This is a genomic window from Spirabiliibacterium pneumoniae (assembly GCF_014884995.1).
Taxonomy (GTDB): domain Bacteria; phylum Pseudomonadota; class Gammaproteobacteria; order Enterobacterales; family Pasteurellaceae; genus Spirabiliibacterium; species Spirabiliibacterium pneumoniae.
In genome coordinates this window covers 57,672-105,931 of the sequence record NZ_JABMII010000012.1, presented here as the reverse complement: position 1 = coordinate 105,931, position 48,260 = coordinate 57,672, and the positions used below count along the sequence as shown (strand labels likewise).

Genomic DNA, 48,260 nt, shown 5'->3' with positions numbered 1-48,260 from the left:
GAAAGTGCCACATGTTTGCTTTCAATTTTAGGCTCACCAAAATCTGCAATCAAGCTTAATACTTTCACCATCGCTTGATCTCCTCGCGGCTGTTTAAGTAAATGGTGTTGAAGGGTTTTAATGGCTGGAGGCAACGCCCAACCCTGAAAAGGTTCCCCATGACGTAATGCATCGGGCTTTTGTTTTAAAGCAGAGAGATAATGAAGGGGATTATAACTGGTTCCTCCCTTAATAAATTGACGCGGATGCTGAGCAATAATTTGATTTTGGTAAACAAGAACGACCTCTTCAGCCTCAATTTGAGCAATCACTTCTTTTCCACATAAATGGCAAGGTACACTATAACGATGAGAGTCAAACAGAACGAGCGCAGAGGTATTAACGAGTAAGCGTGTGGTTCGATAACCTAAGTAAGGTCTAAAAGGCGAGAGTATTTCGCGTTCCTTTTCCAAACGTTGAGCAATAGTCTGTTGTTTATCTTCAATCCAAGGCTGGGTTTTAATCTGTTTTGCGCACCAATCGCTTAAATACTCATTGAGTTCTGCTAGGGAAGAAAAAACGAGTAAAGGACGAAAAAGACGTTTACGTAAATTTTGGACTTGTCGCTCGACTTGCCCCTTCTCCCACCCAGAGGCAGGTGTACAGGCGACTGGTTCGATAAGAAAATGGTTCATCATCGCTAAAAACCCGTCATTAAAAGTCCGCTCTTTACCTCGTTTTATCTGTTTGACGATGGTCTTAGGATTATCATACCCCCCGTGATGGGACTCCACCGAAATAGGCGAAGGCGTGATTATGGGCATCCATTAGCATTTCTAAGGTCTGCCTAAAATAAGCACGAACATAATAAGCGCGAGAGTGGCACAATCGAAAATGTGCACTTGAAGGCGCTCAATTAACAGCGCCTTATAAGGACCTAACTTAGGCGCATCTGTGTGTTGACGTTGGTACTGTGGCATCTCAATAGTGTTGAGATATTTTTTAACGGTACGACGGCTAAGTCGAAGTTTTTCAGCAATTTTACGCTGTGAGAGGCCATCTTTATGATAAAGACGGCGAATTTTTAAGATCGTTTCCATACAAAGCATACCAGGTTATTCCCTGTTTAAATAACAAGGAGTTTATCAAAAAACGCAGTGGATCACTTTTCGATGATCTTAGTGCGTCTGCCTGGCTCATTTTTGCATGATCATTAACACACTTGAGAATCGTAGGGCAAGTAATGCGGGGCTACAAGAATTTTTAAAATCGTTTAAAACCCTTTTAAAAACCGATCAAACACCGCTCAAAGCATGCAAAATAAATTTCACTTTTCGCCCATTTTTGACCATTTTCAAAAAATTCTTTTTTGCATAACAACCCACCCTATAAATACAACAAAGCCCCATAAATAGGGGGTTCTCTCAACTTTTTCCGAGCCAAATTTTTTTCTTTCTCTTATGCAAAATTAATCAGTACCTCACACTTTATTCTATTTAAGCCCTATTTTAAACATGCCCATATATCTCCAAGTAGATCTCGCTAACTAGTCATTGTAACCATACTTTAGACTTTATTTCAGCAGCCAATAGAGTAAAAATAATACTATCGCCAATAATAAAGCCAAAAGTGTGTTTCTTTAAGGACTGTTACATAGAGGAATTCGCCTTAGACGGTGTTTTACTCTTAGTGCATTTATCTGAGTCTATCTTGCGGAAAACCACTGGTAAACTTGACTCTATTTTTTATAGAGAATAGTAGCCATAGCACTAATCTTCATTTGAGAATTACCTTCACTTATCTGATAATTCATGAGCAACCGTAAATCTATCTCTAATTGTACTTATAGCTCTCTCTCATATACACCTTCTCTATCAAGTTTGATTTTGAAATGTTATCTAAATTCTAGTAGTGAAATTACGTCTATATCACTATCTAAATAGATAAAGTTGGAAAATATTTTTCTAACTAACAATGTAATTTGATTACATGGAAGCATAAAAATTATGAACATAAATTTTAATATATTGGTCACTACCTTATGATAGACTCTTATTGGGGTATTGTTGATACTCTTTTGTAAATTTATTGAAGTTCATTGGTTTTATAATCTTCTCTTCACGTAGTTACTAAATTTAAAGGTTATAATTTAGTGCTAATATATTAAGTTAATCGATAAATATTTTTTATAAGATGCCTTTTAATTTTATAATAAGTAGTTAATCTTTCCGTCAAACTAAGGTTTTTAAATAATGTTTAATATAATTAAACTTAGTAGCTAAGTCATTTAGTTTAAACTACTTTGTAGGTGGACGTTATTTATAACAGCTTTGATGGCGATACTGAGTGGTTAAATATTTACTATCGGCACTAAAGTTGACCGCACTCTTGTATGATGTGCTAGCACTAAAAGTGCTTACCACATGGTATACCTGTATACAGGTCACCGAGTGATTGATGCTATTAAGGAGTTTGAGAATTATACTGACCAGAATATGCTCCGTACTTAAAACCACTTCGATTTGATCTATTTTCTATGATTTATTATCTATTAGGATCTATGGATTTATTTCTCTTATCAATTAACAGTGATTTTATCTGCTTTATTGACTGGTTTGGTGATAGTGTTTGAGAGAAGAAGCTCAAAGTACGGTTAAAAAACAATAAAAAACGGCGCTAAGCGCCGTTTTGATCAACTGTATATGAAATCACAGTTTTACAGGTTTTAAATGCCAAATTTCATCGGCATATTCCTGAATGGTGCGGTCGGATGAGAAGTAACTCATGTTGACGATATTTTGGATCGCTTTAGCTACCCACACATCTTGATCGCGGTAGATTTCATCAATTTTTTCTTGTGTATCCACATAGCTACGGAAATCCGCAAAGGCTTGATAGAAATCGCTAAACGGTGAGAAAGACTGATAACGACCAGGCTCTTCAGGGTTGAAGAAGCCACTGGTGACTTGCTGGATTGCTTCACGCAGTTGTGGGTCGTTTTCATAGTATTGCGCTGGGTTATACCCATTGCGGCGTAACTCTTCAACTTGCTCAACAGTGTTACCGAAGATAAAGATATTTTCTTCGCCCACATTTTGCAAAATCTCCACGTTCGCGCCATCGAGCGTACCGATTGTCAACGCACCGTTGAGAGCGAATTTCATATTGCTCGTACCTGATGCCTCGGTTCCAGCCAGTGAAATTTGCTCTGACACATCAGCAGCTGGAATGATTAATTGCGCTAAGCTCACACTGTAGTTTGGGATAAACACCAATTTCAGTTTGTCATGCACGCGCATGTCGTTGTTGATCACTTTGGCTACGTCGTTGATCAAGCGAATGATTTGTTTAGCTGCATAATAGGCCGACGCTGCTTTACCCGCGATGATAAACACGCGCGGTGTCCAATCTTTCTCAGGATTGCGTAAAATGGTGTTGTAACGCGCGATGATGTGTAACAAATTCAAATATTGACGCTTATATTCGTGAATACGTTTGATTTGCACATCAAACAGTGAATCTGGATTGACCACAATGTTCAGATTATGGGCAATGTAGTTGGCCAATTTCACTTTATTAGCTTTTTTCACTTCACGCACTTCTTGCATAAATTTCGGGAAGTCAGCATATTGTTTAAGCTCAGTGAGGTGGCTTAAATCTTTGCGCCAAGCACGTCCAATGTATTGATCGAATACCGCAGAAAGCCCAGGGTTAGCCACACCAATCCAGCGACGCGGGGTGATCCCGTTGGTCATATTACAGAAGCGATCAGGATAAATTTTAGCAAAATCAGCAAAAATAGATTTCACCATTAAATCCGAGTGTAGTTTAGCCACACCGTTAACTTTGTGTGAGGCAACAACGGCAAGCCATGCCATACGCACTTTGCGCCCGTCGTTTTCGTCAATTAATGATACTCGACGAATAAGGTCAGGATCTTTGGCAGTGTGTGCTTTGATGCTTTCTAAGAATGTTTCATTGATTTCCAAAATCAATTTTAAATGGCGTGGCAAAATCGCGCCCATCATATCCACTGGCCATGTTTCTAATGCTTCGCCCATCAGAGTATGATTGGTGTAGGAGAAAACTTTTTGAGTAATTTCCCACGCTTTCTCCCAACTGAAACCCTCTTTATCAATTAAAAGACGCATCAATTCAGGAATAGCCAATACTGGGTGAGTATCGTTTAAGTGAATAGACACTTTTTCAGCGAGATTATCGTAGGTTTTATATTCCCAATAGTGACGGTGCAAAATATCTTGTAATGAGGCTGATACAAGGAAATACTCTTGACGCAAGCGCAGTTCACGGCCAGCGTAAGTGGAATCGTCAGGGTAAAGCACACGGGAGACATTTTCAGAGCTGTTTTGTTGCTCCATTGCCGCAAAATAGTCGCCGCGGTTAAATTTGTTTAAGTCAAACACGTCACCTGCGTTGGCAGACCATAAACGCAAGCTGTTAGACATCTCTGTTTCATAGCCTGGGATGATTTGATCATAGCCAAGTGCGGTAATTTGGGTAGTATCAACCCAGTTGCATTTGCCATCGTTAGTTTCACATTCAATGTGGCCACCAAACTCAACAATATAGCGTTTAGTTGGGCGTACAAATTCCCATGGTACACCTTTTTCAAGCCATGCATCTGGGCGTTCAACTTGTTGGCTGTCGACAATTTCTTGGCGGAACATACCGTATTCATAACGGATACCATAGCCCATACCTGGCAGATTTAAGGTGGCAATGGAATCAAGAAAACATGCTGCTAAACGGCCTAAACCACCGTTACCTAAACCTGGATCGACTTCTTTTTCGATAATTTCTTCCACATCCAAGCCAAGCTCTTCCAGTGCTTCGCGCACGGTGTCATATACCCCCACTGCCATCATAGCGTTAGAGAGCGTGCGTCCCATTAAAAATTCCATTGAAAGATAATACACGCGGCGGCAGCCTTGAGATTGCGTGGCACGTTGTGTTTTTAGCCAGCCATCGGACACTAAATCACGCACGGCAAGTAAGGTTGCATTAAGCCAGTCACGTTGGCTCGCCACACTTGGGTCACGGCCGATAGCATAGATCAGTTTGTAAACAATAGAGTTTTTCACACCTTCAACGCTGTCCTGCGGCGTTGGGTGGATAATTGGATTAACCATTGGATTAACTTCCTTTTGATGAGTGTAATGTCGTTAATTAAATAAACTGTGATAAATTACAGCGTATTTCTCAGCGGCGATATTCCAGCTGAAATCCGCTTCCATCGCATCAATACGAACTTTGTACCATTGCGGTTTAGCACGCCACAATGTTTGCGCCTGCTCAAATGCCCAAATTAACCCTTGTGCATTGGCATGTTCAAACACAAAGCCGGTGGCTGTTCGTTGTTTAATACTGTCTTTATGGCTGGCTACGACTGTATCCGCAAGCCCGCCCGTTGCTCTTACTAATGGCAAGGTGCCATATTTTAACCCATATAGTTGTGTTAATCCACAAGGCTCAAAACGACTTGGCACTAAAATCACATCCCCCCCCGCAATGACCAAGTGAGAGAGTTTTTCGTTATAGCCAATTTCAACCCCAATTTGTTCAGGGAAATTGTCACGCAAATGACAAAATGCCTCTTCAAAGTAACTATCCCCAGAGCCAAGCAAAATAAACTGCATATTGTCATTGAGCACGTGCGGTAACGCTTCAAGCAGCATATCCACGCCTTTTTGGGCGGTTAAGCGAGTGACCATGACAAACACTTGTGCATTTTTATTTTCAGGCAGATTAAATGCGCGTTGCAGTGCAAGCTTACACTCAGTTTTGCCTTTCATATTACCCAGCTGATAGTTCGCTGGCAGCGCGCCGTCAATGGCGGGGTTCCAAATGCTGTAATCCACTCCATTTAACACGCCACTTAATCGCCCCTCATACATCAATGTAGACAACAGCCCTTCAAGCCCATAGGCATATTCAGGGGTGGTGATTTCGCGGGCGTAAGTTGGGCTTACGGCGGTGACGTGATCGGCATAATAAAGCCCCGCTTTGAGGTAAGAAATTTGCCCATTAAGCTCCACGCCGTTGACGTTAAACATCTCCAGTGGCAAACCAATTTCATACATATGATGAAAGCTAAACATGCCTTGATAGGCAAGATTGTGGATGGTAAACACGGATTTGGCTGGGCGGCCTTTCGCAGCCAAATAGGCGCACGCCATGCCAGCATGCCAGTCGTGGGCGTGTACCACATCGGCTTTCCACCAGCTATCTAATCCTGCACCCAATTCAGCCCCAAACCAGCCCAACAATGCAAAGCGTTTATAGTTATCAGCATAATCATTATACCACTGATCGTGATACGGATTGCCTTCGCGTTGATATAAGTGCGGTGCATCAATTAAATAGATCCCTAAGCCATTGTAGTCGGTATAACGCAAAGTGACCCAGCCGGCAAAGGTGGCGTAGGTGCCCACCTCGGTGGACGGTGGCAAGCCGCCGATCACAGCAGGATAGGCGGGCATCAGCACGCGCACATCATCACCATTTTGTTGTTGTGCAAACGGCAAAGCGCCCGTCACATCTGCCAAGCCCCCTGTTTTCAGTAGTGGATATAACTCCGAACAAACGTGTAAAATTCTCATAATACGTCCTAATTTTTGTCATGAAAAACCGCACTTTACCGATGCAAAGTGCGGTTTAGCGGATTTATTATTTGGCGTCGCTAGGTTGCAACTTTCTCAACATGCGTTCAGTGACCAATACCACGCCTCCTTTACTAACACGGAAGCGTTCAGCGTCGAGTCTCAAATCAACACCAATTTCCATGCCTTCAGGGATAACACAGTGACGATCAATAATGGCACGTTTAATCACGGCATCTTTACCAATAGTCACTTCTGGCAAAATCACAGAATATTCCACCTGTGAACCTTCTTCTGCCACCACATTATCGAACAATACTGAGTTACTGATAATTGCATCGTTGATGATACAACCGCCCGCCACGATCGAGTTGTCTAGTGCACGGGTTTTGCGCAAATGTTTGTAGAAAAACTTCGATGGGAAGGTTTGTTTTGGGTTAGAACGAATTGGCCAACGTTGATCGAAAATATCTAATTGTGGATTTTCGGTCACAAGATCGATATTGGCTTCCCAGAAAGCATCCAAAGTGCCCACATCACGCCAGTAAATTTCCCCTTCAGGGTTGCGCCCCATGCAAGAACGGCTAAACGGATGCGCATACAGCACACCTTCTTTTAACGCTTGTGGGATAATGTCTTTACCAAAGTCATGACTGGATTCTGGTTTAACAAATTCGCGCTCTAAAATGTCGTACAAATAATCGGCGTCGAATACATAAATCCCCATTGAGGCAAGAGATGTATCTGGACGACCTTTCATTGTTGGTGGATTAGCTGGTTTTTCAATGAAGTCGGTTACTTGTAAATTTTCATTCACCGCCATTACGCCAAATTCAGTGGCTTTTTCTTTTTCGACTTCAATGCAGCCAACGGTGCATTTTGCGCCGCTGGAAACGTGATCAAGCAGCATTTGCGCATAATTCATTTTATAAATGTGGTCACCTGCGAGGATTAACACATATTTCGGGCGGTAGTGATTTTTCATAATATCGCAGTTTTGATACACTGCATCAGCTGTACCACGATACCATGTGCTGTCATCTAATTGTTGGCGCGCTGGAAGCATATCAACAAACTCATTGCGTTCACGCGGTAGGAATGACCAACCGTGTTGAAGATGGCGCAAGAGTGAGTGCGCCATATACTGAGTCACTACGCCAATACGATTGAGATTGGAGTTGATGCAGTTGGATAGGGCAAAGTCGATAATACGACAAGATCCCCCAAAATACACCGCAGGCTTGGCGCGTTTATCTGTCAATTCATACAAACGTGAGCCACGACCCCCTGCCAAAATGAGCACCAAAGTATCATCAGTGATGCGTAACATACTTGGTGATTTTTTCAAAATCTCGTCCATAACTTTTTCCTCGTTAAATACCAAAATAACAACGTTGCACGGTAATACAACCAGATTTACCGAGTAAACACATAAATTCCTGCACTTGGTAGCTCAACACTATTCTGAATACTCTCTAAAGGTGCTAACACACTATGCCATTGGCCTTCAATTAGTTGAAAGTGCTGATGTTCATAAGTGCGGTTAATTAACAGCAACCAGCACTCATTCAATAAAATTTGAAAACCTATTGACTGACTATCCTCCCATGCGCTAACGCTCATCGGTATGCCCGCGCAGTCAAACCACGCCACTTGGCTGTCATCAAGCCATTGAGATTGATTGAGTGCGGCAATTTGCTTGCGCAGCGCAATGAGCGCTTTAACGTAGTCATATAGTGCCCAATCAGCTTGTGCCCAATTAAGCCATGTGGTGGCGTTGTCTTGGCAATAGGCATTGTTGTTGCCTTGCTGGCTGTGCCCGAGTTCATCACCACTTAACAACATCGGTGTGCCGTGTGCTAAAAGTGCGGTCGCCAGCATACCTTGGAGCGCGGCTTGGCGTTTTTGCTTAATAACGACATCATCACATTCCCCTTCCACACCAAAATTGTTATTGATGTTGTCGTTGTGGCCATCACGATTTTCTTCGCCATTCGCCCAGTTGTATTTTTGCTCATAAGTAACTAAGTCGTGGGCGGTGTAGCCGTCGTGCGAACAGATATAATTGATGCTGGCAAACGGCAAACTGCGGGCTTGAAAAATATCGCTTGAGCCACTCCAGCGTTGAGCAAATAGCCCCATTGTGCCACGATAATGCAGCCAAAAAGCGCGCATATCATCACGAAAACGGTCATTCCACTGCGCAAAATAAGGCGGGAAATGGCCTAACTGATAGCCGCCCCAGCCAATATCCCAAGGCTCGGCGATGAACTTTTTCTCGCGCAAAATAGGGTCTTCAGCAATCGCCTGAAACAGCGCCGCATCACGATTAAAGTGCGGTTCACGCCCAAGCACGGTGGCTAAATCGAAACGGAAACCGTCCACATGGCACTCGCTCACCCAATAGCGCAGGCAATCCAGCACCCATTGGCGCACATTGGGCTGGCTGCAATTGAGCACATTGCCGCAGCCTGTCCAGTTGTGATAACGCCCTTGTTCGTCCAACCAGTAGTAATTTTTATTATCAATACCGCGCTGGCTTAAGGTTGGCTGCTTGGCGTCAGAGTCCGCCGTGTGGTTGAACACCACATCTAAAATCACCTCAATCCCCGCTTGATGCAAGGTTTTCACCAGCTGTTTAAACTCGCTCAGCGCCGCCGCACGATTGCTGGCATAATCACTTTCTACCGCCATCGGAGCAAGCGTGTTGTAACCCCAATAATTACTCAGCCCTTTTTGTTGCAAATGCAGCTCATCAGCATGAAATGCTACTGGCATTAGCTCTACTGCGGTAATGCCTAATTCTTTCAAATAATTCACTGACACTGGGTGCGCAAGGCCTGCATAAGTTCCACGCAGAGCTTGAGGAATGCGCTCGTTAAGCTGGCTAAAGCCTTTGACATGCAGCTCATAAATCACGGTTTGCGACCATGGCGTATTCGGTGGCGCATCGTCTTGCCAGCGAAAATCATCGCTCACCACCATTGCCTTCGGCGCCACGCTGCTGTTGTCTAAATCGTTAGTAAAATCAAAGAGCAGCAATGATTCATCATCAAAGTGCGGTTTGTGGGATACCGCCTTGGCATACGGGTCAAGCAAGACTTTTTGCGGATTAAAAAACAAACCTTGCGCCGCATCCGTATTGCCATGTACGCGAAAGCCGTATTGAACCGCACTTTGCATACCCACCAAAAATACCGACCAAATATGTGCATTATCACACTGCATACGAAAACGATGTTCACGTCCACTGCGTGAAAACAAGCACAGCTCCACCAGCGTGGCATGCTCAGAAAAGAGCGCAAAATTAATGCCCTCAACGCCCTCAATCACCTGATGTGATGCCCCCAATGGCGCACTCACACCCGCTTTTACTCGCCCAATGACTGCCATAGCCGCTTACTCTTCATCTTTATCTTGCGCGACTGCTTGTGTTGTCGCATCCTGCTCTGGGGTCTCATTGTGTTGGCGCTGCAAAAAGATGGTCGCCAGTGGCGGAATGGTCAAGCTCAATGAATGTGCTTTGCCGTGGCTTGAAACCGCTTCAGTGTGGCACGCGCCCATATTGCCCACGTTGGAACCACCGTAGAAATGCGAGTCACTGTTGAGCACCTCATGATATTCGCCCGCTTGCGCTACGCCGATTCGGTAGTTCTCTCTTGGCACTGGGGTGAAATTGCTCACCACAATCACCTCATTACCATCACGATCACGGCGAGCAAAGGCGAAGACTGAGTTTTGCGCATCATCTACCACCAGCCACTCAAAGCCAGCGGGGTCAAAGTCGAGTTGATAGAGCGCTGGTGTGGCGGTGTAAAGGTGGTTTAGGTCTTTGACCAAATTTTGTACACCTTTGTGCCATGGGCCTCCGTTAGCTTCGTCGAGCAAGAACCAATCGAGGCTTTCTTGATAATTCCACTCACGACCTTGTGCAAATTCATTGCCCATAAATAATAGTTTTTTGCCTGGGTGCCCCCACATATAGCCGTAATAAGCACGCAGATTAGCAAATTTTTGCCACGCATCACCTGGCATTTTGTCTACCAATGAGCCTTTGCCATGCACCACTTCGTCGTGCGAAAGTGGCAAAATAAAATTTTCGGTGTAGTTATACAACATACCAAAGGTCAGTTTATCGTGGTGATATTGGCGATAAATTGGATCGAGTTTCATATAAGAGAGCGTGTCATTCATCCAGCCCATATTCCATTTATAATGGAATCCTAATCCCCCCATTTCTGGCGGATTGGTGATGCCTGGGAACGAGGTGGACTCCTCGGCAATGGTCGCTGCACCGTCCATTTCGTTGCCAATGACATAATTGGTGTGTTTCAAAAACTCAATGGCCTCAATATTTTCACGTCCACCATATTGATTTGGGATCCACTCGCCCTCTTTGCGCGAATAGTCACGATAAATCATCGACGCCACGGCATCTACTCGCAAACCATCTAGCCCAAAGCGTTCCAGCCAATAGAGTCCATTACCAGCAAGGAAGTTTTTCACCTCATTACGACCGTAGTTATAAATCAGCGTATTCCAATCTTGGTGGTAGCCTTCACGCGGGTCGGCATGTTCATAAAGTGCGGTACCATCAAAGTAGGCCAGCCCATGAGTATCACTTGGGAAATGCCCTGGTACCCAATCAAGAATGACATTAATGCCCTCATCGTGGGCACGTTGAATAAAATTAAGTAGCTGTTGCGGACTACCAAAACGACTGGTTGGAGAATAAAGTCCTAAGGGCTGATAGCCCCATGAACCATCAAATGGGTATTCATTGATTGGCATTAATTCAATATGGGTAAATCCCATTTCTTTAACATATGGAATCAGTTCATCGGCGATCTGCTCATAATTGAGCCAAAAATTGTTTTCCACATTGCGCCGCCACGATCCCAAATGCACCTCATAAATCGATACAGGTGCGTCAAAGGCATTGGTTTTTTTGCGTTTCTCCGTCATCGGGATAATGTCAGGTAAGACGCTGACCTGCGAGGCGGTATCTGGGCGCAATTGTGAGGCAAAAGCGAACGGATCTGCTTTAAGGCGAATATTGTCGTTGGCATCAAGCAATTCATATTTATACAGCTCACCGAGCGCCACTTTCGGGATAAAAATTTCCCATAGGCCGTTTTCAGGGTGAAAACGCATCGGGTGACGCCGTCCGTCCCAGAAGTTGAAATCCCCCACCACAGATACACGCTTGGCATTCGGCGCCCATAAAATAAAGTTCACCCCTGCCACGCCATCAATTTCAATGAAATGGGCGCCCAGTTTTTCATACGGACGATAATGTGTGCCTTCCGCCAACAGCCAGTTATCAAGATCAGATAAAATCGGGCGGAAACGGTAAGGATCTTCTACCAATTGGCTTTCGTGTCCCCAATGCACATTGAGTTGATAAGCAAAGAAATCGTGGCGTTTAGGAATGACTACTGCAAAAAAACCATCGTCATGCAACCGTTCCATCTCAACGACTTCATCTTGGCTTTCTTTATCAATAATAGTCACACTGGAAGCATCAGGCATCAACACCCGCACTTCAATGCCGTTGTCGGTTTCGTGCATGCCTAGCACGGCGAAAGGATCGGCGTGTTTGCCATTTAATAGTGCATCAATTGTTGCAAAATCAACCAAAGTAGCCATATTTTCTCCACATCTTGAAACGCTCAGCGCCATCAGCGAATGATGAAAAGTGCGGTTGGCTTGATTTGTTATTTGTATAACCTGTTAACCGCACTTGCGCTAACTCTTTTAGGTTAACTACAGGGTGGCACAGAATACGGACTTTGACAATCTGGAAGGTTTAAAATTAAGGCTTAGATCACAATATTTTTATATATTTAAATTAATACTGTGACGACATTCGCAAAAGAAAACCGAGCAGAACGCTCGGTTTAGTAGGTGTTACACGTTATCAATTTGACCAAGAAGAGACCGCACTTTGTCTTCCCAATTTTTACGCTCTTCATAAAGGCGCTCTTTTTCACGGTTGAGGTTTTCCCGCTCTTCGCGCACTTGATTGAGTTCATTTTGCAGTTGATCGTGTTTGCCTTTCAACTCTTCCAATTCCAGTTGTTGCAATTGAATCGTTTCTACGGCTTGTTTAATTTTTTGGTCAAGTTGTTCGAGCAAGTCAAAAGACATAGTGTAAATCCTCTTCGGTAAAATGAATACTTACGCCTATTCTAACGCAGATCACCGAAGATTTCACATAAAATTACACACCAAAGGTGTGATAATTCTATTACATAAAATTTAGACACTATGCTAAAATGAATTTTTGTGTGGATATTCTATCCCTCGGCTACATTAACCCAACCAAAAGGCACACAAAAATGAAACGAGCCCTCGCAATTGAATTCTCCCGTGTAACTGAAGCTGCTGCCCTTGCTGGTTTTGCCTGGCTTGGTCGTGGCGATAAAAATGCCGCAGACGACGCTGCGGTGAAAGCCATGCGCTTAATGCTAAATCAAATCGAAATCGATGGCAAAATTGTCATCGGAGAAGGTGAAATTGACGAAGCGCCGATGTTATATATCGGTGAGAAAGTCGGCAAAGGCGGCATTGATGATGTTTGCATTGCCGTTGACCCCATTGAAGGCACACGCATGACTGCGATGGGGCAAGCCAACGCACTTTCTGTCTTAGCAGCGGGTGGTCCAAATACATTTATTAGCGCACCTGATATGTATATGGAGAAATTGGTGGTCGGCCCTGAAGTGAAAGGCATGATCGATCTTAATCTTCCCCTTGAGCAAAATCTGCGCCGTGTCGCCTCAAAGTTGGGCAAATTACTCTCTCAATTAACCGTGGTCACGCTTGATAAACCGCGCCATCACGCGGTGATTAAACAAATGCAGCAACTCGGCGTAAAAGTGCTGGCGATTCCAGATGGCGATGTGGCTGCCTCCATTCTCTGCTGCCTGCCAGATAACAACGTTGATATGCTCTATGCCATTGGCGGTGCGCCAGAAGGTGTGGTGGCAGGTGCGGCGATTCGCGCACTCGGTGGCGATATGCAAGTGCGGTTTTTAGCTCGTGATAACGTCAAGGGCGACAGCGAAGAGAACAAAGCCATCGCTGCCAAAGAACGCGCACGTTGTAAAGCGATGGGCGTACCCGTCGGTGAGGTGCTCACACTTGAGCAAATTGTGCGCGATGATAATTTGGTGTTCTCCGCAACGGGCATCACCAATGGCGACTTGCTCAAAGGCATTCATCGCAAAGGCGACGTTGCCACAACCGAAACTTTGCTGATCCGCGGGCGTTCGCGCACCATTCGCCGCATTCAGTCTTATCACTATTTAAACCGCAAAGACAGCGAACTTTACCGTTTAATCGGCAACTGAGCACAAAAAACCGCACTTTGATGGTAAAGTGCGGTTGTGAAAAACCAGCCAAGTGCGGTTTAACCGCACTTTAACCTATTCCTCATCTTCAAACTCGTCTTCCATTTCATCACGACTTAAATCCAACGGCTCGGGCGAAAGAATAATGCCCGTTAAGTCGGCATAAATATAATCTTCGGGCAAAAAGGTCACGCCAGCAAAATTGACGGGGATATCGCTATCGCCAATGGTGCGTTCATCGGCTGACACAGGAATTGGCGCAAGCGCGTGAATGCCAATGTCTAAGCGCTCTAATACATCAAGTTGGCGCACGGCACCATACACAATAATGCCTTCCCACTCATTATCTAATGCTAGCTGCGCAAGATACCCATCAATCAGTGCGCGACGCACAGAACCGCCACCATCAATCAACAACACACGCCCGCGCCCATCTTCTTCCAATATTTCTTCGATAAGCCCATTGCTTTCAAAGCATTTGACGGTGCTCACTTTGCCATAAAACGACGTGCGGCCACCAAAACTGGAAAAAATTGGCTCAACCACATCAATTTGATCTTGGTTGATGTCGCACAATTGTGATGTATCAATACGCATAGTTGTGTCCTTTTTAATCAATGATGGCTCTTAGTATAAACGCGATCAAGGTAAATTACCATTAAAACCCACCGTCACTCAACACGATACCAAGACTAAAAAGCACATTGGTCAATAATGCCAAAAGTGACATTTGCGCCAGCATCGGGCGCAACTGTTCAGGCCGAGTGGAGCGAAACACACTACGCAAATGCCACAACAACAATGGTGATGCCAATAAGCATAGGAGCATTGACATGCCTAACGCCATAGCATAAAACACGCCCAAATAAATATAAATCGCCAGTGCTCCAAACACCAATACGGCGTGATAACGCTTGGCATTTTTCATCTCAAGGCGCACAGCGAGCGTATTTTTACCCGCCAATTTATCTTGCTCAATGTCGCGCAAATTATTAATATTTAATACCGCCGTCGCCAGCAAGCCAGTAGCCGTGGCGGCAAGAAAAATGGGAGGACCAATCACATCATGGGTTTGTAAATAATACGTACCACCCACGCCAATCCAGCCAAAAAAGGTCAACACCGAAATATCGCCCAGCCCAATGTAGCCATAGGGTTTTTTACCGACCGTGTAGGTAATCGACGCCAGCACGGCGAGCGCACCAAGCACCAAAAACGCAAACAAATCTTGCCAAGTGCGACACGCCACCATAATCAAGGTTAAACCCGACAAACACGCCAGCACCGCCACCGTAATCAGCCCCCATTTTAGCTGACGGGCATTGATTAAACCGCGCTGAATCCCACGCAGCGGACCAATACGCGCCGCCGTGTCAGAGCCTTTTTGGTGATCGCCATAATCATTGGCGAAATTGGATAACACCTGCAATAAAAGTGCGGTCAGCACCGACCAAAATAAAATCGCCCCGTTAAAATGCCCATCGGCATAGCCCAGCGCGGTGCCAGTGAGAATAGACGCCAGCGCCAACGGCAGCGTTTTAGGGCGTGCGGTGGATAACCACACCGCAATTTGAGATTTATTCATATTTCACTTTAAAAAACGACTTTTCGATTGAAAAGCGATATTATACCCCTAAATTGACGCTTGCATATTGACCTAACAAGGTATTTTATTCATTTAGGAGTGGTATGACCGCACTTTGCCTTGAGCCGATCGCCATTGCGCACACCCCTTATAACGAAAAATTTTCCGTACCACGCCAACCCAAATTAAGCCGTTATGGCACAGGGGAAATTGAACTGTTGCCGCCCTATAACCACGCGGATTGTGTGCGCGGGCTGGCGCAGTTTAGCCATATCTGGCTGATTTTTCAGTTCGATAAAATTCCAGCCCATAAATGGAGTCCAACTGTGCGCCCGCCGCGTTTAGGGGGCAATCAGCGCATGGGCGTGTTTGCCACTCGCGCCACACACCGCCCCAACGCCCTTGGGCTGTCGCTGGTGGCGCTGGAAGAGATTCACATTAAAAAAGGCAGCGTGCGGTTGCATGTTGGCAGCATTGATCTGGTCAATGGCACGCCGATTTTCGACATTAAGCCATACCTTGCCTACGCCGACAGTGAAGTGAATGCAAAGTGCGGTTTCGCCAGCGAGGCACCCGTGCCTTCAAATATAACCGTGCATTTCAGCCCACAAGCGAAGCGTTTTCTGCAAAGCAAAGCGGCTCGCGCGTATCCTCATTTGCAGGAGTTTATCGTTGAGCTGATCACCCAAGATCCGCGCCCAGCCTACCAGCACAACCAATATGGGCGCGAATATGGCTTAAGCATTTGGGCGTTTAATGTGCGCTTTGTGTTTCAAGATGAACATTGCGCCTGTGTGCAATCCATCACCGCACTTTAACGCGCTTTTTCGCTGGCCAATGCAATAAAATTCAAGCGTTTTTCTTTGTCGTTGAACAACTTAAACATCTTTTTAAAGGTTGCACGGTTTTCTGCACGCAGCGCGTTACGCACAATGCGCAGCGTGCCCAATACGCCCTCGTCATAAATCATTCCACGCGGGGAAAGTAGCGTCATCTCACCTTTAATGTGTTCACAGCGGGCAAAACCGCAGTCTAAAAAGAGCTGCTGCCAACCTTGCTCACTTAGCGGCGTGACGGTGATATTAATCGCATGGCGCAAATCTTGGATAATCGCCTCATCGTGCTCTCGGGTCAGCATCACATCGTGGGTTAACAGCTTGCCGCCAGGTTTTAAGACACGAAAATACTCGCTAATGGCTTTGCGCTTCGCCTCAATCGGCAGCATCGTCAACATCGCCTCATTAATGACCACATCAAAACTCGCATCCGCAAAAGGCAGCTTGGTGGCGTTGGCGCGCTGAACATGGATAAGCTCGTCCAAACCGCACTTTGCGATATTCGCACGCGCTTTTGCCAGCGCATTTTCATCCAAATCCACGCCCGTGATGTGGCAGCCATAACGCTGGGCAAGGTTAATCGCCGTGGTGCCCATATTACACGCCACTTCCAATACCGCACTTTGCCCATCAAATTGCCCTTGTTCAAATAGCCATTGGGTGGCTTTGCGTCCACCTGGGCGTAAGCGTTTTTTGCCCAACCGTGCCAAAAAATTGTGCCCCACTTCGTCTTTTTTCATACTGCATTCCTTAAGGTGAAATTAAAATACATCTTATGATAAGCGAAATGATTCACATTGCCAACGATTTCTGCGCAAGAAAAAAGCTCCCAACGGGAGCTTGATATTTATTTGATAACACCACACGCCATACGCGCACCGCCACCACCAAGCGGTTTAGGTTCGTCTGAATGATTGTCGCCGTGGGCATGGATCATCAACGCATGGCCTTTGATTTCATCCAAAGCGTGTAAGCGCGGCGCTAAAACAGGGTTGGTGGCGTGTCCTTCTTGATCCACCGCCAATGCGGGCAGGTCGCCTAAATGCCCGTCATCGTCCCAAGGGGTACTGTGCTTGCCCGTGTTTTTGGGATCCCAATGGCCACCAGCGCCTAAGCCTGCCACTAATTTGCCTTCTTTTTCTTTTGCTTCACAGCTTGGGTTTTGATGAATATGGAAGCCATGAATGCCTGGGGTTAAATCGTGTAATTCAGGGGTGAAGACAAGGCCGTATTTGGATTCACTGATGTAAACTTTACCAATATCTTGATTGCCTTTTTCTACGTCAAGCAATTGCATTGGGATTTCCAGTGCTTTGCTGTGATCGTGGTTGTGATCACCGTGGGCAATGGCTGATGTGGCACTGAGCAGTGCGGTCAATGTCAGTGCACTTAATAGAGATTTTTTCATAATCACTCCTTTTGTTCAATGCGCCATATGGCTAGGATTAGGATATAAGAAATAGATGACATTTTCCAGTTTTGACAGTAATCCACTATTAACATTTTATATTTTGAAAGCAAAAGTGCGGTCAATAGGACGATTGTTGATACTCACAAATCAACTGTAAAAAAGGGGCGCCGAAGCGTTCGAGTTTACGCTCGCCAACGCCATTGATTTGCAACATCGCCTGCCGAGAGGTGGGTTTAAATTGTGCCATTTCTTGCAGTGTGGCGTCATTAAACACAATATAAGGCGGAATGGATTCCTTTTCGGAGAGTTGTTTGCGCAAAAAACGCAGGCGTTCAAACAGATGTTTGTCATAGTTTTTCACGCGCTGATACTGCACTTTTTTCATCACCGACACGCTCAAGCGCGGCGTGGCAAGGGAAAGTGCGGTTTCGCCACGCAAAATGGCACGGGCGGCTTGCGTTAATTTTAGGGCAGAATGTTGTGCAATATGCTGTTCAATGAAGCCGAGGTGAATCAGCTGACGGATCACATTGATCCAATATTCTTGTGATTGCTCACGCCCTAGCCCATACACGCTGAGCGTGTCGTGGTGATTGTCTTTAATACGCTGGTTATTCAGCCCGCGCAGCACCGCCACCACATAATGAATTGAAAACAGTTGCCCTGTGCGATAAATCACGGAGAGCACCTTTTGTGCATCTAAAAGGCCGTCGTAGCGCGTTGGCGGCGAGAGGCAAATATCACAGTTATTACACGGCTTTTGCTTGTTTTCACCAAAATAGTTCAGCAGCACCAACCGCCGACAGGTTTGCGCCTCGGCAAAGGCACCAATGGCTTGCAATTTGTGCTGTTCAATCTCACGCAATGTGCCTTCAGGCTTTTCTAGCAGAATTTTGTTTAGCCAAGCGTAATCGGCGGGGTCATACAGCAGCACCGCTTCTGCGGGCAAATCATCACGCCCTGCGCGCCCAGTTTCTTGGTAGTAGGCTTCAATGCTGCGAGGCAGGTCAAAATGGAGCACAAAACGCACATTTGATTTATTAATCCCCATGCCAAAAGCGACAGTGGCCACCACCACTTGAATATCATCGTGTTGAAAGGCATGCTGTGTAGCTTCACGCTGTTGTTGGCTTAAGCCTGCGTGGTAGGGCGCGCAGCTAATGCCTCGGCGTTTGAGGCTTTCGCACAATTTTTCGGTTTTAGCGCGCGAGTTGCAATAGACAATACCGCACTTTCCTTTTTGTGAGAGCACAAACTGGCACATTTGCTCCACGCCTTTGTATTTTTCCATCAAGGTGTAGCGGATATTGGTGCGATCAAAGCTGCCAATGTATTCGTAAGGATTATCCAGCTTTAGCAGTTGCAAAATATCAAGGCGTGTGGTGCGATCGGCGGTGGCGGTCAGTGCCATCATGGGAACAGCAGGAAAACTGATTTTCAAGCCGCCAAGTAAGCTGTATTCAGGGCGAAAATCGTGCCCCCACTGGGAGATGCAGTGTGCTTCATCAATGGCGATAAAGCTCAATTTACATTGACTGATAAAATGATAAAAACTCTGCGTCATCACTTTTTCAGGCGAAATGTAGAGCAGTTTCAAACTGCCATTTATCGCGCGCGATTGCACCTGCTGTTGCTCGTCGCTGCTTTGGCTGGAGTTAAGAAAGGCTGCCTCCACGCCGTTACTTTTGAGTTGATCCACTTGGTCTTTCATTAAGGAAATCAGCGGGGAAATCACCAATGTTAGCCCGTCGAAACATAAGGCGGGCACTTGATAGCACAATGATTTGCCCGAGCCTGTTGCCATCACTAACAAGCTATCTCGCCCGCTTAACGTGGCTTGAATGGCCCTTTCTTGCCCTGTGCGAAAGGTTTGATAGCCAAAAACCTGGCGTAACACCGTCAGCGCGGCTGGTTGACCGCACTTTTGTGGGGTGTCAGTCAACTCAGAACACGTCATTTAACGAAATGCCAAGCCCTATGCGATGAATGCGACGATTGTAGTCAATTAAGGATTCACCATAGCCACCGTAATACTGCACATAAAACCGCACTTGTTTGGTGATCGGATAGCTATAATTGGCAAGCACCCCACCTTTGCCGCTTTTGAGGTTATAATGCCCAGTCAGTTTGACTTGATGTTCGTCATATTTGTAACCCACGGTTAAATCATAATGCCCGCGATAGGCGGTAATGTCTGGGTTATCATCATCGTCGGCTTTTTCTGGAATGCGCCACCACGGCTTAAACTCCACCATCCAATTGTCTTTGTGAGCGGATACGCGCGCATACAGGCGGTTCCAGCTGCGAGAGCGTTCAAATTGATCGCTGCGCCCGTTGGATTCATGGTTAAAGCCCGTTTCAATGTCGTTGAGCGTCCAGCCCCATGGGAGATCATATTTGGTTGACCATGCTAAAAAGAGTTGTGGCTCGTAGTTCGTTTCGCGAAAGGGTGACGATTCAATGGTGTTGCTCAATTGAAACCATGAACGTTGCGTGTAACTGGCACCGAGTAGCGAGTTTTCGCCCAAAATGCCACGCCAAATCGGCAACCCAAGGCTTATTTGAAATTTAATTTCGTCATGCTTTTTCTCTTTGCCGTCTTGCATGTCGAAATTGCCATTGCTGAACGTTTCCATGATGTAGTTTTGCTCATACGGCGCGAGCGAGAAAAAGTTATCTTTGCTCTTGCGTAGCATTAATTCCGTTTTGGAATGATACACAGGCGTTTCATTGGTGGCCAAATCAGCAGCCAGCACCGCACAGGGGAAAAGTGCGGTGGTTAACATTATCAGTTTACGCATAAATCATCTCAGTTAAAACGCACCTGCTCGCCATAGGCGGCCAGCGCGTCAGTTAATAGTTGGAAAAATTCTTGATGATCAGCGGTTAACCACTGCCCACCATGATATTTGAAGTGATAGCCCCCCAATTTGCTGGCAAGCCACAGCTCAAGTAACGGTTCTTGTTTATTAATCACAATTTGTTGCCCATCAGCAAACGTGATGGAAAACACCGAGCCGAGTATATCGCAATCAACATCAATTTCTTGTTCTTCGATGGCCGTTTCAATCTCTGCCCACGTTTTTTCAACCCGTTGGTGATATTCTGTCACATTCATGTTTTGCTCTCCATGCGATATTGACCCTAAATTATAGACATTTTACAACTTTCCAACAATAGTAATAGCACATTGTCGATATTAATGGTTAAAATAGCCAAAATTATCAAAAAAGGACCGCTTATGAAAACTGCAATGTTAACCGCACTTGCTGCTTTGTGCCTGTTTAGTCTCGTCAGTTGCGGGGTTAAAGGGGCGCTTTATTTCCCTACTGATAACGCCAGCACTGAGCAAACCCAAGCCCAATAAGGATTGATATGGATTTTTTTCAATACCACGATAACAAACTGCACGCTGAGGATGTTGCTATCAGCGATTTGGCAGCCGAGTTTGGCACGCCGCTGTATGTGTATTCAAAAGCCACGTTGGTGCGCCATTTCCGCGCTTTTGACAACGCCTTTGGCACTCACCCACATTTGATTTGCTATGCGGTGAAAGCCAACTCCAATATTGCTATTTTAAACTTACTAGCAAAAATGGGGGCCGGATTTGATATTGTCTCGGTTGGCGAGCTTGAGCGAGTACTCACTGCTGGCGGTGATCCGCACAAAGTGGTTTTTTCAGGTGTGGCGAAAACTGCTGATCAAATCGCGCGAGCGCTCGAAGTGGGCATTCGCTGCTTTAATGTGGAATCCATTGCAGAGCTGGAGTTGATCAACGCCGTGGCGGGTGAAATGGGGAAAATCGCGCCCATTTCCCTGCGGGTGAACCCCGATGTAGACGCCAAAACGCACCCGTATATTTCAACGGGGCTGAAAGAAAATAAATTTGGCATCAGCGTCACTCAAGCGCGCAGCGCCTACCAGCTGGCCAAGCAGTTACCGCACTTACGCATTGAAGGCTTAGATTGTCACATCGGCTCGCAAATCACAGAGCTGCAACCATTTTTAGACGCAACGGATCGGCTATTGCTGCTCATGCAAGCCTTAAAAGAGGACGGCATTACGATCAAACACCTTGATCTCGGTGGCGGCTTAGGCGTGCCGTACAATGGCGAAACACCGCCGCAGCCGAGTGAATACACCAAAGCGTTACTGACAAAACTCAAAGATTACGCCGATCTTGAGATTATTTTAGAGCCAGGGCGCGCCATTGTGGCGAATGCAGGCGTGTTAGTGACCAAAGTGGCGTTTTTGAAAAGCAACGAGCAGCGCAACTTTGCCATTGTTGATGCGGGCATGAATGATATGATTCGCCCATCGCTTTATCAGGCGTATATGCAGATTATCGAAGCTGACCGCACTTTAGATCGCCAAAGTGCGGTTTATGATGTGGTTGGCCCCATCTGTGAAACGGGTGATTTTTTAGGCAAAAACCGCACTTTAGCCATTCGCGCCAGCGATCTGCTGGTGCAACGTTCGGCGGGTGCTTATGGGGCGTGCATGGCGTCGAACTACAACACGCGTCCGCGCGCCGCGGAAGTATTGGTGGATGGAGGCAAAGTCCATTTAATCCGCCAGCGTGAAACTTTGCCTGAATTATGGGCGCATGAGCAATTGGTGTGTGAATAAATGCTGTTTCGCCATTCTTTGACTAAACGTCTGGCTTATTATTTACTGCTGATTGTGCTGCTGTCAGGGCTGGCCACTGGGGTGACCACCGTAATCATGGTAGGTAATCAATCCGACGCAGAGATGATCAATGTTTCAGGCTCATTGCGCATGCAAAGTTACCGCCTGCTACACGATATGGACTATCAGCCCCATGCCGTTGGCGCAGGGGTTGCACTTTATCAAGACACGCTGCGATCGCCAACATTGGTGCGGCTCAATCACATCTATGTGCCTAATGAAGTGCAAACAGCTTACCGCACTTTGCTCTCACGCTGGCAAGAGATGGAAGGCTATATTCGGGCAGGAAATAAAACGGCTTATCGCAATCATTTAAGCGATTATGTCAATCAAGTTGACCATTTTGTCAGCGTTTTACAGACCTTTTCTGAGCGCCAATTGATGGTGGCGATCTACTCTAACATCTGCGCATTATTACTGATGGTCGCCTTTGGCTTCTTGCTTTTAGGTTACAGCCGCAAAAAAGTAGTTGAGCCATTAGGGCGTTTAGTCACCGCCAGCCAGCAAGTGCAAAATGGCCAATTTGAGCATTTAGCGCTGGATGTGGACAGCGACAACGAGCTGGGTGTGCTTTCGCGCGGGTTCACACAAATGGCCAAAGATCTGAAAAAACTCTATGATTGTTTAGAGCATCAGGTCAATGAAAAAACGCACAGTTTAACCCAAATCAACCGCACTTTATCAATGCTTTATTTTGCCTCTCAACGTTTGAGTTTGCATGATATCAATCAAGAGGGATTACATATTATCCTTTCCTCGTTGCGGCAAAATGAAGCATTGCAAGCGGTGCGCTTGTTGCTCAACGGCAATGAAATGTGGAATATGGATGTGGGTGAGGTGGACGAGAATAAGCCGTGGCACATCACGCGCATCGCCATCGGCGAGCAAAATTTAGGTCAACTGAATTGGCAACGAGGTGAGGGATACCCTGATTTACGCACCATCGAGAACATTGCGCAAATGCTCGGCCGTGCATTATACTCCGCCCAATTGGCTAAACAGCAACAACAGTTATTGTTAATGCAAGAGCGTTCCATTATTGCGCGCGAATTACATGATTCGCTGGCACAAGTGCTGGCATTTTTACAAATTCAATTAACGCTTCTCAAACGTGCGATCGAACGAGAAATGGATGGAAACGCGCCCAAAAGCTTACAAATTGTTTCTCAGTTTGAAACCGCACTTTCTGATGGTTATACACAGCTACGAGAGTTACTTGCGACGTTTCGTTTAACCGTCAGTGAATCTAATCTTGCTTTAGCATTACAAGAAGTAATTGATAATTTACAACCTAACAGTGATGCTAAAATTACCCTTGAATGTGCCCTACCATCACAAATTTTGAGTGCGCAGCAGCAAATTCACCTGCTGCAAATTGTGCGTGAAGCCGTACTCAATAGCATTAAACACGCCAATGCCAGCTTAATTGAAGTGATTGCACGCCCTAATGCTGACGGTGAAAATGAAGTGATTGTGCGTGATAATGGTGTTGGGATTGGTTCACTGCATGAACCAAGCGGGCACTACGGCTTAAATATCATGGCCGAACGTGCCCAAGAACTTAATGCAACTCTTAACATAATGCCAAGAGAAAAGGGTGGCACAGAAGTGCGGTTATGTTTACCTAATTGCCTAAGTTAACCGCACTTTGGCTTTTTATTTGCTCAAATCCACCTCATAGAGTGCAAAGCCATTGTCGTCTTGCCCGATAGTTTTCATTGGGTATTGAGCCTTTTCTTTGATAAACTCTGCCGCTTTTTCAGACGGAGAGGTTTCAAAGAACACTTGCGCTTTGTTGTTGTCAATCGCTTTAATGCGCCAGTTGTTGTCCGCTGTAGCTTTCACTTCGCCTTGCTCCTTGCTGACACGGCGGATGTAGTCTGCCACAATGGAGCGATTTTCATCGGGTGAAGAGAAGGCAATATGCGCACTGCCAGTGCCTGGGAATTTTTCCCCAAAGGCGCGGTAATTATTGGTGGCAATCAAGAAATTTTGCTTCTCATCAATAGGCTTACCGTTGAATGTCAGATCCACAATGCGGTGTACGTCTGGGTTGATGAGCTTGCACTCCCCGTCATAGCGCGCAGGTTGCGTGATGTCCACTTGGTAATTCACCCCATCAATCACATCAAAGTTATAAGTGCGGAAACCGTCCCAGTTGATTAAGGCTTGCTTTTCCGCTTCTGTGGGGGCGATTTGGTTAAATTGGCCAGCGGAGCACTCGAGCCATTCCCGCACTTCTTCACCTGTGACTTTCAACGCTACTAAAGTGTTAGGATAAAGATACAAATCCGCCGCGTTGCGGAACGTCAATTGACCTGCTTCCACCTCGGTGTAGTTGCTCGGGTCATTTTTACGCCCGCCCACTTTAAATGGTGCAGCAGCAGACAGCACAGGCAGGTTGCCTAAATCAGGGTCGCCTTGAGCAAAGCGTTTGACATAGTCAATTTGTGCCAGATTAACAATTTGGATAGTTGGGTCATCTTGCACCAGCGCAAGGAAACTGTACATTTTATCGTCGGCTTTACCAATCGGAGCATTGACGTAGTCGCGGGTACTTTTGTGATCGGCTTTGAGCACATCTAAAATCGGCACATATTGCTTAGCGATGGCGGCTTTGTTTTTGCTGTCATAAATCGCCCGAGCTTCGGTTGTGCCAGAGACGACCTTCCATTTGCCTGAGTCATTATTAAGCTTGAGATCAATCACGCCAATGTGACTGCCCCAGCGCCCTGGCATCACCGACGGCACACCGTTAATGGTACCCTTTTCAATATCGGCACCAGGAATGTCGGCAAACTCTTTGCTTGGATAAACCGCGTGGGCATGCCCAAAGGCGATCGCGTCAATGCCCTCGACCTTGGAGAGATAATACACTGAGTTTTCGGCCAAAGTGCGGTATGGCTCAGCCGAAAGCCCTGAGTGCGGCACCGCAATCACAATATCCGCGCCCTCTGCGCGCATTTTCGGCACCAGATGTTTGGCGGTTTCGGTGATGTCTTTGGCGATCACTTTGCCTTCTAAATTTTTCTTATCCCAAATCAGCACTTGGGGTGGCACAAAGCCGATGTAGCCGACTTTCAGCTGTTGTTTTTTGCCGTCGGTATCGACAAATTCATAGTCTTTAATGATATACGGCGTGAAATAGTGTTTATCGTCTTTGCCGTTGGCGACATAAATATTGGCGTTGATATACGGAAACTTAGCGCCGGCAATCGAGCGGTCTAAAAACTCAAGACCGTAGTTAAATTCGTGGTTGCCGATGTTGCCGACATCATAATTGAGCAGGTTCATGGCTTTATACACAGGGTGCAATTCACCTGCTTTCAAGCCTTTTGATGCCACCCAGTCCCCCATTGGGCTGCCTTGAATCAAGTCCCCATTGTCCACTAACACACTGTTTTTTACTTCAGCACGCGCTTTTTGTACTAAATCAGCGGCCCGCACCAGTCCGATTTTCTCTGATGGTTTGTCTTTATAATAGTCATAATCCATCATATTGGCGTGCAAATCGGTGGTTTCCACAACGCGTAAATCCATATCCGCGGCCAGCGCCAAGGTTGGCAGGCAAAGTGCGGTCACAACCGCAAAATGTACTCTATTTAAGGTTAATTTCATAAACACTCCGTTTGTTATTAGAATAATCTGCCCAATTCTAAGGGAATTACCGTGAGCATAAAAGTGCGGTTTTATGGATTATGTGAGAATTCCAGCCAAGATCACATTCTTGCAATAAACTTTCGTTTTTTTGCGCATTTATGTGTATCTTAAGCAATTATCTTGCAGCAATAACAATAAGGAGAATGTATGCAGCATCACAATGGCACCCCCTTCCCACCGCACTTTTTATGGGGCGCGTCCACTTCGGCTTATCAAGTGGAGGGCGCATGGAATGAAGACGGTAAAGGTCCGTCGGTGATTGATATGGCGTCAGTTGTGCCCAACACCAGCGATTTTAAAGTGGGCGCAGATCACTACCACCGTTTTAAAGAAGATGTGGCGTTATTTGCCGAGCTGGGCTTGAAGGCCTATCGCTTTTCGATTGCGTGGAGTCGCGTGTTTCCAGATGGAGATGGCGAGCTTAACGAAAAAGGTTTGGCGTTTTATAGTGATTTGATCGATGAGCTGCGCGCGCATAATATTGAACCGATTGTGACGCTTTATCACTTCGATTTGCCTTATGCCTTGGCGCAAAAAGGCGGCTGGTCAAACCGTGAGACCATTGATGCCTTTGAGCATTACTGCACCGCACTTTATGAACGCTTAGGCGATCGCGTGACCTACTGGCTGACGATTAATGAGCAAAATATGATGATTTTGCATCCTAATGCACTCGGTACGGGCGGCGGCAAGGGTGAAAACCCTGTTAAAGATATTTATCAGCAAAATCACAATATGTTTGTGGCGCAAGCCAAAGCGATGGTCAAATGCCATGAGATGCTGCCGCACGCCAAAATTGCACCTGCGATTAATATCGCCTGTGTATATCCTGCCAGCGCACGGCCAGAAGATATTATCGCTGCCGATAACTTTGAGGCACTCCGTAACTGGCTGTATCTCGACATGGCGGTGTATGGGCGTTACAACCACCTGGCGTGGGCATTTTTGCAATCGCGCAACGCCACGCCTGAGATTGCAGACGGCGACTTGGCTGTACTGAAAGCGGCAAGCCCCGATTTTATCGCGTTTAATTATTATAGCTCAGCCACCGTATCAGCCAGCCACGGTGATGGCGACGATATTGGCTCGAGTGGCGACCAACAACTCGCTGTGGGTGAATCGGGCTTTTTCCGTGGCGGCAAAAACCCGCACTTAAGTGTTAACGAATTTGGCTGGGAGATTGACCCTGCAGGTTTCCGAACCACTTTGCGCCGCATTTATTCACGTTATGCTTTGCCGTTATTAGTCACCGAAAATGGCTTAGGTGCATTTGATAAAGTGGAAGACGACGGTAGCATTAATGATGATTACCGCATTGATTATTTGAAAAAACATCTCCAGCAATTGCAACTGGCGATTGCCGACGGCGTGAACGTGTTTGGCTATAATCCATGGTCGGCGATCGATTTAGTCAGCACTCACCAAGGGGTGAGCAAACGCTACGGCTTTATTTACGTTAACCGCGATGAATTTGACCTTAAAGACCTCGCGCGCAGCAAAAAGAAAAGTTTTTACTGGTATCAAAAATTAATTGCCTGCAATGGCGCCACCTTGTAGTGATGTTAAAGTGCGGTCTGTGTTATGCTAGAGCAAATTAATATGAGGATACTATGAATAACTATAAATTAATTGCATTAGACATGGACGGCACTTTGCTCGACAGTAAAAAACAAGTTAGTGAGCGCAACCGTCAAGCCATTTTGGCCGCCAAAAACCGTGGTGTGCGTGTGGTACTCGCCTCAGGGCGCCCATTTGCAGGGCTTAAACACTATTTTGAGCAGTTAGAGATGACCAGCGATGATGACTATGTGCTGTGTTTTAATGGCGCGCAGGTCAAACGCATCAGCGATGAAAAAATCATTCAAGATTTTCAATTCACAGGTCGTGAGGCGAAGTTACTTGCTGAGCACGCCAAAACGTTGGGCATTAACCTGCACGCGTTTTCGCCTATTCGTGGGCTGATCTCGCCTGATTGTGGCCCTTGCAGCCAGCATGAGGCAGAAATCAACAAAATCGAGCTGAATCAATTGGACTTTGCTGAGCTGGCTGATGATGAACCCATCATCAAGGTTCTCTATGCCGATGATAGTGAAAAAGTCTCTCATGCTATGGCGACATTGCCGCAGGCACTAAAAGTACAGTTCACCGTGGTGCAAAGCACGCCATTTTTTATGGAATTTCTCCACCCGAAAGCTAACAAAGGCAGCGGCATTGCCGCGTTGGCAGATTTTTTAGGCATTCCAGCGCGTGATGTGATTTGCATGGGCGATGCGGGCAATGACGCCCACATGGTGGAATACGCAGGCCTTGGCATTGCGATGGAAAACGCCACCGACGAGCTCAAAGCGATGGCCGATGCCATCACCGGCCACCACAACGACTCGGGCGTGGCGCAGGCGATAGAGCGCTATGTGTTAAGTTAAGGAGTAGCGATGCACATTGTGATTGCACCAGACAGTTTCAAAGAAAGCCTCAGTGCCCAAGCGGTGGCGCAAGCCATTGAGGCGGGATTTGCGCGCATTTTTCCGAATGCCACGTACACGTTGGTGCCAATGGCAGACGGCGGCGAAGGCACGGTGCAATCTTTTGTGGACGCAACCCACGGACGCTTAATGCAAAGTGCGGTCACCAGCCCACTGGGCGAAACGGTGCAAGCCCAATGGGGGCTTTCAGGCGACGGGCGCACGGCGATCATCGAAATGGCGGCCGCCTCGGGGCTGCATTTGGTGCCGCTGGATAAACGCAACCCAGAAATCACCACCAGCTTTGGCACAGGCGAGCTGATCAAAACCGCACTTTCCCATGAAGTGGAGGAAATTATTCTCGGCATTGGCGGCAGCGCGACCAACGATGGTGGCGTGGGCATGCTGCAAGCCCTTGGCGCGCATTTTTATGACGACAACGATGACGAGCTCGCCTTTGGCGGCGCCGCGCTGGCAAGCCTGGCGAGAGTGGATTTATCACAGCTTGATGAACGCCTAAGTAAAGTGCGGTTGTCGGTGGCCTGCGATGTGGACAATCCCCTGTGCGGTGAACAGGGCGCGGCGGCGGTGTTTGGCGCACAAAAAGGCGCCGATGAGGCGATGATCAAACGCCTTGATCACGCCCTTGCTCATTTTGCCGAGGTGGTTCAACACCAGCTGAATAAAGCGATTGCTGATGTCAAAGGCGCAGGCGCTGCAGGCGGCATGGGTGCAGGGTTGATGTTATTGCCAAATGCCACACTGCGCTCAGGGGTAGAGATTATGCTCAACGCCGTGGCGTTGGAAAGCAAAGTGCGGTCAGCCGATTTGGTCATCACAGGTGAAGGGCGCATGGATGGGCAAACAGTACACGGCAAAACGCCAATCGGTGTGGCGCGCTGCGCCAAAGCGCACAACAAGCCCGTGATCGCCTTGGTCGGCTGTTTGCGCGCGGATTATGTCGCAGTCTATGATCACGGCATTGATGCGGTGTTCCCAATTATCCAACAGATCGACAGCCTTGAGAACACCTTAAAGTGCGGTGCGCAAAACCTGCAATCCTGCGCCGAGAATGTCGCGCGGTTGTATAAATTAGCAACCGCACTTTAGGTTTTCAATCAATTTTCCAAGCGGTGAATGTGTTTTTTCGCCGCAATCAAGGCGCCGCACCAGCCTGTGAAGGCGGCGAGGGCGATGATAAACAACACTTCGACAAAATTCATACCGTTAAGCTCAAATTTTACCGCAAAAATATTGGCCACATAGTCGATTGCCGTCGAAAAATAAGCGATGGTTAGTCCGCTTAAAATGGCGGCCAGCACGCCACCGATAATGCCGAAGATTAAGCCTGTGTAGAGAAACGGGCGCAGGATAAAGTGCTCTGTAGCACCGAGCAGTTTCATCACTTCAATGTTGGCGCGAGCACTGTAGACATCGGAGCGAATACTATTGCCGATTACCAAAATCACGGCAATCAGCATCAACAAGGTGCAGACCACTGCAATGCGCCCAGCCAGCCAGGTGATGGCGCCGAGTTTTTCCATCCAGTCGGTGTCTAACCGCACTTCATCCACGCCTTTGATTTTGATCAGCGTTTGCTTGAGCTCGGTGAGCTTCGCGCTGGTTTGAAACGCCTCCGTTGGGGTTATCATCACCACCGCTGGCAGCGGATTGTCGTCGAGCATCGCCAGCTCATCATTAAAGCCCGACCATTGGCGGAAGTCTTCCAAACTTTGTTGGCGAGAAATATAACTGAGTTCCGCCACGCCCTTTTCTTGGCGGATTTTGTCCACCACCAAATTGGCGTCGGCCTCACTTAAGGTTTTATGTAAGTAAACACTAATTTGCGATTCGGGGTAAAATTTCGTCGCCGCTTCTTTGGTGTTTTTCCACAATAAATAGCTGATGGTTGGAATGGTCAACGACACCGCGATCACCAGCACCGTCAGCGCGGTGCCGATGCGTTTTTGCCATAAGTCATTGAACACGGATTTCAACACATATTGGGTTTGCATCCAAAACGGCGCTTGGGTTGGGCGTGAGCTCATAGAATCTCCTTATTGAAATGCACGAAGATGACCTTGCTCAAGCACTAAGGTCGGTTTTGGATATTGTTGCACAATGGTGTGATCGTGCGTGGCGACTAACACGGTAACCCCCACACGATTAAATTCTTCAAACAGGCGGAAAATTTCACGCGAAAGCGTTTTATCCAAGTTACCTGTTGGCTCATCTGCGAGCAATAATTGTGGGCGATTGACCACTGCACGGGCGATGTCCACCCGTTGTTGTTCCCCACCTGAAAGGTGCAGCGGCAAGTGATTGGCGCGGTGCAGTAGCCCCACTTTATCCAGCGCAGCACAAGCACGACGTTTGATTTCATTCGGGTGCATGCCCGAGATAATCAACGGCAGGGAGACATTTTCCAGCACGCTGCGGTCGGTTAGCAGGTGGTAATCTTGGTGCACCATGCCAATTTGGCGACGCAAAAACGGGATTTGATCATCGCTTAAGCGAGTGATGTCGTGCCCATTGAAATAGACCGAGCCGCCATTAGCACGCTCAATCCCCATGATGAGTTTCAACAGCGTACTTTTTCCCGCCCCAGAGTGACCTGTGAGGTAGGTCATCGATCCCACCGGCAGGTGGAAGCTCAAGCCTTGTAAGGCAGGTTTACCACCAAGGTAGGCTTTACTAACGTTAATAAATCGGATCATATCGGCCCTTATTCTTCGTCTTGTTCTTGGCTAAACAGTGCATCGATAAATTCTTGCGCATTAAATGGGCGCAAATCTTCAATTTTCTCACCAATGCCAATGTAGCGAATTGGCACATTAAATTGATCGGCAATCGCAAAAATCACGCCGCCTTTGGCGGTGCCATCAAGTTTGGTCAGGCTGATGCCTGTCAATCCCGTTGCTTCGTTAAACAATTTGGCTTGGCTGATGGCATTTTGACCTGTGCCCGCATCTAACGTGAGCATAATTTCGTGTGGCGCTTCAGGATCGAGCTTTTTCATCACGCGTACAATTTTTTTCAGCTCATCCATTAGGTGATTTTTATTTTGCAACCGCCCTGCGGTGTCGGCCAGTAAAATATCAATATTGCGCGCACGCGCTGATTCCATCGCATCATAAATTACCGACGCGGCATCAGAGCCGGTGCTTTGCGCCACTACAGGAATATGGTTGCGCTCGCCCCACACTTGCAATTGCTCCACCGCTGCCGCACGGAAAGTGTCGCCAGCCGCCAACATTACGGATTTGCCTTGTTGTTGGAACTGGCGTGCCAGCTTGCCGATGGTGGTAGTTTTGCCCACGCCATTAACACCCACCATTAAAATGACAAACGGCTTTTTCTCGCTGATTTCAAGGGGCTTGGCAACGGGTGCTAAAATGTCGGCCATTTCTTGCTTGAGTTTTTGATAAAGCTGCTCGGCATCACGCAGTTCTTTTTTGCTGGCGTGCTCGGTGAGGCTGTTGATGATCTTGGTGGTAGTTGGCACACCAATATCGGCGATCAGCAGCTGTTCTTCAAGTTCTTCAAACAGCTCATCATCAATTTTTTTACCACGAAAAAGACTGCGAAAGCCACTACCGAGATTTTGCTTGGTTTTGACTAACCCTTTTAGCAAGCGGCTAAAAAAGCCACCTTGGCTTGGTTTTTCTTGTTCGACCGCACTTTGAGTTTTTTCTTCCACCTCACGCGCCGCTTGCTCTTCGGCTAAGCATTTTTCTTCCACCTCACGTGCAGCTTGTTCTTCCGCTAAGCGCTTTTCTTCCGCCTCACGTGCCTCTTGCTCTTCAGCTAAACGTTTTTCTTCTGCCTCACGCGCGGCTTGTTCTTCGGCTAAGCGTTTTTCTTCCGCCTCACGTGCCGCTTGCTCTTCGGCTAAACGTTTTTCTTCCGCCTCGCACACTGCCTGTTCTTTATCGTGATTCTCTGAGTGTTGAGTGTCTAACTCAGCAGGCTCATGTGTTGGTTTATCTTTGCCCAGCCCCAACCAAGACCAAAATCCGCTTTTTTTCTTATTTTCTGCCATGATTTCTCTCTTCCAACCGCACTTTTTGATTTTTCAGTAACTAGCTAAGTTTACCACCGATGAGGGATTTTTGTGAAATGTTATCCGCCAATAAAGCCATGATCGATGATGATCTGTTGAGCGTGAGTACATTGTAAAAAAGTAAAAAATGAATCGATACCTGTGTGATGCCGTAATATTGCGCAGCCGTAGTCAGCCATAGAGTATGATTGTGTTCATGGCATCACCAATGTATCAAATAAAGGCACAATATGCTCCATGCTCAGTGCGTCGGTATGAATGTGATGTTTGAGCATGGCCAAATCAAAAAGGCGATAAAGATTATCCGCACTTGTAGTGGCAAGCTCTGGTGTGGGCAAAGGTACGAATATGCCCAGCGCGCCCCATCAGCACAATGTCGAGTACACTATAATCAAAAGTGGCAGTAAAAAACTGCGGTACAAAGCCTAATTTGACCGCAGAAAATACCTTGCCAGATATCGGTTTAAGATGCCCAAGCAAGAGTGACGGCAGTGTGCTTTTGCCGCAGCCATTGGGGCCGAGAATCGCCAGTATTTCTCTTGACAGAACGTCAAAAGACAAGGCTTGGAACAGCAACGGCGCACTTGAGTAACCGAAGCTAACGCGTTCTAAGGAAAGTGCGGTGTCATTCATTGCGTAGCCCTCGCCTTAAACGATAAACCAACACGGCAAATAAAGGCGCGCCTAAAAGTACGGTCAGAATGCTGATCGGGATTTCACTGGCGGTTAGCGTGCGCGCGAGATCATCGACAATGATCAAATAAATCGCGCCAACAAGCATGGAGGTGGGCAGCAATTTTTGGTGGTCAGCGCCCACTAACATACGACTAATATGTGGGATAACAAGCCTACTCAGCCAATGCTGCCGCTAATCGCCACTTGGCAAGCCACTATGCTGCCCGCGCAAAACAGCACGCACCAACGCAATGGCACCACATTGACGCCCAAAGCATTCGCCTCTCGCTGAGACAGTGACAATACATTTAATCGCCAATGCAGCCCCAATAATACGGTCGAACAAAGTCCCCACGGAAGAGTAAAAAAGAGTAATTTTTGTCTGTTGGCCGTGGCGAAGCTGCCCATCAGCCAAAAAACAATGCTGGGCAGTTTTTCTTCGGTGTCGGAGATTATATTGCAGCAAGCTGACCAGTGCGGCAAAAAAGCCACTTAAAATCATACCCGTTAAAATCAGCATCAACAAACTGCCATTTGCGACGCGGCGATTGAATAAAAACACGAGTGCTAATGTGGCAATGCCAAAGGTCAATGTGCTTGCAAACAGCGCCAATATTGAAAGGCTAAAAAAGATCGCCAGCGTCCCGCCAAAGGCATCACCTGAGGTAACGCCAATAACATGCGAGTCAACTAACAGGTTACGGAAAATGCCCTGCAATACGACACCACTTAACGCCAGCCCAGTACCGACTAATCCTGCGGTTAAAATGCGTGGCAGGCGCACATCAAACAACACTTGCGATTCAATAGCAGGCAGGGGGAGCGCGAGAAGTTTATACCACAGCAAGGTTAAAATTTGCTCAATGGATGACGCATACCGTCCGACCCCAAGTGAGATCAGGACGGTTACGATAAGCTCAAAGACGAGCATAAGGATAAAAGTGCGGTCAGTTTTTTGCTGGCGTTGGCACATACTGGGTGCGATAGAATTTTTGATAATAATCGTTCACCATTTTATCCAAATCAATGTCAGCAAAGCGTTCAGGATAGAGTTTTTTGCCATCCAAAGCTCCCCAAGGCCAATCTCCTCAGGTATTGGATACCCCCACGCTTTAGCATATTGCGGCATTAAATACACTTTTTTATCTTTCACCGCCTGAATATTTTGCCATTGTGCGCCGTTGACAATATCTGACACAACGGTTGAGTAGCGATTTTGCACAAAAATGACACTAGGATTCCAGCTTAAAATTTGCTCCATCGACACCTGTTTATAGCCTTTAATGCTGCTAGCCGCAACATTATTTGCACCCACGTGCTCCATCATCAGCCCCGTATATTTGCCTGAGCCATAGGTCAAATCAGGGTTTGCCATATAGGTTGCTACCCTCGCCCCCTTAGGCACATTGGCCAAACGTGCTTTCAACAATGGACGGTTGGCAAATGCCGCTTTGATTAATTCCTGCACATTTTTTGCTTATTGAACACCTCAGCGATGAGCGCAATTCCCTGTTTCAACCCCTCACTATAAGCCTTATTTTCATCTTGCAATGTTGGATTGAGCTTGGCTTGCTCGTTTTTCGGCGACACCCGCAGAGAAATGGCCACCACTGGCAGACCCGCATCCGAAATTTGCTTGATCATCTCAGGTGGCGCATAGTTAGTGACAAACACAACATCAGGTTTGAGTGCCAACAGGCTTTCGATATTTACTTTTGTCAGCTCACCCGGCATCGCCATTTTCTCTAACGCGGGCGCAAGGCGGGCATAATCTTGACCTAAATTCTTTTTCCAAGTGGATAAAATCCCGACAATTTGATCGGTCGCGTCAAGCTACACCGCAATGTCCAACGTTTGATGCTGCAATACCACCGCCCGATTTACACTATCAGGAATCGTCACTTGGCGATCCAATTTTGATCCGTAATTTGACGATCGGCCCATGCCACACTGGATGCCAATGCTACCATCAACACAACCGCACTTTTTAACTTGTTCATACCAACCCAATCGTTATTAAAAAACAATATAACGATAATAAAGTTTAGCCGATTGTGGAATGGGTTTTTATGTATGTAGAGAAAATCTGATAGAAAATGTACAGTCAAAATGCTTACACGTGGATGAGATCACATTTTTACATTTTTGTAATTGCCTTCTGGATAAATCAGGGTACAAGGAATCGAGTAATCATAAAATTTAAGAGGTAGTAAAATGACACAGTTAGATGAACAAAAACGATTTAAAAAATTTCAAATGCAATCATTGATAGGCATTTTTATTGGCTATGCTTGTTATTATATTGTGCGTAATAATTTTGTTTTTTCAACACCTTATATTAAAGATGAGTTGGGGTTAAGTACAACGCAAATAGGGTTATTAACCTCCTTAATGTTGATAACATATGGCATCAGCAAAGGATTGATGAGCATTTTGGCGGATAAATCTAACCCTCGTTATTTCATGGCGTTGGGTTTATTTTTATGTGTGATTATTAACATTATGATGGGGTTTTCTACCAGTTTTTATCTTTTTGTGTGCTTGGTTATCTTATTGGGCCTTTTTCAGGGCATGGGGGTGGGGCCTGCTATTATCACGGTTGGACATTGGTTTCCTAGAACACAACGTGGACGAGCAAGTACCATTTGGAATGTTTCTCATAATTTAGGCGGAGGTTTGGTTGCGCCTATTGTGGGGGCAAGTTTGTCTTATCTAGGTACAGAGCACTGGCGTATTTCTGCCTATTTGGTGCCAGCTTTAATCGCCTTTATTGGTGTTCTGCTCATTTTATATTTTGTTAAACGTCGTCCTGTTGAAGAGAATTTGCCTACCGTTGAAGAAATATATCAAGAAGAATCTGTGAATACACATCTTGCTCGTCATCTAAGTAAGAAGCCAGATAATATGAGCTCCAAGCAAATTTTTACCGAATTTATCTTAAAAAATCCAAACTCATGGTATTTGGTGGGTATTGATATTTTCACTTACATGGTTCGTTTTGGTATGTTGACTTGGATCCCATTGTATATTTTGACTGTAAAAGGGTTTAGTAAAGCCGATATGGGCGTGTCATTTATGCTATTTGAATGGGCGGCAATTCCTTCAACTATCATCGCAGGTTGGCTTGTGGATAAGTTTTTTCGTGGTAAGGTGATGTATTTACCGATGATCTGCCTTGTAATTGTCTTTTTCTGTGTTTTTGGCTATATGACATCTAATTCAATTGTATTGATAACTCTCTTTTCTACTATTACAGGCTGCTTAATTTATATTCCGCAATCTATGGTCGCGGTACAGGCAATGGAAGTCATTCCAAGCTTTGCTTTAGGTTCTGCCGTTGGCTTGCGTGGCTTTATGAGTTATATTGTCGGCTCCTCGCTTGGCACAACACTATTTGGTTTCATGGTGGATAAATTTGGTTGGGAAAGTGGATTCTATACGATTATGCTAGGTGCAATTTTGTGCTTTATTTTTTGCTATCTATCCCATCGTGGATTGAAAAAGATTGAGGCAATGTAATGCGTATCGTATGAACGCACTAAAATAACAAAAAGTGCGGTTAACCGCACTTTGATGATAAAAGACCTGCCTGATGAAGGCAGGTTTTCTGTTTAGTGGTGTTCTTCCAGTGGTGGTTGGGTTTCATCAAATTCGGGCAGTGGTTTGTGCTCGGTGGCGATGAAACTGTAAATCACAGGCAGAATAAATAAGGTAAATAGAGTACCGATTGCCAGCCCTGCGATGATAACTGCACCAATACTGAAGCGGGAGACGGCGCCAGCGCCAGCCGCGTAAAGTAGTGGGATAAGCCCTGCGATCATCGCAGCCGTTGTCATCAAAATTGGGCGTAGACGAATGCGTGCAGCCTCCATAATGGCATCGATACGACTTTTGCCGTGTAGCAATTGCTCTTCTTTGGCGACTTCACACATCAAGATCCCGTGCTTGGTAATCAGCCCAACCAGTGTGATTAGCCCGACTTCAGAGTAGATATTCAGCGTGCTCCCTGCCACGCCGAAAAAGCCGAGTAAATTCAAGCCGAGTAATGCGCCAGAGATGGCAAGCGGCACAGAAACAATAATAACCAACGGATCGCGGATCGATTCAAACTGAATTGCCAACACCAAGAAGATAATGATAACCGCCAAGGCGAAGGTGGTGGCAAGAGCGTTACCTTCTTGTACAAATTGGCGTGATTCACCACGGAAATCGTAGGTGTAGCCCTGTGGCAGCATTTCGGCGCCAGTGGATTGGAACCATTTTACTGCGTCGCCCACCGAACCTGTCGGCACACCACTGATAACAGCGGAATTTAGCTGGTTAAAGCGTGGCAGTGACAGTGGTTGTGTTTTCAGTTCAAGGGTAACAAGAGTGCTGAGTGGAACCGCACTTCCATCATTCGCGATGAGATAAAAATTATCCATTGATTCTGGATTTAAGCGTTTTTTGCGCTCAATGCCTGAGATGATTTTGTAGGCGCGCCCTTGCAAATCCACCCGTGTTACTGTGGCACTCGAGAGGAAGCTACCCACTGTTGAGCTGATTTGTGCCATGGTGATGCCATAAGAGTTGGCTTTGTCACGGTCAATCGTCATGCTCATTTCTGCAGTGTCAAATTTGAGATCGATATTCGAGAAGATAAACTGCCCTGACTTTTGCGCTTCTTCCCAAATGCGCTGGGTGACATCAGCAAGATCGCGATAATCATTCGGTGTAGTAATGACAAAAGATACAGGCATACCTTGCTCGCCAGTATTGATTTCAGGGAATGGGAAGCCAGAGACAGAAATTTCAGGAATACTTTTTGCTTTGGCGTTAAGCTCGTTCATGATCTCGGCTTGGCTGCGACTGCGCTCACTCCAGTCCACTAAGGTTGCAATGGCAAGCGCTTGGTTGGAGGCTGGCACACCAGAAATAACCTGTGAGAATTGTACTTCAGGAATTTCTTTTAATAGCGCCTCGAATTTTTTCATGGCATTTTGCACATAATCCACATTGCGATCGGCTGATGTAGTCCCAATTGAGAGCAAGGCGCCTTTATCTTCACTTGGCGTGAGTTCGCTTGATAAGTGACTAAATAGTAACGGCAAGCTGGCGAAAATAAGAATTGCGAAGCCTAAAATCCACTTTCTACTGTACATCACTACGCCTAACAGCACATTGTATGCGTTGGTTAAGCGGGTGAGGAAACTTTCCACACGGCGCTCAAGCCAACTTGGATTGGTGTGCGCTTTGAGCAATTTTGAACACATCATCGGGGAAAGTGTGAGTGCAATAATGCCTGAGATAAACACGGCACCTGCCAAAGTGAGGGCAAATTCTTTAAACAGTGAACCAGTAATGCCGCCCATAAGCGCCATTGGGGAATAAACCGCACAGAGCGCAATGGTCATGGAAATCACAGGCAAGGCAATTTCACGCGTGCCGATGATGGCGGCGCGAAATGGCGTTTCGCCGAGCTTGATGTGGCGGTCAACGTTTTCAAGGACGACGATGGCATCATCCACCACCAAACCAATGGCAAGAATCATTGCCAGTAAGGTCATTAGGTTAATTGAGAAATTAAAGGCTTGTAGCAACATAATCACGCCAATCAAAGAGATAGGAATGGTTACAACTGGCACAATCATTGCACGGAATGAGCCTAAGAACATAGTGATCACCACCAATACGATCACAGTTGCTTCTAAAATGGTTTTTACTACTTCTTCAATGGAGCTGTTAATGGCGATGGTTTTGTCATATAAAATTTTAGCGTCAATGCTCGGTGGCAAATTGTGTTTAATGGTGTCAAACAAGGGATAAATATTTTTGATCACCGTGAGCGGGTTTGCGCTAGAAGATGGCTCAATCGATAGCACCACCGCCTCTTTACCATTGGCAGCGGCACGGAAGTCATTGCTTTCTTTAGTCAGCTCTACGGTGGCAATATCGCTTAGGTGAATCAAATTATCACCGTCAGAATGCACCACTAAGTCTTTGAGTTGTTGCACGTCTGTTGTGGTGGTGTTCACCTTATTTTTGATTACTGTAAACCAGCCATTCGCGCTGCCAGCGGCGGTTTGTACGTTATTGCTGGAAAGTGCTTGCATGACCTGTGGTGCAGAAAGTTTTAAATTCGCCATTTTTTCAGGATCGAGCCAAATGCGCATGGCATAAGGGGAGCCGCCGAAAATATCAACTTTTGCCACACCAGGAATGGTGAAAAACTGCGGTTTAACCACCCGTTGAATATAATCCGTCACTTGGCTGGAGTCCAACACATCGGAGGTGAAGCTGATATACATCATGCCCGAGCCGCCACTTGAGGACGTGATCACAGGGTCATTGATTTCTTTGGGCAAGGCAGAGCGCACGGAGTTCACTTTGGAAAGCACATCGGCAAGTGCAGCGTTAGGATCGGTGTTGAGCTTCATTTTCACCGTAATTTGTGAGCTGCTTTGTTTGCTTGATGAAGTGATGTAATCGATATTGTCTGCCTGTGCGATCGCCTCTTCTAGTTGTGAGGTGACAAAGGCTTGAATAAGATTAGCATCCGCACCAGGGTAAACGGTTGTTACATTGATCACCGTGGTGGTCATTTCGGGGTATTCACGCACGGTGAGTTTTGAAATGGCTTGCAGCCCAAGAATAATAATGAGCATACTAATCGCAGCAGCCAACACTGGGCGGCGGATAAAAATATCTGTAAAACGCATCGTTATCTACCTTTTATAATCTTGAGCTTTGTGCAGGTTGTTCGGTACCGACACCTTTTTGATCGGAAATTACAACCAAACTGCCATTACTTAAACGTTGCTGCCCACCCGTTACAATTTTATCGCCGAATTGCAACGCGCCAGATTTCAGGTGCGCATAAATTCCGTGACGGTCAAGGGTTTGCACAGTCACTAACTCCACACGATAAATATTATCAATGTCTTCGCGTTGTTGTAATTTGGCTTTGTCTTCATCTGAAAGTGCGGTCAGGCGATACACGGTTTCGCCATACATATTGTAAGTGATCGCTACTTTCGGCAGTACAACTTGGTCATACGTGGTGGTTAAGGCCACCCGCAAACGTGCGAACATCCCCGATAGCAACTTGCCGCGGCTGTTTTCCACGCTGGCTTGCAGCTGGACTAAACCACTATTGGCATTCACAGCCGGCTCAATTGCCGAAATTTTAGCCTCAAAAGTTTCCCCTGTGTAAGCATCGGTGGTGACGGTTACTTTTTGCCCGATATGAAGGTTTTGTAAATCATTTTGCCCAAGCGAGAAATCAATTTTGCTTTTGCTGATGTCTTCCACTCGCACCATCGGCTTACCATTGGTAACATATTCACCGACGTTGACTTGAATAATCCCAACTGTGCCCGCAAACGGCGCATAAATTTGGCGGCGCGCAAGGCTGGCTTTGGCGGCGGCAATATTAGCTTGTAAGGTTTTGTAGCTTGATTGCGCTTTATCAAAATCACTTTTCGACACACTGTTGCTTTGCAGTAACGTTGAAAAACGCTGGAAATTAGCCTGTGCGGCAGGTAATTGGGCTTGCAGTGAGGCGAGATTGGCTTTCTCTACATCGCTGTCAAGCTCGATTAATAAATCGCCTGCGTTCACTTTTTGCCCTGCATTCACAAGAATAGTTTTAATCGTCCCCGCACTTTGTGCACTTAACATCGCGCCTTGATTTGGGCGAACAATCCCTGTGGCTTCAATTGCGGGTGTCCACTGCTGTGTTTGTACCTGCATAACCGTCACTGGATTGACAGGCTCAGGCATATTGGCTAAAAATTCGGCTTTTTTATGTGCTTTGAAAAACTGTAAGCCAATCACCGCTATAATCACGAATAATGCGATTAATAGTACCAATTTAAGCACAAAACGCTTGGTCCGTGTCGGTTTTTGTGCATCATTGTCGTTCATAATAAAACTCCATAATTCTATAATTAAAAACTGATTGCTTGCCAAGTGCGTTTAATGACTTGCTCTAATAATTCATTATCGTATTGCTCATTAAAATAGACTTGACGAAAACTTAAATTCATTGCACTTTCTAGGCTTAATGAAAATAGAATTTCGGCAGGCAGATGGCACAATTGTTTTTGTTTTTTGCCTGCTTTAACAAAGCGATCCCAGTGATCTTCACGCACTTTACATTCTTTGACGAGTTCAGAAAAGCCCGGGATATTTTTATATTGAAAAATGTTTTTCAATACGTATTCATGTTCGTGACAAAAATGCCATAAATTCCACCACATTTGGTGATATTGATCATAAAGTGCGGTTTGCGCATCACAATTTTCACTCAATGCCCGATTAATACGGGTGAATAAATATTTGGCTAAATCTCGCAATAATTCATCTTTATTTTTAAAATGAATATAGATTGTGCCAACGGAAATTCCGACGGCACTGGCTATTTTTTGCATGGAAAGCGTGTGTAATCCTTTCTCTGCCATTAATTTTTCGGTGGCATTGAGAATTTGCTGTGCTGTTTGTCCTTCTTGATGATACATAATCGCCCTATACAACGAGGTGAATGAGCGTTCATTTTACTGATAATCAACGCTAGTGCAAGTAAATTTTCATTCGTCAAGCGGTGAGCAGATGAAATCCGTCTATAAACCGCACTTTTGTCTTTTTAGTGCTTGACATAGATCAAGTAGATGTCAATTTTTGTCATAAATACCCCTTAATAGGCATTAATTTATACACCATAAAACATGGATAATTTTCAACCAAAGATACAGTTAAAAGCGATACGCGGTAAGGATAAGAAATGGGTCAATCTGTCTCAAAAGAGCGTGCCAGTGAATGGCATGTGTGTGGATTGGTGGTGCAATGCCGCCCACAAGATGTGGCTCAAGTGAAGACCGCACTTTTAGCGTTGGCATTAACCGATGTCAGCGCGATCGATGAAGCACAGGGCAAATTGGTTGTGGTGATGGAGTCAAACAATCAAGCCGATTTATTAGAACGTATGGAGTTGGCACGCAATATCGACGGCGTGCTGGCGCTTTCTTTGGTGTATCACCAACAAGATCAGGATACTCTGGTGGGGGAATAGATGAAATTAAGTCGTCGTGAATTTATGAAAGCCAATGCAGCTACTGCGGCAACATTGGCAGCGGGGCTAAGCATTCCTGTTGTGAATGTGGCCGCGGCCGATTCATCCATTAAATGGGATAAAGCAGTCTGTCGTTTTTGTGGCACAGGTTGTAGTGTGTTAGTGGGCACGCAAAATGGGCGCGTGGTGGCATCACAAGGTGATCCAGACGCTGAGGTAAATCGCGGATTAAATTGCATTAAAGGCTATTTTTTGCCGAAAATTATGTATGGTAAAGACCGCCTCACTCAGCCAATGCTGCGCATGACCAATGGCAAATACGACAAAAATGGTGAATTTACGCCGATCAGTTGGGATGATGCCTTTAAAACCATGGCGGAAAAATTTAAAGCCGCGATGGCTAAAAACGGCCGCAATGCAGTTGGCTGTTTTACCTCAGGGCAGTCCACCATTTGGGAAGGTTATGCGTTAAATAAACTCTATAAAGCAGGCTTGCGTTCAAATAATGTTGACCCGAATGCGCGTCACTGCATGGCATCGGCAGCGGTAGCGTTTTTGCGTACGTTTGGTATTGATGAACCAATGGGCTGTTATGATGACATTGAACACGCAGATGCGTTTGTGCTTTGGGGTTCAAATATGGCGGAAATGCACCCTATTTTGTGGTCACGCATCACCGATCGTCGTATTTCAAATCCTGACAGCAAAGTGTTCGCTCTTTCTACTTTTGAAAACCGTTGCTTTGAACTGGCCGACCACGGTATCGTGTTTAAGCCACAAAGTGACTTGGCCATTTTAAATTATATTGCCAATTATCTAATTGAGCATGATGCCATCGATTGGGATTTTGTTAACAAACATACGAATTTCAAAAAAGGGGTAACTGACATCGGTTATGGCTTGCGTAATGATCACCCTCTTGAGCAAAAAGCGCAAAATTCAGGTAATGGCAAAATGCTCGACAGCGATTTTGAGCAATATAAAGCCTTAGTATCAGAATATACGTTAGATAAAGCCCATGAAATCAGTGGCGTGCCAAAAGATCAGTTAGAAATGTTGGCAAAATTGTATGCTGATCCAGATAAAAAAATCATTTCATTTTGGACCATGGGGTTCAACCAACACACCCGTGGCGTATGGGTCAACCACTTAATGTATAACGTGCATTTGCTCACGGGCAAAATTTCCAAACCAGGCTGTGGGCCGTTTTCATTAACGGGTCAACCTTCTGCTTGTGGTACCGCCCGTGAAGTGGGCACGTTTGCACACCGATTGCCTGCGGATATGGTGGTAACTAACGAAAAACACCGCGATATTGCCGAGAAAATCTGGAAATTACCAAAAGGCACGATTTCAGATAAAGTCGGATACCATGCTATTTTGCAAGACCGCATGCTCAAAGATCGTAAAATGAATGTGCTGTGGGTAATGTGTAACAATAATATGCAAGCAGGGCCGAATATCAATCAAGAGCGCCTGCCAGGCTGGCGTGATCCCGAGAACTTTATTATTGTCTCCGACCCTTATCCAACCGCTAGCGCGCTGTCGGCAGACTTGATTTTACCAACCTCGATGTGGGTGGAAAAAGAAGGGGCTTACGGCAATGCGGAGCGCCGCACTCAGTTTTGGCATCAGCTCGTGCCAAAAACAGGGGATTCCCGCTCTGATTTATGGCAACTTGTTGAATTCTCTAAATATTTTACCACTGATGAAATGTGGGAAGAAGAATTACTGGCGCAAATGCCAGAATACCGTGGTAAACGCTTATACGATGTTTTATTCACCAATGGGCAGGTGGATAAATATCCAAACAGTGAAATCGGCGATTACCTTAACGACGAAGCGGAGTATTTTGGCTACTATATTCAAAAAGGATTGTTTGAAGAGTATGCCAGCTTCGGACGTGGACACGGACATGATCTTGCCCCATTTGATATGTATCACAAAGCGCGCGGTTTGCGTTGGCCTGTTGTGGATCAAAAAGAAACATTATGGCGCTATCGTGAGGGTTACGATCCTTATGTGAAAGCGGGCGAAGGGGTGCGTTTTTATGGCAAACCAGATGGCCGTGCGATCATTTTGGCTGTGCCGTATGAGCCACCTGCAGAAATGCCTGATGAAGAATATGATTTATGGCTTTCCACTGGTCGGGTACTGGAGCATTGGCATACAGGCACTATGACGCGTCGCGTGCCTGAATTGCACCGTGCATTCCCGAATAATTTGGTGTATATGCACCCACTGGATGCGAAAGCACGCGGTATGCGTCATGGTGATAAAGTGAAAGTGATTTCGCGCCGTGGTGAAATGGTTAGCTTTATCGATACCCGTGGGCGTAACCGTGTGCCGCAAGGATTGGTTTACACCACTTTCTTTGATGCTGGTCAGCTTGCGAATAAATTGACATTGGACGCAACCGATCCAATTTCAAAAGAGACTGACTATAAAAAATGTGCAGTGAAAGTCGTTAAGGCGTAAAGTGCGGTATGAAAAAGCAAGTCGATAACCCACAACGTCGCCGTGTGCTTAAAGACGGTGTACGCACCGCAGGTGGGCTTGCGGGCGTTGGGTTGTTGCTTGCCTTGCAACAAAAGCAAAGCCTTGCGCGTGAAGGCGTGGCGCTGCGTCCGCCATTTGCCCTAGCAAATGAAAAAGATTTCGCCAGCGCCTGCATTCGCTGTGGGCAGTGTGTGCAGGCTTGCCCTTATGATATGTTGCATCTTGCAGGCCTGCTCTCACCTTTGGAAGCGGGCACACCATATTTTATTGCGCGCCAAAAGCCGTGTGAGATGTGTGTGGATATTCCTTGTGCGAAAGCCTGCCCAAGTGGTGCGCTGGATGCTACTCAAGATAACATTAACGACGCTCGCATGGGGCTGTCGGTGTTATTAGATCACGAAACTTGCCTGAATTGGCAGGGTTTGCGCTGCGACGTGTGTTACCGCGTGTGTCCGCTGATTGATAAAGCGATCACGCTAGAAAATCAGCACAATTCACGCAGTGATCGCCACGCAAAGCTCATCCCCACTGTACATTCCGAAGCGTGTACGGGCTGCGGCAAATGTGAAGAGGCGTGTGTGCTAGAAGATGCGGCAATCAAAGTTTTGCCAATGGTATTAGCCAAAGGTATGCTCGGCAAGCACTATCGGCTGGGCTGGGAAGAAAAGGAAAAAGCAGGGCATTCGCTGTTAAATCAAGACATTATTGATCTGCCAACGCGTATGCCGGAGGTGCAATAATGCCAAATGCCATTGAACATGCTGGGCGTGAGGCGCGAGAAAAGCTCGGCTTTTGGCGTGCTAACCGTTTTTTGCTGCTGCGCAGAGCGTGTCAGCTTGTGATTTTAGCCATGTTTTTAAGCGGACCGTACTTTGGATTTTGGATTTTGCGCGGCAATTACAGCGGCAGCCTTTTGCTTGACACCGTACCATTAACCGATCCGCTCATGCTGGCAGAAAGCTTCGCTACAGGGTATGTGCCCGTGTTAAGTGCGGTGATCGGTGGCTTGATTGTGATTGCCTTTTATGCGTTAGTGGGCAGTAAAGTGTTTTGTGCGTGGTGTTGCCCAGTGAATGTGATCACCGACGTGGCGGCATGGTTAAGGCGAAAACTGAATATTCGTCAAACAGCCAAGCTCAACCGCACTTTGCGCTATGCCATTTTAGTGATGATTTTACTCGGCTCGGCAATAACAGGCACATTGTTGTGGGAGTGGATCAACCCTGTTGCCGCACTGGGGCGGGCGTTAATTTATGGCTTTGGGGCAACAACATGGTTGCTTTTGGCACTTTTTTTATTTGACTTATTGGTAGTTGAACATGGCTGGTGTGGGCATTTATGCCCCATTGGTGCGGCTTATGGTGTAATTGGCGCGAAAAGCCTCATTCGCGTGAAAGTGATTGACCGTGCGCGCTGCGATCGCTGCATGGACTGCTTTAATGTTTGCCCTGAGCCACACGTTTTGCGTAGTCCCTTATTTGGGAAAGCGCAGGAGAGCCAATTAGTATTAAGCAAAGATTGTATCAGCTGCGGACGTTGTGTTGATGTTTGTGCTGAATCAGTTTTTACCTTTTCGACACGATTTAATAAAGGTTAGGAGTGAGTAAGATGTTTAAAAAAGGATTTATAATGGGATTATTGTTTGGCTGCATGAGCGTGGCATTAGCTCAAAGTGCGGTTGAACCCGTGGGGAAAGATATTCAAAGCTCACCTGAAAATGTCGCGCCTGCATTTCATAATAATCCAAAAGAAACCGAGCCTGCGGTGCTTAACTATGTGAATCAGCCTCCGATGATTCCGCATAGTATAAAAAATTATCAGGTGACCAAAAATAATAACCAGTGCTTAAATTGTCACAGTGTGCAGGCTTCTCGCGCAACGGGTGCGCCACGCATTAGCCCAACGCACTTTGTCAGCCGTGATGGCAAAGTCAGCGGCAATCTTGCGCCACGTCGCTATTTCTGCTTGCAATGTCATGTGCCACAAGCAGAAGTGGATCCGATTGTCGAAAATGAATTTAAACCACTACCAGGCTATGGGAGCAAATGATGGCAAAGAAACCCAATATCCTAAAACGCTTTTGGCACTGGTTTAGAACCCCAAGCAAGCTGGCCATCGGCACCCTCTTGATTATCGGCTTTATCGCTGGCGTGGTGTCTTGGGTGGGCTTTAATTACAGCCTTGAGCAGACCAATACGGAAGAATTTTGTGTCAGCTGCCACAGCAATGACGTCTATCCCGAATATTTACACACCGCACACTATCAAAACCGCAGCGGCGTGAAAGCCACCTGCCCAGATTGCCATGTGCCACATCAATTTGTGCCAAAAATTATCCGCAAATTGAAGGCTAGCCGTGAAGTTTACGCGCATGTCATGGGTTACACCGACACCATTGAAAAATTCAACGCTCGCCGCTTACACATGGCTGAACGGGAATGGGAACGCATGAAAGAGAACCAATCTCAAGAATGCCGTAATTGCCATAACTTCGATAACATGGACTTCAGCCAACAAAAATCGGTGGCAGCGAAAATGCACCGCAAAGCCATTGAAAACGGCAATAGCTGTATCGACTGCCATAAAGGCATCGCCCACCAATTGCCAGATATGAGCGAAGTGCAAGACGCCACCGCCATTCACTAACCGCACTTTTATATTGACACGAAAGCCCAAGTTTTTATTTGGGCTTTTTTATATTATTTTGTAATGACGTTTCATTATTTTAATTTTCAAAATATATTGATTTGTCGCTTTTTGTATATTAGAATTTGCGCACTTTTTACCCAAACAAGGATATTAAATGAAAAAAACGTTATTAACTACGCTATTATGCTCACTGATGATGACCGCTTGTTCAAGTGGTGGTAGTGATAATGGACAGAGTAACAACATCCAAAATAGCGAACAAAGCGTAAAAGAAAAGGCTAACGGCAAGGCCAATGAACTAAAAGATAAAGTAAAAGCACAAGCTGATAAAGCCGAAGAAAAAGCTAAAGATATCCAATCAGATACTAAAGATAAAGCCGATGAAGTGAAAGAGAAGGCAAAGTCCGAATCTGATAAAGCCGAAGAAAAAGCTAAAGATATCCAATCAGATACTAAAGACAAAACCGATGAAGTGAAAGAGAAGGCAAAGTCCGAATCTGATAAAGCCGAAGAAAAAGCTAAAGATATCCAATCAGATACTAAAGACAAAACCGATGAAGTGAAAGAGAAGGCAAAGTCCGAATCTGATAAAGCCGAAGAAAAAGCTAAAGATATCCAATCAGATACTAAAGACAAAACCGATGAAGCGAAAGAGAAGGTAAAGTCCGAATCTGATAAAGCCGAAGAAAAAGCCAAAGATGCAAAAGCTGATGAGAAGCTGGATGACCG

At 46.1% G+C, this 48,260-nt stretch carries 41 protein-coding genes and 2 pseudogenes (1 of these 43 only partly in view); 16 read left to right on the top strand and 27 right to left on the bottom strand.

The window, feature by feature from the left end:
- The 8 genes from HPC38_RS08710 to zapB all read right to left on the bottom strand — a co-directional run.
- Positions 1–803: Mu transposase domain-containing protein (locus HPC38_RS08710; protein WP_408021849.1), on the bottom strand; the 803-nt coding region annotated here is incomplete at its 3' end.
- A gap of 12 nt (positions 804–815) precedes the next feature.
- Positions 816–1,079, bottom strand: coding sequence for an HTH domain-containing protein (locus HPC38_RS08705; protein WP_208120905.1), 264 nt, complete (start codon positions 1,077–1,079; stop codon positions 816–818).
- Between the two features lie 1,608 nt (positions 1,080–2,687).
- Complete coding sequence (gene glgP / locus HPC38_RS08700; RefSeq protein WP_208120904.1) at positions 2,688–5,129, bottom strand: glycogen/starch/alpha-glucan family phosphorylase; 2,442 nt, start codon at positions 5,127–5,129, stop codon at positions 2,688–2,690.
- A 33-nt stretch (positions 5,130–5,162) separates the two neighbouring features.
- On the bottom strand, positions 5,163–6,599 hold the full coding sequence (glgA, locus tag HPC38_RS08695) for a glycogen synthase GlgA (RefSeq protein WP_208120903.1): 1,437 nt from the start codon (positions 6,597–6,599) through the stop codon (positions 5,163–5,165).
- 67 nt (positions 6,600–6,666) lie between these two features.
- Positions 6,667–7,959: a glucose-1-phosphate adenylyltransferase gene (gene glgC / locus HPC38_RS08690; RefSeq protein WP_208120902.1), complete on the bottom strand. Its 1,293-nt coding sequence runs from the start codon at positions 7,957–7,959 to the stop codon at positions 6,667–6,669.
- A gap of 56 nt (positions 7,960–8,015) precedes the next feature.
- Positions 8,016–9,992: a glycogen debranching protein GlgX gene (gene glgX / locus HPC38_RS08685; protein ID WP_208120901.1), complete on the bottom strand. Its 1,977-nt coding sequence runs from the start codon at positions 9,990–9,992 to the stop codon at positions 8,016–8,018.
- A gap of 6 nt (positions 9,993–9,998) precedes the next feature.
- On the bottom strand, positions 9,999–12,248 hold the full coding sequence (gene glgB, locus HPC38_RS08680; RefSeq protein WP_208120900.1) for a 1,4-alpha-glucan branching protein GlgB: 2,250 nt from the start codon (positions 12,246–12,248) through the stop codon (positions 9,999–10,001).
- Positions 12,249–12,509: 261 nt separating this feature from the next.
- A complete protein-coding gene (gene zapB / locus HPC38_RS08675) occupies positions 12,510–12,749 on the bottom strand; it encodes a cell division protein ZapB (protein WP_208120899.1) in 240 nt (79 codons plus the stop codon).
- Positions 12,750–12,940: 191 nt separating this feature from the next.
- On the opposite strand from zapB, the gene glpX reads away from it, so the two are divergent.
- The gene (glpX, locus tag HPC38_RS08670; protein WP_208120898.1) at positions 12,941–13,954 is read left to right on the top strand and encodes a class II fructose-bisphosphatase; all 1,014 of its coding nucleotides are present in this window, start codon (positions 12,941–12,943) and stop codon (positions 13,952–13,954) included.
- 75 nt (positions 13,955–14,029) lie between these two features.
- Here the strand turns inward: glpX and rraA are convergent, their stop codons facing one another.
- On the bottom strand, positions 14,030–14,551 hold the full coding sequence (gene rraA, locus HPC38_RS08665) for a ribonuclease E activity regulator RraA (RefSeq protein ID WP_208120897.1): 522 nt from the start codon (positions 14,549–14,551) through the stop codon (positions 14,030–14,032).
- A 61-nt stretch (positions 14,552–14,612) separates the two neighbouring features.
- Positions 14,613–15,539 carry a 1,4-dihydroxy-2-naphthoate polyprenyltransferase gene (locus HPC38_RS08660; protein WP_208120896.1) on the bottom strand — a complete coding sequence of 309 codons (927 nt, stop codon included), beginning with the start codon at positions 15,537–15,539 and terminating at the stop codon, positions 14,613–14,615.
- A gap of 104 nt (positions 15,540–15,643) precedes the next feature.
- Here HPC38_RS08660 and tsaA point away from each other — a divergent pair, with 104 nt between their 5' ends.
- A complete protein-coding gene (gene tsaA, locus HPC38_RS08655) occupies positions 15,644–16,357 on the top strand; it encodes a tRNA (N6-threonylcarbamoyladenosine(37)-N6)-methyltransferase TrmO (protein ID WP_208120895.1) in 714 nt (237 codons plus the stop codon).
- Here tsaA and HPC38_RS08650 read toward each other — a convergent pair.
- The 5 genes from HPC38_RS08650 to cyaY all read right to left on the bottom strand — a co-directional run bounded on the left by HPC38_RS08650 (position 16,354) and on the right by cyaY (position 20,904).
- The gene (locus HPC38_RS08650) at positions 16,354–17,115 is read right to left on the bottom strand and encodes a class I SAM-dependent methyltransferase (protein WP_208120894.1); all 762 of its coding nucleotides are present in this window, start codon (positions 17,113–17,115) and stop codon (positions 16,354–16,356) included. The genes tsaA and HPC38_RS08650 overlap by 4 nt on opposite strands.
- A 107-nt stretch (positions 17,116–17,222) precedes the next feature.
- Entirely contained in the window at positions 17,223–17,783 is a 561-nt protein-coding gene (sodC, locus tag HPC38_RS08645; RefSeq protein WP_208120893.1) for a superoxide dismutase family protein, read from the bottom strand.
- A 121-nt stretch (positions 17,784–17,904) separates the two neighbouring features.
- Positions 17,905–19,743, bottom strand: coding sequence for a DNA helicase RecQ (recQ, locus tag HPC38_RS08640; protein WP_208120892.1), 1,839 nt, complete (start codon positions 19,741–19,743; stop codon positions 17,905–17,907).
- Entirely contained in the window at positions 19,730–20,587 is an 858-nt protein-coding gene (pldA, locus tag HPC38_RS08635) for a phospholipase A (protein WP_208120891.1), read from the bottom strand. Before pldA ends, recQ begins: the two co-directional genes overlap by 14 nt.
- 8 nt (positions 20,588–20,595) lie before the next feature.
- The gene (cyaY, locus tag HPC38_RS08630; RefSeq protein ID WP_208120890.1) at positions 20,596–20,904 is read right to left on the bottom strand and encodes an iron donor protein CyaY; all 309 of its coding nucleotides are present in this window, start codon (positions 20,902–20,904) and stop codon (positions 20,596–20,598) included.
- Between the two features lie 123 nt (positions 20,905–21,027).
- Here cyaY and lptM point away from each other — a divergent pair, with 123 nt between their 5' ends.
- The 3 genes from lptM to narQ are packed head-to-tail and all read left to right on the top strand — an operon-like array spanning position 21,028 to position 24,116.
- Positions 21,028–21,153, top strand: a complete 126-nt coding sequence (gene lptM, locus HPC38_RS08625; RefSeq protein ID WP_208120889.1) for an LPS translocon maturation chaperone LptM — start codon at positions 21,028–21,030, stop codon at positions 21,151–21,153.
- Positions 21,154–21,161: 8 nt separating this feature from the next.
- Positions 21,162–22,415, top strand: coding sequence for a diaminopimelate decarboxylase (lysA, locus tag HPC38_RS08620; RefSeq protein ID WP_208120888.1), 1,254 nt, complete (start codon positions 21,162–21,164; stop codon positions 22,413–22,415).
- Positions 22,416–24,116, top strand: coding sequence for a nitrate/nitrite two-component system sensor histidine kinase NarQ (gene narQ, locus HPC38_RS08615; protein WP_208120887.1), 1,701 nt, complete (start codon positions 22,416–22,418; stop codon positions 24,114–24,116).
- 15 nt (positions 24,117–24,131) lie between these two features.
- Here narQ and HPC38_RS08610 read toward each other — a convergent pair whose 3' ends face one another.
- Positions 24,132–26,093 carry a bifunctional 2',3'-cyclic-nucleotide 2'-phosphodiesterase/3'-nucleotidase gene (locus HPC38_RS08610; protein WP_208120886.1) on the bottom strand — a complete coding sequence of 654 codons (1,962 nt, stop codon included), beginning with the start codon at positions 26,091–26,093 and terminating at the stop codon, positions 24,132–24,134.
- A 189-nt stretch (positions 26,094–26,282) separates the two neighbouring features.
- Here HPC38_RS08610 and HPC38_RS08605 point away from each other — a divergent pair, with 189 nt between their 5' ends.
- Genes HPC38_RS08605 through HPC38_RS08595 form a run of 3 tightly spaced genes read left to right on the top strand, consistent with a single transcriptional unit; the run spans position 26,283 to position 29,707 of the window.
- Entirely contained in the window at positions 26,283–27,692 is a 1,410-nt protein-coding gene (locus HPC38_RS08605; RefSeq protein ID WP_208120885.1) for a glycoside hydrolase family 1 protein, read from the top strand.
- A 53-nt stretch (positions 27,693–27,745) separates the two neighbouring features.
- Entirely contained in the window at positions 27,746–28,558 is an 813-nt protein-coding gene (locus HPC38_RS08600; protein ID WP_208120884.1) for a Cof-type HAD-IIB family hydrolase, read from the top strand.
- Between the two features lie 9 nt (positions 28,559–28,567).
- The gene (locus tag HPC38_RS08595) at positions 28,568–29,707 is read left to right on the top strand and encodes a glycerate kinase (RefSeq protein ID WP_208120883.1); all 1,140 of its coding nucleotides are present in this window, start codon (positions 28,568–28,570) and stop codon (positions 29,705–29,707) included.
- Between the two features lie 8 nt (positions 29,708–29,715).
- Here the strand turns inward: HPC38_RS08595 and ftsX are convergent, their stop codons facing one another.
- The 8 genes and pseudogenes from ftsX to HPC38_RS08565 all read right to left on the bottom strand — a co-directional run bounded on the left by ftsX (position 29,716) and on the right by HPC38_RS08565 (position 35,335).
- Positions 29,716–30,645, bottom strand: coding sequence for a permease-like cell division protein FtsX (gene ftsX, locus HPC38_RS08590; protein WP_208120882.1), 930 nt, complete (start codon positions 30,643–30,645; stop codon positions 29,716–29,718).
- Between the two features lie 9 nt (positions 30,646–30,654).
- Positions 30,655–31,314 carry a cell division ATP-binding protein FtsE gene (ftsE, locus tag HPC38_RS08585; protein ID WP_208120881.1) on the bottom strand — a complete coding sequence of 220 codons (660 nt, stop codon included), beginning with the start codon at positions 31,312–31,314 and terminating at the stop codon, positions 30,655–30,657.
- Positions 31,315–31,322: 8 nt separating this feature from the next.
- Positions 31,323–32,639 carry a signal recognition particle-docking protein FtsY gene (gene ftsY / locus HPC38_RS08580; RefSeq protein ID WP_208120880.1) on the bottom strand — a complete coding sequence of 439 codons (1,317 nt, stop codon included), beginning with the start codon at positions 32,637–32,639 and terminating at the stop codon, positions 31,323–31,325.
- 321 nt (positions 32,640–32,960) lie between these two features.
- Positions 32,961–33,293 (bottom strand): ATP-binding cassette domain-containing protein, encoded by a 333-nt coding sequence (locus HPC38_RS08575; RefSeq protein WP_208120879.1) that lies wholly within the window; start codon positions 33,291–33,293, stop codon positions 32,961–32,963.
- Positions 33,286–33,501, bottom strand: coding sequence for an iron chelate uptake ABC transporter family permease subunit (locus HPC38_RS10590; protein WP_328805259.1), 216 nt, complete (start codon positions 33,499–33,501; stop codon positions 33,286–33,288). Before HPC38_RS10590 ends, HPC38_RS08575 begins: the two co-directional genes overlap by 8 nt.
- An 11-nt stretch (positions 33,502–33,512) precedes the next feature.
- Entirely contained in the window at positions 33,513–33,743 is a 231-nt protein-coding gene (locus HPC38_RS10585; protein WP_328805258.1) for an iron chelate uptake ABC transporter family permease subunit, read from the bottom strand.
- Positions 33,744–33,804: 61 nt separating this feature from the next.
- Positions 33,805–34,266: pseudogene (locus tag HPC38_RS10580) on the bottom strand (iron chelate uptake ABC transporter family permease subunit); the annotation flags it as partial.
- Between the two features lie 16 nt (positions 34,267–34,282).
- A pseudogene (locus HPC38_RS08565) lies at positions 34,283–35,335 on the bottom strand (ABC transporter substrate-binding protein).
- Positions 35,336–35,549: 214 nt separating this feature from the next.
- Between HPC38_RS08565 and HPC38_RS08560 the strand changes: the two are divergent.
- Positions 35,550–36,854 carry an MFS transporter gene (locus HPC38_RS08560; RefSeq protein WP_208120878.1) on the top strand — a complete coding sequence of 435 codons (1,305 nt, stop codon included), beginning with the start codon at positions 35,550–35,552 and terminating at the stop codon, positions 36,852–36,854.
- A gap of 92 nt (positions 36,855–36,946) precedes the next feature.
- Here the strand turns inward: HPC38_RS08560 and HPC38_RS08555 are convergent, their stop codons facing one another.
- Genes HPC38_RS08555 through HPC38_RS08545 form a run of 3 tightly spaced genes read right to left on the bottom strand, consistent with a single transcriptional unit; the run spans position 36,947 to position 41,833 of the window.
- Entirely contained in the window at positions 36,947–40,033 is a 3,087-nt protein-coding gene (locus HPC38_RS08555) for an efflux RND transporter permease subunit (RefSeq protein WP_208120877.1), read from the bottom strand.
- A 13-nt stretch (positions 40,034–40,046) separates the two neighbouring features.
- Positions 40,047–41,240 carry an efflux RND transporter periplasmic adaptor subunit gene (locus tag HPC38_RS08550; RefSeq protein WP_208120876.1) on the bottom strand — a complete coding sequence of 398 codons (1,194 nt, stop codon included), beginning with the start codon at positions 41,238–41,240 and terminating at the stop codon, positions 40,047–40,049.
- A 23-nt stretch (positions 41,241–41,263) separates the two neighbouring features.
- Complete coding sequence (locus tag HPC38_RS08545) at positions 41,264–41,833, bottom strand: TetR/AcrR family transcriptional regulator (RefSeq protein ID WP_208120875.1); 570 nt, start codon at positions 41,831–41,833, stop codon at positions 41,264–41,266.
- 263 nt (positions 41,834–42,096) lie between these two features.
- Between HPC38_RS08545 and HPC38_RS08540 the strand changes: the two genes are divergently transcribed.
- The 7 genes from HPC38_RS08540 to HPC38_RS08510 all read left to right on the top strand — a co-directional run.
- The gene (locus HPC38_RS08540) at positions 42,097–42,384 is read left to right on the top strand and encodes a chaperone NapD (protein WP_208120874.1); all 288 of its coding nucleotides are present in this window, start codon (positions 42,097–42,099) and stop codon (positions 42,382–42,384) included.
- Positions 42,385–44,862: a nitrate reductase catalytic subunit NapA gene (gene napA / locus HPC38_RS08535; protein WP_208120873.1), complete on the top strand. Its 2,478-nt coding sequence runs from the start codon at positions 42,385–42,387 to the stop codon at positions 44,860–44,862. It begins immediately after the preceding gene.
- A gap of 8 nt (positions 44,863–44,870) precedes the next feature.
- Positions 44,871–45,623, top strand: a complete 753-nt coding sequence (napG, locus tag HPC38_RS08530; protein ID WP_208120872.1) for a ferredoxin-type protein NapG — start codon at positions 44,871–44,873, stop codon at positions 45,621–45,623.
- Complete coding sequence (napH, locus tag HPC38_RS08525; protein ID WP_208120871.1) at positions 45,623–46,480, top strand: quinol dehydrogenase ferredoxin subunit NapH; 858 nt, start codon at positions 45,623–45,625, stop codon at positions 46,478–46,480. Before napG ends, napH begins: the two co-directional genes overlap by 1 nt.
- Positions 46,481–46,512: 32 nt before the next feature.
- Positions 46,513–46,932 carry a nitrate reductase cytochrome c-type subunit gene (locus tag HPC38_RS08520; RefSeq protein WP_408021848.1) on the top strand — a complete coding sequence of 140 codons (420 nt, stop codon included), beginning with the start codon at positions 46,513–46,515 and terminating at the stop codon, positions 46,930–46,932.
- Positions 46,929–47,528, top strand: a complete 600-nt coding sequence (locus HPC38_RS08515) for a cytochrome c3 family protein (protein WP_208120869.1) — start codon at positions 46,929–46,931, stop codon at positions 47,526–47,528. The genes HPC38_RS08520 and HPC38_RS08515 overlap by 4 nt, the downstream gene beginning before the upstream one ends.
- 157 nt (positions 47,529–47,685) lie before the next feature.
- On the top strand, positions 47,686–48,260 hold the 5' portion of the coding sequence (locus HPC38_RS08510) for a transferrin-binding protein-like solute binding protein (RefSeq protein ID WP_208120868.1). Its footprint extends 538 nt past the window's final position; the window shows 575 of its 1,113 coding nt (coding positions 1–575); the start codon lies at positions 47,686–47,688; the stop codon falls past the right edge of the window.

Excerpts from the sequence above, each read along its gene's own strand:
- glgC (WP_208120902.1), bottom strand. The coding sequence starts at position 7,959 with ATGGACGAGATTTTGAAAAAATCACCAAGTATGTTACGCATCACTGAT.
- lptM (WP_208120889.1), top strand. The coding sequence starts at position 21,028 with ATGAAAACTGCAATGTTAACCGCACTTGCTGCTTTGTGCCTGTTTAGT.
- glgA (WP_208120903.1), bottom strand. The coding sequence starts at position 6,599 with ATGAGAATTTTACACGTTTGTTCGGAGTTATATCCACTACTGAAAACA.
- HPC38_RS08605 (WP_208120885.1), top strand. The coding sequence starts at position 26,283 with ATGCAGCATCACAATGGCACCCCCTTCCCACCGCACTTTTTATGGGGC.
- recQ (WP_208120892.1), bottom strand. The coding sequence starts at position 19,743 with ATGACGTGTTCTGAGTTGACTGACACCCCACAAAAGTGCGGTCAACCA.
- HPC38_RS10585 (WP_328805258.1), bottom strand. The coding sequence starts at position 33,743 with ATGGGCAGCTTCGCCACGGCCAACAGACAAAAATTACTCTTTTTTACT.
- HPC38_RS08595 (WP_208120883.1), top strand. The coding sequence starts at position 28,568 with ATGCACATTGTGATTGCACCAGACAGTTTCAAAGAAAGCCTCAGTGCC.
- ftsE (WP_208120881.1), bottom strand. The coding sequence starts at position 31,314 with ATGATCCGATTTATTAACGTTAGTAAAGCCTACCTTGGTGGTAAACCT.
- napG (WP_208120872.1), top strand. The coding sequence starts at position 44,871 with ATGAAAAAGCAAGTCGATAACCCACAACGTCGCCGTGTGCTTAAAGAC.
- HPC38_RS08555 (WP_208120877.1), bottom strand. The coding sequence starts at position 40,033 with ATGCGTTTTACAGATATTTTTATCCGCCGCCCAGTGTTGGCTGCTGCG.
- napA (WP_208120873.1), top strand. The coding sequence starts at position 42,385 with ATGAAATTAAGTCGTCGTGAATTTATGAAAGCCAATGCAGCTACTGCG.
- HPC38_RS08705 (WP_208120905.1), bottom strand. The coding sequence starts at position 1,079 with ATGGAAACGATCTTAAAAATTCGCCGTCTTTATCATAAAGATGGCCTC.
- glpX (WP_208120898.1), top strand. The coding sequence starts at position 12,941 with ATGAAACGAGCCCTCGCAATTGAATTCTCCCGTGTAACTGAAGCTGCT.
- sodC (WP_208120893.1), bottom strand. The coding sequence starts at position 17,783 with ATGAAAAAATCTCTATTAAGTGCACTGACATTGACCGCACTGCTCAGT.
- napH (WP_208120871.1), top strand. The coding sequence starts at position 45,623 with ATGCCAAATGCCATTGAACATGCTGGGCGTGAGGCGCGAGAAAAGCTC.
- HPC38_RS08550 (WP_208120876.1), bottom strand. The coding sequence starts at position 41,240 with ATGAACGACAATGATGCACAAAAACCGACACGGACCAAGCGTTTTGTG.
- HPC38_RS08575 (WP_208120879.1), bottom strand. The coding sequence starts at position 33,293 with ATGAATGACACCGCACTTTCCTTAGAACGCGTTAGCTTCGGTTACTCA.
- HPC38_RS08560 (WP_208120878.1), top strand. The coding sequence starts at position 35,550 with ATGACACAGTTAGATGAACAAAAACGATTTAAAAAATTTCAAATGCAA.
- narQ (WP_208120887.1), top strand. The coding sequence starts at position 22,416 with ATGCTGTTTCGCCATTCTTTGACTAAACGTCTGGCTTATTATTTACTG.
- HPC38_RS08660 (WP_208120896.1), bottom strand. The coding sequence starts at position 15,539 with ATGAATAAATCTCAAATTGCGGTGTGGTTATCCACCGCACGCCCTAAA.
- lysA (WP_208120888.1), top strand. The coding sequence starts at position 21,162 with ATGGATTTTTTTCAATACCACGATAACAAACTGCACGCTGAGGATGTT.
- tsaA (WP_208120895.1), top strand. The coding sequence starts at position 15,644 with ATGACCGCACTTTGCCTTGAGCCGATCGCCATTGCGCACACCCCTTAT.
- rraA (WP_208120897.1), bottom strand. The coding sequence starts at position 14,551 with ATGCGTATTGATACATCACAATTGTGCGACATCAACCAAGATCAAATT.
- HPC38_RS08610 (WP_208120886.1), bottom strand. The coding sequence starts at position 26,093 with ATGAAATTAACCTTAAATAGAGTACATTTTGCGGTTGTGACCGCACTT.
- HPC38_RS08650 (WP_208120894.1), bottom strand. The coding sequence starts at position 17,115 with ATGAAAAAAGACGAAGTGGGGCACAATTTTTTGGCACGGTTGGGCAAA.
- HPC38_RS08540 (WP_208120874.1), top strand. The coding sequence starts at position 42,097 with ATGGGTCAATCTGTCTCAAAAGAGCGTGCCAGTGAATGGCATGTGTGT.
- HPC38_RS08515 (WP_208120869.1), top strand. The coding sequence starts at position 46,929 with ATGATGGCAAAGAAACCCAATATCCTAAAACGCTTTTGGCACTGGTTT.
- glgP (WP_208120904.1), bottom strand. The coding sequence starts at position 5,129 with ATGGTTAATCCAATTATCCACCCAACGCCGCAGGACAGCGTTGAAGGT.
- zapB (WP_208120899.1), bottom strand. The coding sequence starts at position 12,749 with ATGTCTTTTGACTTGCTCGAACAACTTGACCAAAAAATTAAACAAGCC.
- HPC38_RS08600 (WP_208120884.1), top strand. The coding sequence starts at position 27,746 with ATGAATAACTATAAATTAATTGCATTAGACATGGACGGCACTTTGCTC.
- glgX (WP_208120901.1), bottom strand. The coding sequence starts at position 9,992 with ATGGCAGTCATTGGGCGAGTAAAAGCGGGTGTGAGTGCGCCATTGGGG.
- HPC38_RS08545 (WP_208120875.1), bottom strand. The coding sequence starts at position 41,833 with ATGTATCATCAAGAAGGACAAACAGCACAGCAAATTCTCAATGCCACC.
- cyaY (WP_208120890.1), bottom strand. The coding sequence starts at position 20,904 with ATGAATGTGACAGAATATCACCAACGGGTTGAAAAAACGTGGGCAGAG.
- HPC38_RS08520 (WP_408021848.1), top strand. The coding sequence starts at position 46,513 with ATGGGATTATTGTTTGGCTGCATGAGCGTGGCATTAGCTCAAAGTGCG.
- glgB (WP_208120900.1), bottom strand. The coding sequence starts at position 12,248 with ATGGCTACTTTGGTTGATTTTGCAACAATTGATGCACTATTAAATGGC.
- pldA (WP_208120891.1), bottom strand. The coding sequence starts at position 20,587 with ATGCGTAAACTGATAATGTTAACCACCGCACTTTTCCCCTGTGCGGTG.
- ftsX (WP_208120882.1), bottom strand. The coding sequence starts at position 30,645 with ATGAGCTCACGCCCAACCCAAGCGCCGTTTTGGATGCAAACCCAATAT.
- ftsY (WP_208120880.1), bottom strand. The coding sequence starts at position 32,639 with ATGGCAGAAAATAAGAAAAAAAGCGGATTTTGGTCTTGGTTGGGGCTG.